Source organism: Salipaludibacillus sp. HK11 (genome assembly GCF_047795645.1).
GTDB lineage: Bacteria > Bacillota > Bacilli > Bacillales > Salisediminibacteriaceae > Salipaludibacillus.
In genome coordinates this window covers 1,614,804-1,672,474 of sequence record NZ_CP181045.1, presented here as the reverse complement: position 1 = coordinate 1,672,474, position 57,671 = coordinate 1,614,804, and the positions used below count along the sequence as shown (strand labels likewise).

The window sequence follows — 57,671 nt, the reverse complement described above, 5'->3', positions numbered from 1 at the left end:
ATCAAAAATATTGACTCAGTTGTTTCAACGAACGTTAGAGACATTTCGAGAGGCATGGTTATCTGTTGAAGAGCTAGACCCGGTCATGGATGATTTAGAAGTGAATCCTCAGTTTCTTCAACTTGTTTCTCCAAATGAAACGGTGGTTGTCATTTCTTTCTCTACAACAATCGGCGAATCATCGGGAATGATCAATATTTGTTTACCTCACGTGGTAATTGAATCGATTTTGCCGAAACTGTCTGTACATTTATGGATGCAAGCAAAAAAGAAGGAACGATTACCTGGAGAACTAGACTCATTGAAAGGTAATATTAAAAAGGCTCCGCTCGAATTGACAGTTGAGCTCGGAAAATCAGAGATAACAATAAAAGAATTTTTGCACTTAGGTAACGATGATATTATCGAATTAGATCAATTAATTGAAGATTCTTTAGTGTTCCGTATCGGAAATGAACCGAAATACAAAGTACAACCAGGAAAAATGAACAATCATGTTGCTGTTCAAATAACAGATATTATAGAAGAGGAGGGGAGATAGATGAACGACGATATGCTCTCACAAGATGAAATTAATGCTTTATTAAATGGAATGGATGAAGGTGATGATTCCAACCAAGAAGAAAAAGAAAATAGTGGAAGTGAATTGATAATCGAAAACTATCTTTCTGGTATTGAACAAGATGCATTGGGTGAAATAGGGAATATTTCATTTGGTAGTTCAGCTACAGCACTTTCTACACTGTTAAATCAAAAAGTCGAGATAACAACCCCTACAGTTTCTATCATTGGAAAAGATGAATTAGAACGAGAGTTTCCAAAACCTCACGTTGCTATTTCGGTTGAGTATACAACAGGTTTTGAAGGATTAAATTTATTAGTTATTAAAACATCCGACGCTGCTATAATTGCAGACTTGATGATGGGAAATGATGGTACAAGTGCTTCGGAAGAAATGGGAGACATGGAGATAAGTGCAGTCCAAGAAGCAATGAATCAAATGATGGGGTCTGCCTCCACTTCGATGTCGACTATTTTTAATAAAAAAGTGGATATTTCCCCACCAGAAATTGATTTACTCGATCTACCTGAAAATCCAAACAAAGTGATACTTCCAGGGGAAGATGTATTAGTGAAGATATCATTCAATTTAAAGATTGGTGATTTAATTGATTCAGATATTATGCAACTTGTAACGGTCTCATTTGCAAAGGAAATGGTTGAACAACTCATGAATCCGGAACCAGAGACAACAAGTCCGGAGACAACTTCTTCAAATGAACAACCGATAGAGCAACAAAAGCCAATGCCACCACCAAGTAATGAACCAAAACCAGTGCAAAACCAAGAGGCACCTGCTGCTCAGCAGCAACAACAAAGGCCAGGACCTCAACACTTATCGTCTGGATCGAGTCAACCGCAAAGAACAGCTAATGTACAACCAGCGGCCTTTTCCAACTTCGAAGCACCATCGCTAAGTGAAAACGAAGCAAAGAATTTGGACATGTTAATGGATATTCCATTGGAGGTAACCGTCGAATTAGGCCGAACAAAACGATCAATAAAAGAAATTTTAGAATTGGCACAAGGTTCCATTGTAGAGCTAGACAAGTTAGCGGGAGAACCTGTTGATATTTTAGTTAATCAGCGTCTCATTGCCAAGGGTGAAGTGGTAGTTATTGATGAAAACTTTGGAGTCCGAGTAACGGATATAGTTAGTCAAAAAGAACGACTCAACAATTTACGCTAGATAATCATAAATGAACATAAGGGGGATATATAATGGCGACTAAAGTACTTATAGTAGATGATGCAGCTTTTATGAGAATGATGATTAAGGATATTTTAACAAAGAACGATTTTGATGTGGTTGGTGAAGCTGGTGATGGTGCTCAAGCACTTGAACTCTACAAAGAACTATTACCAGATCTCGTAACAATGGATATTACGATGCCTGAAATGGATGGGATTACTTCTTTGAAAGAGATCAAAAAACACGATCCTAATGCAAAGGTAATTATGTGTTCAGCTATGGGACAACAAGCAATGGTTATCGATGCGATTCAAGCAGGAGCTAAGGACTTTATCGTAAAACCTTTTCAAGCAGATAGAGTGCTAGAAGCAATCAATAAGACATTAGGATAATCGCTCCAGAGGACGTGACGAGATTGAAGAAAATACAACGATTAGTCATGATTTTTATTTTATTGTCGTTTTTTACAATGAATAATGTTTATGCGGATGATTTTGGAGAAGGTGACCGCAATGTCAATCAAATTCTCGACTCATTCCAAGATGATTTAGATGATGAACGGCAAGATTTGAATTCTCCAGATGAAGATGAAGATGATCAACGAAGTGAAGAAGTGGAAGAAGATGAACTACAATTAGGAGCAGCAACAGATCAGAATCTCTTCTTTCTTATTCTGCAAATGTTTTTAGGTTTAGGTGCTGTTTTGTTTGTCATTTATTTTTTACTTAAATTTGTTAACAAAAGGGCGCAAAGTTTTAATAGTCACTCAACAGTACAAAATATAGGTGGTACAGGAGTAGGTTCAAAAAGTTCTGTTCAGATTGTCCGTGTCGGAAAGAGAGTTTTGGTTGTTGGTGTCGGTGAGACGGTTCAATTGTTGAAAGAAATTGATAACCCTCAAGAAATTGATGATTTGATGGAATCCTTCCAAGGTTCACAAGACTTTTTTGAACAGCCTATTTCTCGATTTACTAATTGGTTGCAAAAAAAGAAGACGAAGCAGCCAAATGAAAATGAAGATGCCTTTCGTCGTTTATTAAATGATGAGATGAAAGGTGTCAAGAGATCTCAATCGAAGGTCCATTCTGCAATAGAGGAGAAAGATTAATGATTGCAATGATTGAAATTCCATCATTAGATATCTTTAGTGAAGATCCTGAGAATTTAACAGCAACCATTCAATTACTAATCTTGTTGACGGTTCTTTCGCTAGCACCAGCTATTTTAATACTCATGACGAGTTTTACGAGAATTGTGATTGTCTTGTCATTTGTGAGATCTGGTTTGGCTACACAACAAATGCCACCAAATCAAGTTATTATTGGTTTAGCACTTTTCTTAACTTTTTTTATCATGGCACCAGTATTTTCAGAAGTAAACGAAAACGCCCTTCAACCACTATTTGAAGGTGAAATTACTCAAGAAGAAGCATTTGATTCTGCTGCATCGCCAATGAAAGAATTTATGGCACAGCACACAAGAGAGAAGGATTTAGCCCTTTTTATGGGATATGCAGGCCAAGAAAGACCTGAAACGTTAGATGACATTCCATTAACATCACTTGTTCCAGCATTTGCAATTAGTGAATTGAAAACCGCATTCCAAATTGGCTTTATGATTTTTGTACCATTTTTGGTAATTGATATGGTTGTAGCAAGTGTATTAATGTCAATGGGAATGATGATGTTACCTCCCGTGATGATTGCACTACCGTTTAAAGTATTACTATTTGTTATGGTAGATGGATGGCATTTAGTCGTTCGTTCATTATTATTTAGCTTTTAGAGGAGGATCATTATGAGTCCTGAAATGGTTATATCATGGGCAGAACAAGGGGTATTTACAGTGTTATTAGTTTCAGGCCCTTTACTGATCGTAGCTTTAGGTATTGGTCTAGCGGTTAGTATTTTTCAGGCAACGACGCAAATTCAGGAACAGACGTTAGCGTTCATACCAAAAATCGCAGGAGTGTTAATTGCTCTAGTCATTTTTGGTCCTTGGATGTTAGCGCAAGTGATGACGCTTGCTGAAGAAATATTTAGTAATTTACATCAATTTATAGGATGATACTATGTTAGAAATTTTTGAATGGTTCCCTGCATTTCTGCTCATTCTTGTTAGAATCTCGTCCTTCTTACTAACGCTACCTTTTTTTTCCTATCAAAATATTCCCGGTCAAATGAAAATTGGACTTGCTGTTTTTATGTCTTGGATTATTTTTTTTACAGAAGATTGGCCTGTTTTTGAAATTAACTATGAATTTTTCTTATTGATAATAAAAGAAGCACTTGTTGGATTAACTGTTGGCTTAATTGCTACAATTTTACTCTATGCAATTCAAGTTGCTGGAGGTCTTATTGACTTGAAGTTAGGATTTATGATTGCAAATGTGATAGATCCACAAACGGGAGCTCAATCACCATTGATCGGTAGTTACTTATATACGTTCTCATTATTATTTATTTTAGCAACAGATGCGCACCATTTACTGATTGATGGTATGTTTTACAGTTATCAGTTTGTGCCAATAGATCAGGTATTTCTTCCGTTTGGAAATATATTAGTCATCGAACATGTTATCACAGCATTTAATACGATGTTTATTATTGCTTTTCAAATGTCCATGCCCATTGTAGGATCTATTTTTTTAGTTGATGTTGCTTTAGGGATGGTAGCTAGGACAGTTCCCCAAGTTAATGTCTTTGTCGTTGGATTACCGCTTAAAATATTTTTGGGTTTTATCGTATTATTTCTTACAATGGCGCCATTTTTTCTTCTAGTTGATAATTTAGTGGAAACGATGACGTTAACGATGCGTAGATTGATGGAGTTATATGGAGGGGTGTAAAAATGTATTTATCCCTTGATTTACAATATTTTGCTCAAGAAAAGACAGAAAAAGCAACTCCGAAGAAAAAGAAAGAATCTAGGGACAAGGGGCAAGTTGCTAAGAGTAGTGATGTAAATACTGCGATTATCCTATTGTTTTCGTTTCTGTTTTTTATGTTTATTGGATCCTATATGGTTGAACAACTCTTCATCATGGCTCAATTTACGTTTACAGAGTATCTATTAACCGATTTATCTGAAGAAAATGTCGGAGCGATGTTAACAGAGTTTCTTGTACAAATGGCTATTACGATGGCACCTATCATGCTTGTCATTATTTTGGCAGCGATATTTAGTAACTATTTACAAGTGGGTTTTCTTTTTGCGCCTGAAGCGATAAAAATGAAATTGGAGAAAATTGATCCGATCAAAGGTTTTAAACGAATATTTTCAATCAGAGCACTCGTAGAATTTTTAAAATCGATGTTGAAAATAACACTTGTAGGGATAGTTACAGGTGGCGTGTTATGGTTCTTCTTGGAGGATTTGTTGCGGTTAGGCTTGTACTCAATTGAAGAGGGAATGAGTTTAATTGGAAACCTCATTGCTATTATGGGTTTAGGAGTAGCACTCTTGCTAATATTTTTATCGATTTTAGATTATATGTACCAAAAGTATGATCACGAAAAAAATATAAAAATGTCCAAACAAGATGTAAAAGATGAATACAAAAAATCAGAAGGTGACCCGCTTATAAAATCAAAAATCAAAGAAAAGCAAAGACAAATGGCGATGAGTAGGATGATGCAGGAAGTTCCGAAAGCGGATGTCGTGATCACGAACCCTACACACTACGCGATTGCATTGAAATATGATGACTCGAATATGGATGCTCCATTAATCGTCGCAAAAGGAGTAGACTTTATTGCACTGAAGGTCATTAATGTCGCAAAAAATAATGATATCATGACGGTAGAAAATCGTCCTTTGGCTAGAGCCTTATATGATCAAGCCGAAATAGGTGATCAAGTACCAGAAGATTTATTTAAGGCTGTAGCGGAAGTGTTAGCGTACGTATATCGGATTCAACGAAAAATTTAGACCTTAGTAAGTTTTAAAAGGAGAGAAGCGCAATGCCATTGAAGGATTTCAGCATATTATTAACAGTTATCTTAATCGTCATTATGTTGATAATTCCGTTACCGACAGGAATGATTGACTTTTTGATCATTATCAATATATCCATTGCGCTTTTAATCATTTTAGTCTCAATGAATACGAAGGAGCCTTTGCAATTCTCTATTTTTCCAACTTTGTTATTGCTAGTCACTCTGTTTCGTTTAGGATTAAACGTTTCTACTACTCGTGCGATCCTTGGTAATCAAGGTGATGCAGGTAATGTTATTGAGACGTTCGGTGAATTTGTTGTTGGCGGAAATGCCCTCGTAGGTTTTGTTGTGTTTATTATTCTAGTTGTCATTCAATTTGTTGTTATTACCAAAGGTGCTGAAAGAGTATCAGAGGTCGGTGCTCGTTTTACGTTAGATGCGATGCCAGGTAAACAAATGAGTATTGATGCTGATTTGAATGCAGGAATGATTTCTGATATTGAAGCGAGGGAGAGGCGTAAGAAAATCGAACAAGAAGCAGATTTTTATGGTGCGATGGATGGTGCCAGTAAATTTGTTAAAGGGGACGCAATTGCCGGGATTGTTATAGTAATTATTAATATTATTTTTGGACTAGTTATCGGTATGCTGCAAGAAGGACTCCCTTTAGCTGAAGCAGCTAGCAAGTATACCCTTTTAACCGTAGGGGATGGGCTTGTCAGTCAAATTCCAGCATTACTTATCGCTACTGCAACTGGTATCGTTGTTACCAGAGCTTCTTCAGATGGGAATTTAGGGCATGACATTACAAGTCAATTGCTTGCTTATCCTGCGATGCTATATGTTGCAGGGGCAACGATTTTAGCTTTAGGTATATTTACACCAATTAATCCCGTTGTAACATCGACCATTGCTGCGGTGTTTGCTTTAGGTGGTTTTATTATTGCAAGGGATCAAAAGAAATTAGTCGATTCAAGTGAGGAACATGAGGAACAAGCGGCGAGTGGCGAAGAAGAAGATATCAAGTCGCCTGAGAGTGTGATTAACCTTTTACAAGTTGATCCAATCGAATTTGAATTTGGTTACGGGTTAATCCCATTAGCTGATGCTAACCAAGGCGGAGATCTTCTTGATAGAGTCGTGATGATCCGACGTCAGCTAGCTATTGAGATGGGAATGATTGTTCCTGTCATTCGCATCCGTGACAATATTCAATTACAACCAAATGAGTATTCAATTAAAATTAAAGGGAACGAAGTGGCAAAAGGAGAGTTGTTACTCGATCACTTTATGGCTATGAGTCCAGGAGTTGAAGATGAAAGTATTACTGGAATCGAGACAGTAGAACCTGCATTTGGTTTACCGGCACTGTGGATATCTGAAGATTTAAAAGAACAAGCTGAACTATCTGGTTATACGGTTGTTGATCCACCATCTGTTGTGTCAACTCACTTAACTGAGGTAGTTAAAAAACATGCTCATGAACTAATTGGTCGACAAGAGACGAAGCAGTTGATTGATCACTTAAATGAAACGTACCCTACATTAGTCGAAGATGTTACACCAAATCCATTATCAACAGGGGATATTCAAAAAGTACTGAGCAATTTGTTGAATGAGAAAGTATCGATTCGGAATTTACCGGTTATTTTTGAAACTTTGGCTGATTATGGTCAGATGACAAAAGATACTGATCTGATTACAGAATATGTTCGTCAGTCACTTTCTAGACAAATATCAAAGCATTATGCTGTTGAAGGGGAGCCTCTCTTTGTTATCACTGTAAGTGGCTCTGTTGAGAAAATAGTTGCAGATGGAATACAACAAACAGATCATGGCGCGTTCTTAAATTTGGACCCTAATACAACACAAACGATTATTGAATCGATGATGGGAGAAGTAGAGAAAATGCAACAGACTGGACAAATGCCAATTTTTCTATGCTCACCAGCTGTAAGAATGTATATTCGACATCTTATTGCCAGGTATATTCCTCAAGTTCCAGTTTTATCTTATAACGAGCTAGAACCGCACATTGAAGTGCAAAGCGTTGGGGTGGTGAACAGTCAATGAAAGTGAAGAAATATTTAGCGAAAGACATGTCTGAAGCGATGACGAAGATTCGTACAGAGTTAGGTCAAGACGCGGTAATTTTAAATTCAAAACGTGTTGAAACAGGTGGTTTTCTAGGATTTTTCACGAAAAAAAATATTGAAGTGATCGCGGCAATTGACCCAGAGGTTAATGCGGTTCGTCCGGAAAAGAAACCTTTGCCTACTTCATCAAAAACAGGAAAGCGACAAGTAGTGAATCAAGATCGAGATACTTCTAAATTATCAAATGACATTAAAGAACTAAAATTATTAGTTAAAGGCATGCAACAGGCGACATCTTCAGGCGCGGCAGAAGATTACCCACAACTTTTAGAGGAGTACAATACTCTCTTGAAAGATCAAGAGCTAAGTAATTCATTTCGAATGGAAGTAATGAAAGGCTTATTGAAAAGATGGTACCGAGAAGAAGGTGAAAAACGATCTGTTGACGAAGTTGAACAGTGGGTAAATGACGAAATTCGTCAATTAATAGCAAACCATGACTTCGGCTGCTTTAATTACAGTAAAAAATATTTAAATGTCGTGGGACCAACTGGTGTCGGAAAAACGACAACAATTGCTAAAATTGCAGCAAAAGCTGTTTTACATGATGGTAAAAAAGTTGCTTTTATCACGACGGATACTTTTCGTATTGCAGCAATTGAGCAGTTGAAAACGTACGCTAAGATTCTTGATGTACCAGTGGAAGTTGCCTACTCCATGCAAGATTTCAAAGAAGCATTAGACCGTCTTGATGATTATGATTTTATTTTAGTCGATTCAGCAGGGAGGAACTTTCGCAACCCTCTTTATGTTGAGCAATTAAATGACATCATTGATTTTAATGAGCAAATGGAGACGCATTTAGTTTTAGCAATGACTTCGAAATATCGAGACATGAAAAAAATTATCGAACAATTTCAGTTAATAAAAATTAACAAGTTTATATTTACGAAATTAGACGAAACCGATTCAATTGGTGCGATGGTAAATGTCATGTTGGATTTCAATATTGGTGGAAGCTATTTAGCTACTGGTCAAAATGTACCTGATGACCTAGAAGAAGCATCCGCAGCAAAAGTAATTGAACGGTTATTAAGGAGGTGAGGGTCCTTTGAATGATCAAGCTGATGCTTTGCGAAACAAAATGACTCGAGCCAACACAACTTCTGAAAAAAATCGCGAAATTAATACAAAGGTCATTGCGGTTGTTAGTGGTAAAGGTGGCGTTGGAAAATCAAACTTTGTCGTTAACTTTTCATTAGGTTTACAAAATAGTAAAAAACGTGTACTTATCATAGATTTAGATATTGGTATGGCCAATATTGATATTTTATTAGGACAAACGTCAACGTATTCTATTGTAGATATGATTCAGAAGGAAATGTCGATCTGGTCAGTTATCGAGAATGGACCTTCAGGATTATCTTATATAGCTGGTGGAAGCGGGCTTGCGGATATATTTGAAATGGATAGCGGAAAGGCAGATTTTTTTTATCGGCAAATTGAATCATTAACAAAAGAATTCGATTATATTTTTTTCGATATGGGGGCAGGTGTAACGAGTAGTAGTTTTCATTTTTTATTATCTTCTCATGAAGTCATCCTTGTTACGACACCTGAACCGACTTCTATCACTGATGCATATGGCATGGTTAAATATATAAATTTAAAAGAGCCAGAGTTACCAATTTCGATGATCGTCAACCGTGCTCGTTCAACAAAGGATGGGAAACATACGTCTCAAAACGTATTGAATGTAACGAAAAGATTTCTAAACAAAGATATTCGCTTTTTAGCTACGTTGCCAGATGATGAAGTGGTTTGGAAAGCAGTTAGAGCACAACAACCTTTTTATCTGTATGCTCCAAGATCAAAAGCATCACAAGCTATTCAAAAAGCTGTAGATAGGTATCTTCTAGATGGGGTGAAAGGAAATGAATCAAAGTCGATTCAGTCTTTTTTAAGCAAATTAAAAGGATTCATTGTGCAGTAATTAGTGCTAAGACAGAAAAATTTTCCAGATGCTTTTAATTAATACTACTACATCTAGGATGTGAGGAAATGATTAATGTACTCGTAGTAGATGATTCTGCCTTTATGAGGAAAATGCTTTCGGACATGTTAACCAAGCATGAAGATATACATGTAATAGATAAAGCAAGGAACGGTAAAGACGCAATAGAGAAAGTGCTTAAATATGAGCCTGATGTGATTACAATGGATGTAGAAATGCCTGTTATGTCAGGAATTAATGCGTTAAAAGAAATTATGCTTAAACATCCGACACCTGTAATTATGGTATCAAGCACAACGAAAGCAGGCACGGATACGACGATAAAAGCAATGGAGTATGGAGCGTTTGATTTTATTTCGAAACCATCTGGTTCTATCTCTTTAGATATTCATAAAGTAGAAAGTGATTTAATTGGCAAAGTACTTCTCGCATCAAAGGTCTCCTTAAATACTTTGAACCTTAAACCTATCGTGCCAAAAAAAACGTTAAAGCTAAATGAGCAAGATAATCATTTTTCTAAGAAAGAAGCGGGAAATCAATCAGTGAAAGGTTTGACAAAAGTTGTTTTGATAGGAACGTCAACAGGTGGGCCAAAAGCCCTTCAAAATGTACTACCACACCTTCCTAAGGACTTCCCTCATCCTATATTGATTGTGCAACATATGCCGAAAGGATTCACTAAATCTTTGAGTGAAAGATTGAATACTTTATCAGAAATTACTGTCAAAGAAGCAGAAAATGGAGATATTTTAAAAAAAGGTGTTGCCTATATTGCTCCGGGAGGATACCATTTAAAAGTAAGGGGTGTCGGGACTTCAGTAGCGGTCAATTTAGATCAATCAGATCTAGTTAATGGTCATCGTCCATCCGTAGATGTGCTATTTTCTTGTTTTGATTCGATAGATATCACTGATTTCATAGCAGTTACCTTAACGGGAATGGGATCGGATGGTAAAAAAGGGCTGGTAAATTTGAAGGAGACTAAACGTGTGATTGCCATTGCGGAATCAGAAACTAGTTCAGTAGTATTCGGCATGCCTAAAGCAGCAATTGAAACAAATCTAGTAGATGAAGTCGTTACCTTGAATGACGTAGCATCAACAATTATTAAATATTGTTAAATTAGGAGGGATTGTATTGGAAAAAGATGAGTATTTAGAAATGTTTATTGATGAAAGCAACGAACACCTTCAGGCTTTGAACGATAATTTGCTTAAGTTGGAAGAAAAACCGGATGACTTACCTATTATTAATGAAATATTCCGATCTGCACACACATTAAAAGGAATGTCAGCAACGATGGGGTATGAAGACTTGGCAAGTCTTACACATCAAATGGAAAATGTCCTTGACGCAATAAAGACTAACAAGTTAGAAGCGACTAGTGTGTTACTAGACGTAGTTTTTGAAGCTGTTGATCACCTTGAAGCGATGGTTCAAGATATAGCTAATGGTGGTTCAGGTAAACGAGATGTAAAAGAAGTTGTCATAAAACTTGAAAAAATTGAAAAAGGTGAACTTGTAGATGAAGTCGCTGCTACGAAAATCCCAGAAAAAACAATTGGAAATGAGATTCATTCTTACGATGATTTTGAATTAACTGTTTTGAGTCAGTCAGCAGAACAGGGATTTAATGCTTATAGGCTAGAGGTCTCATTAAGAGAAGACGTGATCTTAAAAGCTGCACGAGTGTTCATGGTATTTGAAGTACTAGAACAAGTAGGCGAAGTCATAAAATCTACCCCTACTGTTGATCAATTAGAAGAAGAGAATTTTGATTTAAGTTTTTCTGTAACGATTGTTACAAAAGAAACGGAAACGGATGTCCGAGCTCGAGTGATGAAAGTCTCAGAAATCGAAGAAATCAAGGTGACAAAGATCGATACTGAAGAAATCGATCAAGCGCAGGGAAATTCATCTAATGTAGATGAAGAGAAAACAGACGAGTTAGTTGAGGGTAAAGTTCAGGGTGAAAGTGAAAACAAACCTGAAACGGAGCAAAAGACTGCTCAAGCAGCTAATAAGACGATCCGTGTCAATATTGAAAGGCTCGATAGCCTGATGAATTTATTTGAAGAATTAGTGATTGATCGTGGACGTTTAGAACAAATTTCAAGTGATTTAAAGAGTAATGAGCTTACTGAAACAGTAGAGCATATGTCACGAATATCAGGGGATCTGCAAAGTATCATCTTAAACATGAGAATGGTTCCAGTTGAGCAAGTATTTAATCGGTTTCCACGAATGGTTAGAGGTTTGGCGAAAGATTTGAACAAGAAGGTAAACCTTGAAATAATCGGAGCAGATACTGAATTAGATCGAACTGTTATTGATGAAATTGGTGATCCTCTAGTTCACTTGTTGAGAAATTCGATGGACCATGGCGTAGAGACTCCAGAAATTAGAAGAAATTCAGGTAAGCCTGAAGAAAGTAAGATCACGCTTAAGGCTTATCATAGTGGAAATCATGTCTTTATTGAAGTTATAGACGATGGGGCAGGAATAAATCGAGATAAAGTTTTAGCAAAAGCGATAAGTAGTGGGGTTGTGTCGGCAGAAAATGGACCAAACCTTTCTGATAAACAAGTATATGAGTTGTTATTTTCAAGTGGTTTAAGTACTGCTGACGTGATATCTGATGTTTCAGGTCGTGGCGTCGGACTCGATGTTGTAAAAAACAAAATAGAGTCTTTGGGAGGAAATGTTACGGTCAATTCTACTCCGGGTGAAGGGACGATGTTTTCGATCCAGTTACCTCTCACGTTATCAATTATTTCGGTTATGCTCGTTGAGGTTCAAGCTGAGATTTACGCAGTACCACTTTCTTCAATTATCGAGACAGCGATTATTAAAAAAGAAGATATTATGGCTGCACATAATCAAAAAGTGATTGATTTCAGAGGAAGTGTTGTTCCACTTATGAATTTAACTAATTTCTTTGAAGTTCCGGTAACAAAAGAGGAAGACGAATATTATTCCATCGTTATTGTCCGAAAAGGGGAAAAAATGGCGGCTTTAGTCGTTAATTCGTTTATAGGACAAAAAGAAATTGTACTAAAATCACTAGGAGATTATTTAACTAGCGTATTTGCGATTTCTGGTGCAACGATTCTTGGTAATGGACAAGTTGCTTTAATTATTGATTGCAATGCTTTAATAAAGTAGGATTGACGATTTTAGTCAAAATAAGAATCATACAATTTAAAGGAGGGCTTTAAATGAACGAAGCGGTCATGGCTGATATTAAAGTAATTGTATTTCAATTAAAAGATGAAGAGTACGGGGTAGAAGTTGAGCAAGTTCGATCTATTGAAAGAGTGGAGCACATTACTCGTGTTCCAAGTACACCTGATTTTGTTGAAGGAGTCATTAATCTTCGCGGAGTTGTCACACCAATAATTGACCTCCGTAAACGTTTTGGAATTGACGGCATTGATCATTCAGAAACAACGAGAGTGATCATTGTAACTGTAGGAGCTATGGATGTTGGATTGGTGGTTGATGCCGCTAACGACGTCATAGACATTCAAAGGGAAGCCATTGAGCCCCCGCCTGTTGTTGTTGGTGGATTAGAAGCTGAGTATATTCGCGGAGTCGCAAAACTAGAAAAACGATTATTAATTTTATTGAACTTGGATAAAGTATTAAATCCGAATGAAATCGAAGAAATGCAAGAGATAGAAGGAAAAATTTAATGCAAGATTTAAGTGAGATCCAATCACAACATTTAGATATTCTAAAAGAAGTCGGCAATATAGGAGCTGGGAACGCCGCTACGGCTTTGTCTCAAATGCTTAACAAAACGATTGATATGAAAGTTCCGGCAGTAAAGGTCGTGCCTTTCAATGAAATAAGTGATTCAGTTGGTGGAGAAGAGGCTGTCGTAGCGGCAGTTTTCCTTCGGATAGAGGGAGATGCTCCGGGAAACATGTTTTTTATGTTGCCAGTAGATGAAGCAAACGAATTAATTAGTCAACTGATTGGTAACCCCTCTCTTAATTTGAAAGATGATCCAATCGACGAGATGGGTGCATCGGCATTAAGTGAAGTAGGGAATATTTTGGCAGGGTCGTATTTATCTGCGTTGTCAGATTTCACTAAAATGAACTTACAACCGACACCGCCTGCCATAGCGGTTGATATGACAATGGCATTACTATCTGTTGGACTAGTGGAACTCTCAGAAGCCGGTGACTATGCTATTGTTATTGATACAGAAATTAATGAAAAGGACAAGGATAATTCGATCCAATCGAAAGGTCATTTCTTCCTTCTTCCAGATCCTGATTCATTAGACAAAATCTTTCTATCATTAGGAGTTCATTTGGATGAATAATTTAGTCAAAGTAGGAATGGCCGACCTAAACATGGCAACGCCACCGCAGACAATTCGAACATCAGGTCTTGGTTCTTGTGTAGGTGTAATTATCTATGATGAAACTACTAAAATTTGTGGGATGGCACATGTCATGTTACCAGATTCCTCTTTTGCTCGAACTGGTGTACTAAACCGAGCAAAGTATGCTGACACTGCTATTAGCGACCTGGTTGATCTAATTTCTGATGCTGGGGTATCTAAATTCCGCCTGCGAGCTAAAATAGCAGGAGGTGCTCAAATGTTTAAATTTACTTCCAATTCTCAGGCAATGAGAATTGGTCCTCGAAACGTTGAGGCTGTTAAACAAATTTTAATTGACTTAAAAATTCCAATTATATATGAGGATGTTGGTGGAAGTAGTGGTAGGACAATTGAATTTGACCCTTCGACAGCGGTTTTGGAGATTCGAACTGTAAATAAAGGTGTAGTTCAAGTGTAATGACACATAGGGAAAGGAGTGAAGGCAAGTTTGTTGCCATTTAACGGCAACTGTCACTCCGTAAGTTTAAAAGTGTACTTGCCTGTATTGCGATGAATAATAGCAGACAGACGTTTATGGTGACTTTTCCACTTGTGGGTTTTGCGATTGTGTTTATTGCTTCCATGTCAAATAATGAATGGGAAACATCATTATTTCGGGCGATTATCGCATTGCCACTTGGTTTGTTTTTTGGATTTTTGTTTAGTCAAGTGTGGAATTGGATTAGATTGGATTTAAAGAAAGTCAATTTATCTCCTGAACATCAGCATGATGAACAAACAACAGTTGTGGAAGAAGAGGAAACGAATGATTAAGTGAAAAAGAAATTTAAAAGGCAATTAACTGAGACTTAAGAACGAATAGGAGGATTCCTATGCCGAGAATGGACGAAACAAAATCACTCCAAGAAGATTGGGAAAGATGGTTAACGAAAAGAGATCCATCTTCTGGGGACCGATTAGTAGAGGCATATATACCATTGGTAGATTATCATGTTCAGCGAGTTAGTGTGAATTTACCACGGAGTGTCCAAAAAGATGATTTAAGAAGTCATGGAATGGTAGGGCTCTATGATGCCCTTGAAAAATTTGATCACTCAAGAGATTTGAAGTTTGATACATATGCATCTTTTCGAATTCGAGGAGCGATTATTGACGGATTAAGGCAAGAGGATTGGCTTCCTAGATCTATTCGTGATAAGTCAAAGAAAATTGAACGAATGATTGAATCAATGGAACAAAAACTCGGACGATTTGTAACCTCTAGTGAAATCGCTAATGAGTTAGGTTTAAAAGAGGAAGATGTTATTTATACAATGAATGAAAGTTTCTTGTCTAACCTGTTATCTATTGATGAACCAACCAAAGATTCGCAGAAAAATGACACTTACTCGTCATCGATTGTTGACCACCATACATTAACACCTGATCAAAGTATTGATAAAAAGTCTCAATACGAAGAATTAGCAGAAGTAATAAAAACGTTGAATGAAAATGAACAGTTAGTCATAACCCTATTTTATTTTGAAGAATTCACGTTGACCGAAATTGGTGAAGCATTGAATTTATCAACTTCTAGAATTTCTCAGATCCATTCGAAAACCTTATATAAACTTCAGCAGAAGTTAAAGAATGTTGATAGTGAGTTCTTTCATGGTTAAAAGTGATGTTTTCTATAAGAATAAGATGTTATCAACAAGTTAATTGAAGAGCGTTCTTTCTCCAATAGGAAGCCAACCATTTTAATTTGTCCGTATATTTTATATTGTCATGATTTTCGAAATGTTTCAGCTAAGAAAGGGGGAGCATGCCAATGGAAGATTTACATGATATTTTTGACCTGAGTGTTTCAAGTGATCATTTGCAAGTAACTTTAATGCAGCACCGACCATTGCCTGATGATCTAACAGTTGAGGACTTAACTAACTTTATCAAGGAATGCGGAATTACATATGGAGTCAATGAGAGTGCCTTAGCAGAAATAGTTTCTAAAGAGAGAGAATTACCAGCTATAATTGCGAAGGGACAATCACCAGTCAATGGAAAAGATGCGTATATTTTGTCTATTTTGGATCGAATAACGAAAGAATCAGAATCTGATTCTGATAAGTTGGATATCGATGATGTTGCCGAAATTAATTTAAGGAAAGTTATTGAGATTCCATCTGTAGCAACGGGCACTGTTGTTGGTGAAAAAATAAGTCTAGTTGAGGGGGAACCTGGAACGTCGGTCTATAGTGAAGCGATTCCTGCAAAACCGGGAAGAGACGTCAAATTAAGACCTGGAAAAAATACCCGAATTAGTAGTGATGGTTTAGAAGTTATTGCAACTGTTGATGGACAAGTCTCTGTTGAACCGAAAGTGATTCATGTTTTTCCAGTATTTGAAGTAAATGGAGACTTAGATTTAAAAGTAGGTAATATAGACTTTATTGGAAACGTAAACATTCGTGGAAACGTTCCATCAGGTTTCGAAATTAAAGCTAAGGGAGATATCCGTGTCCATGGTTCAGTAGAATCTGCAAACCTATATTCAGAAGGTTCTATTTTTATTCAACAAGGGGTAGTTGCACAAAATAGCGGCTTAATACACGCTGAGGAAGAAGTGAAAGTGGCTTTTCTGAACCAAGCTAACGTTGTTGCAGGAGCAGATGTTAATGTTTCAAAATCTATTCTTCAGAGTAACGTTGAAGCAAAAGGGTACGTATTCTGTAAACAAGGGAGAGGAAATATCGTTGGTGGCATGGTCTCCTCTGGTAAAGGGATTGAAGTAAATGAAGTAGGAAACCATATGAGCACACCAACTACTCTTTTTTTAGGAATAAGTCAACAAGTAGTTAATACTGAAAAAAAATACAAACAAGAGTTGAATGAAGCAGAAGTCGAAGTAAAGAAGTTGTTTGTCTTATTAAAGAGTTTAAGTGAAAAAGAAGCGAATCAGTCTTTAACACCAAAAGAAAAAGTCATGAAGTTGAGAGTACGTCAATCTTTATTGGAAACGAATGAAAAATTAAACAAAGCGAAAGACCAGTTAACCGACCTTCAAGAAATTTTTGAGAATCAAAAAGAGTCGCAAATCCGAATTTATAATACGGTTTATCCTAATGTAACTTTAAACTTCGGAAAGTATAAACGAAAAATCGTCACGAAACATGAGCGAGTTCTTTTTCGAGTTGAACGAAGTGAAATTAAATTTGAACCGTTATAAAGGTTGGAGAATCATGTTATGATAAGGTTATAGTTTAACGTATTTTACAATTCGAAATTGATAAAATTAAAACGGCAAAATAGTAAAACTTCGTTTAAAAGGAGAAATTTTACGTCTCATGATAAAAGGGGTCTCTCATGGTATATTTAGTCATAATTAGCTTGACATTACATTTAGTTAGCTTTTTTGTGATGGTTATTCTTTATCAGAAAATTGAACAGCAGAAACCAGTTGACCAAGGGAAAACGATGAGAGAAATGGAAGATCTCCTCATATCTTACACATCAGAAATGAAGGAAAACAATGAACGGTTAGTTCGTCGGATGACAAAGTTGTCGCCTTCAAGCATTCCTGATACTCAAAGCGACGAAAAAAATCACGATTCTGGTGAACTTGATCAGAAAAACAATACACCTTCATCACTAGAGTCAATAGATGGTAAAGGAATGGACGATGAGGGACTAGTTTATCCGCACTATTCTCCCCCAATTTCATCCGGTGATAAGGATGAAGTTTCTTTGAATTCTTCTAGTACGGCTAACGTGCTCTCATTGAGTAAACAAGGGTACTCAGTAAGTGAGATAGCAAAAAGGTTACAAATGGGGGCTGGCGAAGTTGAGCTTCTTTTGAAGTTTTACAAGTAAATTTCGCTAGAATGCTTGTTATCAACGACATATTATGATATATTATTTCTCGGTGTTACTACACACGCTAATGGATTTTAATAAGGGTGCTTAATCATTTATAAGTCTTATTAGAAGTTGATATTGGCGGAGGAACAAAAAACCAGAGGAGGTGAGTGAAATGGCAGTGATTTCCATGAAACAACTATTAGAAGCAGGGGTACACTTCGGACATCAAACACGTCGTTGGAACCCTAAAATGGATCGCTACATTTTCACAGAAAGAAACGGTATTTACATCATTGACCTACAGAAGACGGTCAAGAAGGTTGACGAGGCATTTAATTTTGTTCGAGATTTAGCAGGACAAGGTGGGACAATGTTATTTGTCGGTACGAAAAAGCAAGCTCAAGATTCTGTTAAAGAAGAGGCTGAGCGCTGCGGAATGTACTTCATTAACCAACGTTGGTTAGGTGGAACTTTAACGAATTTTGATACGATTCGTAAGCGTATTGCTCGTTTAGTTCAACTTGAAACGATGGAAGAGGATGGGACATTTGATGTTCTTCCTAAAAAAGAAGTAGGTATTCTTAACAAAGAAAAGGACCGTCTTGAAAAATTCCTAGGCGGAATTAAAGAAATGAAACGATTACCAGATGCTTTGTTTATCATAGATCCTCGTAAAGAGCGTATCGCTGTAGCAGAAGCACATAAATTAAATATCCCAATCGTAGGGATTGTGGACACGAACTGTGATCCTGATGAGATTGACTATGTCATCCCAGGTAACGATGACGCAATTCGTGCGGTTCGTTTATTAACAGCAAAAATGGCAGATGCCATCATTGAAGCTAATCAGGGTGAAGAAGAAACAGCTTAATTTCTTCGTCCAAAAGGGTGATAGAGGGTTTGACCCTTTATCACCTTTTTTCACAAAAGAAAGAATAGGTTTTATTGAAATCGATCTTTTGATTGATAAGTAGCTTTGCGCTTTTTGATAAAATCAAGAATGATAAATTGATTACAATTAAGGAGGATTTTTAATGGCAATTTCAGCTAAAATGGTTAAAGAATTACGTGAGAAAACTGGCGCAGGTATGATGGACTGCAAAAAAGCACTAACGGCAACAGATGGTGATATGGATAAAGCAGTTGATTTTCTTCGTGAAAATGGTATTGCTAAAGCAGCTAAGAAAGCAGATCGTGTAGCAGCAGAAGGCTTGGCTCATATTGTGACAGAGGGAAATCAAGCTGTCATCGTTGAAATCAACTCAGAAACTGACTTTGTTTCTAAAAATGAAAATTTCATCAACATGGTTGATCAAATTGCACGTCATATTTTGAAGACAAATCCTTCTTCAGTCGAAGAGGCGCTTACTCAACAAGTTGAAGGTACTGACGGTTCACTGCAAGACTTTATTACAAATCAAGTTGCGAAAATTGGTGAGAAAATTTCACTACGTCGATTTGCTATTGTGACAAGTGGAGAAAATGAAACTTTTGGTGCTTACATTCATATGGGTGGACGTATTGGTGTTCTATCTCTTCTTTCAGGAACGGAAGATTCACAAGTTGCGAAAGATGTAGCAATGCACGCAGCAGCGCTTAATCCTAAATACGTTCGTCGTGAAGAAGTAGCAGAAGACGAAGTAAGTCGCGAGCGTGAAGTTCTTAAGCAACAAGCAATGAATGAAGGAAAACCAGAAAAAATTGTTGATAAAATGGTTGAAGGTCGTCTTGGTAAATTCTTTGAAGAAGTTTGTCTAAATGAACAATCTTTCGTTAAGGATAGTGACCAAAAAGTAGGCAAGTATGTTGCTTCTAAGGGTGCTGAAATCAAAACTTTCTATCGTTATGAAGTTGGAGAAGGCATGGAAAAGAGAGAAGACAACTTTGCAGAAGAAGTTATGTCTCAAGTAAATAAATAAGAATTAGTTTTTGGGAGGGGCACTTAGTGTCCCTTTTTCCGAAAAAAATAGTTTATTTGTAAGGTGCCTGCTTAAATACATTCATCTTGAAAAACGCTATGAAAATGGAGGGTATTATGGAGGAGACGAAATACAACCGTATTGTACTGAAATTAAGTGGAGAAGCGCTAGCTGGAGATCAAGGATTTGGTATTGATTCAGCGATGCTTCAGACGATTGCCGATCAAATCAAAGACATCATTGCACTTGATGTGGAAGTTGCTATTATTGTAGGTGGCGGAAATATTTGGCGAGGAATTGCTGGAAGTGCTAAAGGGATGGATCGTGCAACAGCAGATTATATGGGAATGCTCGCGACCGTGATGAATTCACTCGCCCTTCAAGATAGCCTTGAGAACACTGGTGTACAAACAAGGGTTCAAACTTCTATTGAAATGAGACAAGTTGCAGAACCATACATACGAAGAAGAGCGATTCGCCATTTAGAAAAGAAACGTGTAGTTATTTTTGCAGCAGGTACGGGAAACCCATATTTCTCTACAGATACAACAGCAGCCCTTAGAGCGGCAGAAATTGAAGCTGATGTAATTTTAATGGCTAAAAATAAAGTCGACGGTGTGTATAATGCGGACCCATCTGTTGATAAAGATGCGAAGAAATATGATCGTTTAACTTATTTGGATTTACTAAAAGATGGCTTACAAGTCATGGACTCCACTGCTTCGTCTCTCTGTATGGATAATGATATTCCGCTCATCGTATTCTCGATTTCTGAAAAAGGTAATATTAAAAAAGCAGTTATTGGTGAGGATATTGGAACAATTATAAGGGGGAAATAATAATGTCTAGTGACGTTTTAAAACAGGCAAAAGAAAAAATGGAGAAATCAATTGAAGCTTATAGAAGAGAGCTTGGTACGTTAAGAGCAGGTCGCGCAAACCCGTCGATCTTAGATAAAGTTCAAGTAGAGTATTATGGAATGATGACACCATTGAACCAGCTATCCTCCATAACTGTACCTGAAGGAAGAATGCTCCTTATTCAGCCATTTGACAAATCTTCTATTTCTGATATTGAAAAAGCTATTCAAAAAGCTGACCTTGGGCTTACCCCAACTAGCGATGGAAATATTATTCGAATTTCGATCCCGGCTTTGACTGAAGAGCGAAGAAATGATTTAGCTAAGTTGGTAGGGCGTTACACGGAAGAAGGCAAAGTAGCTGTTAGAAATGTACGTCGTGATGCAAATGATGAGTTAAAGAAAATGCAAAAGGATGCAGACATTACAGAAGACGAACAGCGTCGTGCACAAGACGATGTTCAAAAACTGACGGATACGATGATTAAATCAATTGAAGATATTGCCAAAAAGAAAGAAGATGAAATTCGCGAAGTGTAATTTAATTGCGACATGTTGGTTAAAAAGTAACACATAAAAGGCCTTCTCAACATGGGGGGCCTTTTATACTTTATTATTCGAAAAACCTAACGGGCTTGCTCAATCTATAGTTAAAAGAACTCGATGGATCGAGGTGAGCATTTACCAATGATTTAGTTGAGGAAGATAATGGGAACTAGGCGAAGAAGGATAGTTAATCATTAGATAGATGGAGCTATATTGTGGGAAAAATTAATTTCAAAGATTTCTTTCTTATATCAAGGTTTCGTTCGTGATAGAATAAGGAGTAAACCTTCAAGTTTTATGAAGAATACATAGTATATCTTTAATTTCAAATAGCAATATGACTAAGTAATCATTCATTAGAATCATGCTGGGGGAAAAATCATGCTCAACAAACTAATAGGAAGAAAAAAAAGTGAACAGATTAAAGTGGATCCTGTTCTTCAAGAGTTTTCAAAAGAAAATATCCCAGAGCACATTGCGATAATTATGGATGGAAATGGTCGATGGGCTAAAAAAAGAGGATTACCAAGAGTCGCAGGGCACCGAGAAGGAATGAATGTGATTCGAGAAATCGTTCGTTCATCAAATGAATTAGGTGTAAAGGTCTTAACACTTTATGCATTCTCAACGGAAAACTGGAAAAGACCTAAAACGGAAGTTGACTTTTTAATGCGGCTACCAGAGCGATTTTTAGGTGCGGAGTTACCTAGCCTGATTGAAGAGAATGTTGTTGTTCGAATGACTGGAGAAAGAGAAAAACTTCCTGAATATACAAAAAGAGCTGTCGATAAAGCTGTAGATGGAACAAAACAAAATAATGGTCTGATATTGAATTTTGCACTGAACTATGGAAGTCGATCAGAAATAATAGATGGGATTAAATCTATCTACCATGAGATTGATAAAGGGAAAATAAATATTAAAGATGTATCGGAAGCGATTTTGTCTGAACATTTAATGACATCTGATCTGGATGACCCTGATTTATTGATTCGAACGAGTGGAGAAATACGATTAAGTAATTTTATGCTTTGGCAACTTGCTTATTCTGAGTTTTGGTTTACAGATGTGTTATGGCCTGATTTTTCTGAAGAGCACCTTAAAGAAGCGATTTCTGCTTATCAGAATAGACAAAGAAGGTATGGCGGTGTTTAGAGAGGGGGAGGAACTGTGAAGCAAAGAATAATCACTGGCGTCATTGGAGGAGCTGCTTTTCTAACACTTATTGTAGTAGGTGATTTTCCATTTACTCTCCTGATGATCGTTTTGGCAACAATAGCTATGTGGGAATTATTAAGAATGAAACAAATTCGATCTCTTTCCTTTGGTGGCATAGTTGGCATGATTTTCATGTGGATTCTTTTGATCCCAGAATTTATTGTCAGTTTAGATTGGATTCATTTACAACGTTTAGAACTATTTCTGCTATTAATTGTTGTCCTTTTAGCCTTAACAGTCATAACAAAAAATGCGTTCACTTTTGATGAAGCGGGGTTTGTTATATTAGCTTCTGTATATGTTGGTTTAGGTTTTCATTATTTTATGTATGCTCGTTTTTTAGACAATGGTTTAGCAATGATTTTCTTTATTATCGTTTTAGTTTGGTCGACAGACTCCGGTGCATATTTTGCAGGGAGAGCCTTTGGGAAACGGAAACTTTGGCCTGAAATTAGTCCTAAAAAGACGATTGAAGGATCTATTGGTGGGACAGGCTTAGCAATTCTTATAGGCTCTGTTTATGTGATGTTTATACCAATTTTTACTTCTTGGCTAACTACAGCATTGTTTATGGTCGTCGTTTCGTTAACAGGACAACTAGGTGACTTAGTCGAGTCTGCATTAAAACGTCATTATGCTGTGAAAGATTCAGGGCACGTATTACCTGGGCACGGTGGGATTTTGGATCGGTTTGATAGTCTTATATTTGTGATGCCAATTATTTATTTATTAGGTTTCTTTTAGAAGTAGTACTTGGGGTACAGCTTGAAAACTTAACTTTGTGAGTGAGATAACGATTTAGTTTAATAAGATAATTTGGGAGTTACGTGAGGGGTTATTTTTATGAAATATATTAATCTTATTGGTTCGACAGGGTCGATCGGTGTACAAACATTAGATGTTATCCGCTCTCATCCTGATCAATTTCAGATAGAAGCATTAAGTTTTGGTCATAATGTTGAAGTAGGAATGAAACAAGTAGAAGAATTCCGACCGACAATAATTAGCTGCTCGACAAAAGAAGCAGCGGAGAAGATCACTCAACAACTTACATATCCAGCTGTTGTATTAGACGGACAGCAAGGGTTAATTGAGGTTGCTACATATGGAGATTCTGATCTATTAGTTAACGCAGTAATGGGCCGCATTGGACTTGAGCCGACCTTAAAGGCAATTGAAGCTGGGAAAGATATCGCTATTGCGAACAAAGAAACACTCGTTACCGCAGGTCATATTGTTACGGAAGTGAGCAGAAAAAAAGGGACAAAAATCATTCCGGTTGATAGTGAGCACTCTGCAATTTATCAATGTTTGCATGGAAATAGTGAAAAAGAAGTTTCAAAGCTAATTCTTACTGCATCTGGAGGAAGTTTTCGTGACTTAACGAGAGAAGAATTAAAAAGTGTGACAGTTAATGATGCATTGAAACATCCTAACTGGCAAATGGGAGCTAAAATCACGATTGATTCGGCGACGATGATGAATAAAGGTCTCGAAGTCATTGAAGCTAAATGGTTATTTAACATGCCGTATGAAAAAATTGACGTTCTTCTTCATAAAGAAAGTATGATTCACTCGATGGTCGAATACATTGACGGTAGTATACTTGCTCATTTGGGTACCCCTGATATGAGAGTTCCAATTCAGTATGCTCTTTCTCAACCAGACAGGCTTGATTTAAAGGGTGGAGACAGGTTAAAATTATGGGAAGTAGGTTCTCTTCACTTTGAGAAGATGGACTATAAACGATTCAAATGTCTTGAAATGGCCTTTCAAGCTGGAATACAGGGAGGAATAACTCCAACGGTATTAAATGCAGCAAATGAAGTTGCCGTTTCGCTTTTCTTAGCAGGGAAAATATCATTTTTGGGGATTGAAGATATCGTTGATAGGGCTCTACAAACACACACTCCTATGAAAAATCCGTCTTTAGAAGACATCGTCTTTATCGATGAAGAGACACGACAAGCAGTGTTATCTAATATAAATTAGGCGTTTAATTGTAGGGTAGACATTTTGAGTTATTTCAAGTGATTTGCTTGAAAAGATTAACACTATCTTTCATTAAAAGCCATTAATTAAAGGGTGTGGGAAAAGAATGAATACACTAATAGCAGTTGTCGTTATTTTTGGTTTACTTGTTTTTATTCATGAGTGGGGTCATTTAGTATTTGCCAAGCGCGCAGGCATTCTATGCCGCGAATTTGCTATTGGATTTGGTCCTAAAATATTCTCATTCAAAAGAAATGAGACGTTGTATACGATTCGTTTACTTCCGTTAGGTGGGTTTGTTCGAATGGCTGGAGAAGACCCTGAAATGGTGCAAATCAAACCAGGGTATGAAATTGGTCTGCTCTTCAATGAGGCTGGGAAAGTCAATCGAATGATTATCAATAATAAATCGAAGCACTCTAATATTAAAATTATTCAAGTTGAAAAAATTGATCTTGAACATGATTTATTTGTTAAGGGATATATTGATGATGGTGAGGAGCTCGTTCAGTACGAAATCGATGAGAAAGCTGAATATGTATACGACGAACTTGCGACACAAATTGCTCCATATGACCGACAATTTGCATCTAAAACAGTTGGACAAAGAGCACTAGCAATAGTTGCAGGTCCTTTTATGAACTTTGTTTTAGCAGTGGTTGTATTGATGACCTACGCGATGATTGCTGGAATGCCATTAGATGAGGCGGTTGTTGGTGATGTGACTGATGATGGTGTAGCGATTGAAGCTGGACTTGAAAGCGGAGATAGAGTAGTCGCTATTGATGGTGAACAAGTAGATACGTGGGGCGAAATGACCACGATCATTCAGGATCATCCTAGTGAACCGCTTGAATTTGAAATAGATCGCGACGGAGAACGATTTGCCGTTACTATGACAACTCAAGAAAGATTAGGTCCAGAAGAAGAACAGCAAGGTGTTATTGGTGTGATGGCACCAATGGAGAAAGACTTTGCTGGAGCAGTTGCGTTTGGTTTTACGCAAACCTACGAATACACCAAACTTATTTTTGAAGCACTTGGAATGTTGATTACTGGTGAATTTAGTTTGGATCACCTTGCTGGACCGGTTGGGATTTACAACTATACAGGAGAAGTTGCTGCGATGGGAATTCTACTTCTTTTACAATGGGCAGCAATTTTAAGTGTCAACTTAGGGATTATTAATTTGCTTCCACTGCCAGCATTGGATGGAGGCCGACTAGTATTCATTATACTAGAAGGAATCCGCGGCAAACCTATCGATCCACAAAAAGAAGGAATTGTCCATTTTATTGGTTTTGCTTTACTGATGTTGTTAATGTTAGCTGTTACATGGAATGATATTAATCAATTTTTCCTATAAACGATGCTAATAACGCTTAACATCGCCCGATTAAACAGGGTTTGGTTTTGATAATAAATGAAGGCAGAGGTGGCTTTAGATTGAGACAAAATACGTATTTAGCACCAACCTTACGAGATGTTCCAAATGATGCAGAAGTAATAAGTCATCAATTAATGTTAAGGGCAGGACTGATTCGACAAAGTGCTTCAGGGGTGTATTCTTTTCTACCACTTGGGTTAAAAGTATTACAAAAAGTAGAAAATATCGTTCGCGATGAGATGAATCGAGCAGGAGCGCAAGAAATGTTTATGCCTTCTATTCAGCCGGCAGAATTGTGGCAGGAATCTGGAAGATGGGATGCCTATGGACCTGAGTTAATGAGGTTTAAAGATCGTCATGATCGTGAATTCGCTCTTGGTCCAACTCATGAAGAAGTGATCACGACAATTGTTAGAGATGACGTCAGTTCGTATAAAAAGCTACCAATGACGCTTTACCAAATCCAAACGAAATTTCGAGATGAACGTAGACCTAGATTTGGGATTTTACGTGGAAGAGAATTCTTGATGAAAGACGCATATTCGTTCGATCGCGATTTCGAAGGTCTTGATGAGAGCTATCAGAAGATGTACGATGCGTATACGAAAATTTTTACCCGCTTTGACCTCAACTTTAGAGCTGTCGTAGCAGATTCTGGAGCAATGGGTGGAAAAGATACTCATGAATTTATGGTCCTTTCTAATATTGGGGAAGATACAATTGCTTATTCGGACTCATCTGATTTTGCAGCAAACATTGAAATTGCTCCTGTTAATGTTACATATGAGCAGTCTAATGAACCGAAATTAGAACGTGAAACTGTTGAAACTCCTGGGAAGAAGTCCATCGAAGACGTTAGTAAATTCTTAAATGTCAATCATAAAACGTGTATTAAATCAATGTTATTTATTGTTGATGAAAAGCCTGTTCTTGTATTAGTTCGTGGTGATCATGAAGTAAATGATATAAAAATTAAGCATTATTTTGAGGCGGAAATGGTTGAGTTAGCGACAGAAGATGAAACGACAAAATGGCTAAATAGTGAAACAGGATTTTTAGGGCCGGTTGGATTAGATCAACAAGTCACTTTAATTGCAGATTATGCAGTGGAAATGATCGTAAATGGTGTTTGTGGCGCAAACGAAATAGATAAGCACCTAAAGAATGTGAATCCAGGACGTGACTTTGACGTTTCTGCGTATACAGATTTGAGAAATATTCAAGAAGGTGATCCTTCACCAGATGGAAAAGGAATAATCAAATTTAAAGAAGGCATTGAAGTGGGACACGTGTTCAAATTAGGGACAAAGTATAGTGAAGCACTTGGTGCTACGTTTTTAAATGACCAAGGGAAGGCTAAACCAATGGTGATGGGTTCTTATGGTATTGGTGTGTCGAGAACTGTGGCTGCAATTATTGAAGAGCATCATGATGAAAATGGGATTGTTTGGCCATTAAGCGTTGCCCCTTTTCAATTGCACCTCATTCCTGTCAACATTAAACAAGATGATCAACGAGAGTTAGCTGAGAAATTGTATAAGCAATTAACGGACAAGCGATATGATGTTTTGCTCGATGATCGCGCCGAAAGACCAGGTGTTAAATTTAAGGATGCCGATCTCTTTGGTATACCATTGCGAATTACAATTGGTAAAAAAGCAAATGAAGGAATTGTGGAAGTGAAAGTGAGAAAAACAGGCGAAATGATTGAAGTCAAGATAGATGAACTTCAACATATCATTGAGAACTATGTAGGTTAATTTAGGTGGAATCCCTTGTCGGTACATGCGGCGATTAAGGGGTTCCATCTCCTGTTTTTTTTACTCCTAAGATGACTCTGAGGAGGGAAGTTATGAGTGAGGACAAGCAAATCAGGCAGGAACGTTTTCAATTATTAATGGAACAGGTGGTGATGCCTGGTGATTTAATATCGAATCATTTGCAAGGGTCATACATAGAAAAGCTAGAGGTTTATACGAAACAAAAGAAGTGGCACTTTCAATTTGTTATACCAGCAGTTCTTTCTTTCCAAGCATATGAATTATTTCATAGTCGTATTGTTGGTGGCTTAAAGCATATTGCTGATGTAGATATTACGATTCGATATGAAGAAAGTGTGCAATTGGATCAACACATACAAGCGTATTGGCCATACTTTGTTGAAAAGTTGAGAAGTGCAACGAATGGACTAATCCATCGTTTGCAGGAGCAAATTCCAGCTGTGACCGGAAACAAAATGATTATTGCTGTTTTGAATGATACAGAAGCTGAAATGATTCAACGAAGAGTATATGAACCTCTGCAAAAGATTTTTTCAGAAGTTGGTTTTGGTAAATTACAACTTGAAACGACGGTCAAAGAATCGAAAGAGGCAATGGAAAAATTTACTGAACAGAAAAAAGAAGAGGATCAAAATATCATTGTCGAAGCGATGATCGAAAAACAAAAACAGCAGGAGCAAGCGAAGGATATGTATCAAGGTCGCCCAGTGGCTATAGGTGGAGCGATAAAAGATAAAGTTCAGCCGATTGACGCGATTATTGAAGAGGAACGAAGTATCACGATACAAGGGTATGTTTTCCACTCAGAAATAAGAGAACTTAAAAGTGGAAGATCACTACTTATCTTTAAAATCACCGATTATACCGATTCCATTTTGATTAAGAAATTCTCTAGCGATAATAAAGAAGACGCTGCGATGTTAGAAGCTGTCAAAGAAGGCATGTGGCTAAAAGTTCGTGGAAGTGTCCAACACGATACGTTTATTCGCGACCTCACTATGATGGCGAAGGATATCCAACAAATCACGCCTTACGAGAAGCAAGATCAAGCACCAGATGATGAAAAACGTGTAGAACTTCACCTTCATTCACCGATGAGTCAAATGGATGCTGTATCATCAATGAGCTCATACGTGGAGCAGGCAAAAAAGTGGGGCCATAAAGCAATAGGGATTACTGACCACGCAGTTTTACAATCTTTTCCCGAAGCATATAGTGCTGGCGCAAAACACGATGTGAAAATTCTGTATGGCGTTGAAGCGAACCTCGTCGATGATGGCGTGCCGATTGCTTACAATGCTGCAGATCGAGAATTGAAGGATGAAACATATGTTGTTTTTGACGTTGAGACAACGGGACTTTCCGCTGTTTATAATACAATTATCGAACTAGCGGCTGTGAAAATTAAAGATGGCGAAGTGATCGATAGGTTTGAAGATTTTGCCAATCCGCACGAGAAATTGAGTCCATTGATTATTGAATTAACAGGTATTACTGATGATATGGTGGAAACAGCCCCTGAAATAGAAGACGTGTTGCGAAGGTTTCACGAATGGATCGCTGATGATATCTTAGTTGCCCATAATGCTAGTTTCGATATGGCCTTTTTAAATGCCGGGTATCAGCGAATTGGTTATGACAAGGTGTCAAATCCTGTTATAGATACGTTGGAGTTAGCTCGATTACTTTATCCGATTTTCAAAAATCACCGCTTAAATACGTTATGTAAAAAGTTTAATATTGAGTTAGTTGCCCATCATAGGGCGATTTATGATGCTGAAGCGACAGCTCATCTTCTTTGGAAATTAGTGAAAGATGCGATTGGAAAAGAAATACACACTCATAAAGCATTAAACGAGCAAACGACGTCAGATGATTATAAAAAGCAACGACCGAATCATTGCATTATCTATGCGAAAACAAAAGTTGGACTGAGAAACTTGTACAAACTTGTTTCCGTGTCTCATATTAATTACTTTTATAGAGTACCAAGAATTCCTCGCTCAGTGTTAGTGAAAAATAGAGAAGGTCTTCTCATCGGTTCAGCATGTGACAAAGGGGAAGTATTCGATGCCTTAATGCAGAAAACCCCTGAAGAAGTCGAAGAAATTGCATCATTTTATGACTATTTAGAAGTTCAACCTCCATCTAACTATCATCATTTAATTGAAAAAGAGATTGTGAGAGATGAATTAGCTATAAAAGATATGCTTAAAAACATTATTCAAATTGGCGACAACCTCGGGAAAAAAGTCGTTGCAACAGGCAATGTTCATTACTTAAATAAAGATGACCATATATACCGAAAGATTCTCATCGCATCTCAAGGAGGAGCGAATCCACTCAATAGACAAACGCTCCCGCAAGTTCATTTCAGAACGACAGACGAGATGCTTGATTGTTTTAAGTTTCTTCCAAAGGACAAAGCAAAAGAAATTGTCGTAACAAATTCTCAAGCGATTTCAGAGGATATCGATGAAATTAAACCGATTCCTGATGAATTGTTCACTCCACACATTGAAGGTGCAGATGAGGAAATGCGGGAGATGTGTTACAAGAGAGCAAAAAGTATTTATGGAGACGACTTACCTAAGTTAGTTGTTGATCGATTGGAAAAAGAACTAAGTAGTATCATTAGTAATGGTTTCTCGGTAATATATTTAATTTCGCAAAAACTTGTGAAAAAGTCGTTGGAAGATGGCTATTTAGTTGGTTCACGAGGATCTGTTGGTTCGAGTTTTGTTGCGACGATGACAGAAATAACCGAAGTAAATCCATTGCCGCCGCATTACGTCTGTCCATCTTGCCATTATTCTTATTTCTTTAACGATGGATCGGTAGGGTCAGGATTTGATTTGCCAGATAAGAAATGTGAGAAATGTGGCACAGATTATGCGAAAGATGGTCATGATATTCCCTTTGAAACATTTCTTGGCTTTAAGGGCGACAAGGTACCTGATATTGATTTGAACTTTTCTGGAGACTATCAATCGATCGCCCATAACTATACAAAGGAACTGTTCGGTGAAGATTATGTATATAAAGCTGGAACGATTGGAACCGTTGCTGAAAAAACGGCATATGGATTTGTGAAGGGCCATGAAGGAGACGAAGAACTCCAATTAAGAGGAGTTGAAATAGATAGACTTGTTTCTGGATGCACAGGAGTTAAAAGGACTACTGGACAGCATCCTGGTGGAATTATCGTCGTTCCGGACCATTTAGATATTTATGATTTTACCCCTATTCAGTTTCCAGCTGACGATCGGGAATCACAATGGAAAACAACGCACTTTGATTTCCATTCGATTCACGATAATTTGTTAAAACTAGATATTCTTGGGCATGATGATCCAACCGTGATTCGTATGTTACAAGATTTGAGCGGGATGGACCCGAAAGACATCCCAGTTGATGATCCAGATGTATTTAAAATTTTTGGTGGAACAGAAGTATTAGGTGTAACTGAAGATCAAATCATGTGTAAGACAGGAACGTATGGCATTCCTGAATTTGGGACACGATTTGTTCGGCAAATGCTCGAAGAAACGAAACCGAACACATTCAGTGAACTTGTTCAAATCTCTGGTCTTTCTCATGGATCGGATGTTTGGCTAAATAATGCAGCAGACCTAATTGCAAATGGAACTTGTGTCTTAAAAGATGTTATTGGTTGTCGTGATGATATCATGGTCTATCTTATCTACAAAGGCCTTGAGCATTCGTTAGCCTTTAAAATCATGGAGTTCGTTCGTAAAGGGAAAGGTCTTCAGGATGAATGGGTAGAAGAAATGAAGAAACATGGCGTTCCCGATTGGTATATTGGGTCATGTTTAAAAATCAAATATATGTTCCCAAAAGCTCACGCAGCTGCCTATGTACTTATGGCAATTCGGATTGCATATTTCAAGGTTCACCACCCAATTATGTTCTATGCTGCTTATTTTACAGTCCGAGCGGATGATTTCGAATTAGAAACGATGACTAGAGGTTCCGCTTCGATTCGCAAACGTGTTGAAGAAATCTATAGTAAAGGTCTTGATGCTACACCGAAAGAAAAAAGTTTAGTTACTGTTCTTGAATTGGCTCTTGAAATGAGTGAGAGGGGATTCTCTATTCAGAAAGTTGACTTATACCGTTCAAAGGCTAAGGAATTTCAAGTTGATGGCGATTCGTTGATTCCACCATTTAATGCTTTAACAGGCGTAGGGACAAACGCAGCTATCAACATTGAAAACGCACAAGCAGCTGGTGAATTCCTTTCTAAACAAGACCTGAGGGAACGGAGTAAAATTTCTAAAACGGTACTTGAGACTTTAGATGATCATGGTTGTCTTGATGGAATGTCTGATTCTAACCAAATGTCTTTGTTCTAATAAGGCGTTGAACAATCAAAAGCCAAGGCGTTGAACATTCAAAGCTGTTTGCATGGGACCTATGAATGTGGTATATTAATGAAGGACACAGATTATATTGACAGGAAAAAGAGTGGGGAAACCCACTCTTTTCTTTGCACTTAATGATTTTCCAATACTAGGAAATGTGATAATGAGGCTAAAATAAGTGAATGATATTTCTTAATGAAAAGGAGGTTCAGATATGTCTGACAATGTTCAAGCAAAAATAGAACGCCTTGCGATTCCGATAGTTGAAGATTTATCGATGGAATTAGTGGATGTTGAGTTTCAAAAAGAAGGAAAGAATTGGTTTTTACGAGTGTACATAGATCGCGATCAAGGGGTCGATCTTGATGATTGTTCAAAGGTAAGTGAAAAATTAAGTGAAGCGCTCGATAACAATGATCCGATTGAACAGGCATATTATTTGGAAGTATCTTCACCTGGTGCGGAACGGCCGTTAAAAAAAGGAAAAGATTTAGAAGCTGCGGTCGGAAAACACGTCCATGTGACAACATATGCCCCAATTGATGGTGAGAAAACCTTTGAAGGGAAACTTACCAACTTTGATGGTACGACATTGACGATTGAAATCAAGGTGAAGACAAGAACTGTCACAATGTCGATTCCTTATGACAAAGTGGCAAAAGCAAGGTTAGCGATTGTTTTTTAAATACGAGAGGGGGAACTGAACTCCATGAATAATGAATTTATGGATGCATTAGCAACCATTGAGAAAGATAAAGGAATTGATAAAGAAATTATCTTGGAAGCGATTGAGCAAGCATTAATTACAGGCTATAAGCGGAATTTTAATTCTGCTCAGAATGTCCGAGTTGACGTAGATCGTAAATCAGGAATGATTCGGGTATTTGCTCAGAAAGAAGTCGTTGAAGAGGTGTTTGATACACGTCTAGAAATTTCTTTAGAGGAAGCAAAATCGATAAATCCTCTGTATGAGGTAGATGATATTGTCGAAATCGAAGTAACGCCAAGAGACTTTGGACGAATCGCTGCACAGACTGCCAAACAGGTTGTCACACAGAGAGTAAGAGAAGCCGAACGAGGAATCATTTATTCAGATTTTATCGATCGTGAAGAAGATATTATGACAGGGATTGTTCAGCGTCAAGATCACCGCTTTATTTATGTTGATCTTGGAAGAGTAGAAGCTCTTATGCCTATTGGGGAACAAATGCCCAATGAAAGTTATAAACATAATGACCGTATAAAAGCGTTTATAACAAAAGTTGAAAAAACAACAAAAGGTCCACAAATTATGATTTCACGTTCTCATCCAGGCTTGCTAAAAAGACTATTTGAACTTGAAGTACCTGAAATTTACGACGGTACAGTGGAAGTGAAATCTGTATCACGTGAAGCGGGAGAACGATCTAAGATTTCCGTTCATGCTGAAGATTCGGAAGTAGACCCAGTTGGATCATGTGTTGGTCAAAGAGGGCAACGTGTTCAGACGATTGTAAATGAATTAAAAGGTGAAAAAATCGATATTGTTCGATGGTCAGAAGATCCTAAAGTTTATGTTGCAAATGCACTCAGCCCTTCGAAGGTTTTGCAAGTGAAGGTCAATGAAGAAGATAAGATGACACAAGTAGTTGTTCCCGATTATCAACTTTCCTTGGCTATTGGAAAACGTGGCCAAAATGCCCGATTAGCTGCTAAATTAACTGGATGGAAAATTGATATTAAAAGCCAAACAGATGCTGAAGAGCTCGGAATTTATCCTGATGAAGATGCGGAAATCGAAGAAGATGAAAATATTGACCTTAATTTAACAGCAGATGATGGAACAGAGGATGCAGAAGAATACGATGAGAAATAAGGAGGGGGATGATGGCTGTGAAAAAGAAAATACCCCTACGAAAATGTGTAATCACTCAAGAGATGAGACCGAAAAAAGAGATGATTCGAATCGTACGTTCGCCTGAAGGAGAAGTATTTATTGATCCCACTTCTAAAAAATCAGGTAGAGGCGCCTATATTTCAAACGATGCATCTGTCATTTCTGATGCCCAAAAAAAGGACAGTTTATCTAGGCATTTGAAAACAAAAGTGCCAGATACAATATACGAAGAACTACTTCATTTAAATAGTAAAGGGACTTTGTTATGATGAAACAGGGATGTAGTTCTCTTCTAGGTCTCATGCAACGAGCGAGACAGCTGATAACCGGGGAAGAACTGGTTGTAAAAGCGATACAAAGTAAAAAAGCTCATTTAGTTATTATTGCTTCAGATGCTTCAGAAAATACAATGAAAAAGATGACAGATAAATGTTCGTATTACAACATTCCTTATGTTGTTTTAGAAGATCGGTTTGTGATCGGCCAGGCGATTGGAAAAGCTGAAAGAGTAACTGTTGCAATTCTAGATAAAGGCTTTGCAAATAAATTCAACTCACTTATTGAGTAGAATTCAAACAAATAAATTATGGAAATGCAGATGTTCATTGGATGAATATAGGAGGTATGAATATGAGTAAAATGCGTATTTATGAATATGCCAAAGAAAATAATACAACTAGTAAAGAAGTGATTAGTCAATTGAAAAAGCTGGGAATAGAAGTAACAAACCACATGAGTGTGATTACAAACGATACAGTACAAAAACTAGAAAAAGAAAATGGGGGAAAAACCCAAACTGAACAAAGCGGAGGAAAATCATTGGTAAAATCTGATTCAAAAACACCTACTGCATCGAAGACTAAGACACAGAACAAACCGGTGAAAGAGGATGCATCAAAAAAACGGGCAAATGATGATAAGAACAAAGTCAAAAACAAAAATAAAGATCAGCAAAAAAACAAAAAACAAAACAATACTAGTAGTAAAAAAGCAGAAGTGAAAAAAGAAGTTTCTTCTAAACGCACATATACATTGCCGATTACTGTTGGAGAATTTGCAGAAACACTTAACAAAGAGCCATCTGAATTAATTAAAAAATTAATATCTCTTGGTGTTATGGCTACAATTAACCAAGAAATCGATAAAGATACGATTGCAATTCTTGCTGAAGAGTTTGACGTGGAAGTGGAAGAAGAGGTTATTGTAGATGAGACAGAATTTGAATCGATTATCGAAGATGATGATCCGGACCTTCTAGTAGAGCGGTCTCCAGTTGTTACGATCATGGGTCACGTTGACCACGGAAAAACAACTTTGTTAGATGGAATTCGTCATACAAAAGTTACTGCTGGTGAAGCAGGTGGAATTACGCAACATATTGGAGCTTACCAAGTAGAGGAAAATGGGAAGAAAATCACATTTCTAGATACTCCTGGTCACGCCGCGTTTACAACAATGCGAGCACGTGGAGCGCAAGTGACAGACATTACGATCCTTGTTGTTGCTGCGGACGATGGAGTTATGCCGCAAACGGTTGAAGCGATCAATCACGCGAAGGCAGCTGGCGTTCCAATTATTGTCGCCGTGAATAAAATAGATAAAGAAGGCGCTAATCCCGATCGTGTTATGCAAGAACTAACGGAACATGAATTAGTCGCAGAAGCATGGGGTGGAGAAACGATTTTTGTTAATGTATCTGCACTTAATGGTACTGGAATTGATGAACTACTTGAAATGATCTTACTTGTTTCAGAAGTAGGCGAATTAAAAGCTAATCCTGATAAAACAGCGATGGGAACAGTTGTGGAAGCCGAATTGAACCGAGGTAAAGGACCTGTAGCTACGTTGTTAGTGCAAGCAGGTACTCTCCATGTAGGAGATCCAATTGTTGTAGGGAATACCTTTGGTAAAGTTAGAGCGATGGTGAATGACCTAGGTCGTAAAGTCAAGACTGCTGAGCCATCTATGCCTGTAGAGATTACTGGATTGAATGCCGTTCCACAAGCAGGAGACCAATTTCGAGTTTTTAAAGATGAGAAGAAAGCTCGACAAATGGGTGAGGCGCGTGCAAGTAAACAACGTGTAGCAGATCGAAAAGAGACGTCTAGAGTTAGTCTTGACGATTTATTTGATCAAATTCAACAAGGTGAAATAAAAGAAATTAATGTCATTGTTAAAGCCGATGTTCAAGGTTCAGCGGAAGCAATGAAAGGTTCGCTTGAGAAAATTGAAGTGGAAGGTGTGAAAGTTAACATTTTACACACAGGTGTCGGTGCGATTGCAGAATCCGATGTCATTCTTGCTTCTGCCTCAAACGCAATTATCATTGGTTTCAATGTACGACCTGATGTTAACGCAAAACGAACAGCAGATGCTGAGAAAGTAGAAATTCGATTGCACCGAGTAATTTATGATGCGATCGAAGAGGTAGAAGCTGCAATGACGGGTATGCTGGATCCTATTTATGAGGAGAAAGTTATTGGTCAGGCGGAAGTTCGTCAAGTCTTTAAAGTATCTAAAATCGGTGCAATTGCAGGTTCATATGTAACAGATGGGAAAATCACTCGTGGTTCGTCTGTTCGTTTGATTCGTGATAGTGTTGTTGTTTTCGAAGGCGCCGTCCGTGATTTGAAGAGATTTAAAGACGATGTGAAAGAAGTAGCTAAGAACTATGAATGCGGAATTACCCTTGAAAATTACAACGATGTAAAAGTAGGGGATGTTATAGAAGCGTATATCATGGAAGAAATCAAGCGTTGATTTTAGCTTCCATCAGTGTTGAGGCACTTATTTACAATTCTCAATCTTTAAAAGACAAGCGGTCAATTACGAAAAGTGCCTCAACGAGAATAAAACAACGGTTGAATGTCTCTATAGCGGAAATAAATCACCAAGATGTTTGGCAACGTGTAGAGTGGGCTATCGTAACTGTAGGTACAGAAACAAAACAAGTAGAAAAAGAATTACACCGAGCGATTTCAATTCTTGAAACATACCAAGACCTTGAAATCACAAGGATTACTTGGGAGTGATCCTTTTAGTTAAAAGCAGAAGTTCCTTGGTGTAAATAGGAAGTAGTAGTTCCTGTTAATATTTATATTATCGATGGAGATATTATAAAAAAGGAGCTACGGTTTTTCCGGGATTATCAAATCATATGGTTTGTATTCACGTAAGAGAGTGAAAGCTTTTTCCGGCACTCCTGGAAAATGGAATTGGGCTAGGTTTATCGGCTGATTCCTCCGCGGATAGGCAAAGGAGCTCTCTTCACTGCTTTAAAGATAGGCTTTTTATTAGAAGTCTCGGCGTATAACGAGTACATTGCGCTTTATGATAGGAGTGACATGAAATGAGTAAAGTTCGTGCGAATCGTGTGGGAGAACAAATTAAGAAAGAATTAACAGACATCATCCAACGTGATTTAAAAGATCCTCGTATCGGGTTTGTTACCGTAACAGCAGTCGATGTAACGGGGGATTTACAACAAGCGACAGCATTTATCACCGTATATGGTGATGATGAGGAACGAAAGAAAACACTACAAGCATTAGAAACAGCGAATGGATTTATTCGTTCAGAAATTGGCAAAAGAATTCATCTGCGGAAAACTCCTGAAATGTCCTTTACTTTCGATGAAAGTTTTGAACATGGTAGTCGAATTGATGAATTGCTCCGAAAACTTAATCAAGAAGATAAATAGTTGACAAGGGGATAGAGGGATATCTATCTCCTTTTCTCTATTTTTTAATGGAGGGGTACATAATAATGAAGCAGGATTTAATGGGAGTTTTCCCATTGTGGAAACCAAAGGGAATGACATCATTTTCAGCTGTCAGAGAAGTAGGAAAACGGTTCGGAACGAAGAAAGCTGGCCATACAGGAACACTTGATCCTGATGTTGAAGGGGTGTTACCCATTTGCTTAGGTAGAGCAACAAAGATCGTCGAATACTTAACAGCAGATAACAAAACTTATGTTGGAGAAGTAACTCTCGGATTTACTACGACAACAGAAGACGCCTCTGGAGAAAAAGTGAATGAGACCATCGTCGACCGCTCAATTTCAGAAGAGGATGCGAAGCATGTCTTATCAAATCTCGTTGGACCATTGGAACAAACGCCACCAATGTACTCAGCTGTAAAAGTAAAGGGTAAGAAATTATATGAATATGCTAGAGAAGGTATTGAAGTTGAACGACCAAGTCGAATGATTACAATTTATCAACTAGAACTTCTAACTGCTCCTAACATAAATGCGGATGGAACAGTTAGCTTCTACTTTCGGGCCGTTTGTAGCAAAGGAACGTACATTCGAACACTTTCTGTTACGATTGGTGAAAAGCTAGGATTTCCAGCTCATATGTCTCACTTAGTCAGAGAATCTTCAGGTTCTTTTCATAGAAAAGATTGTATAACCTTAGATCAATTGGATAAAGCCGTCGAAAATGAGAGTGCCACTGAACTACTTATCCCAGTGGAAACCGCATTATCGATGTTTCCGATTATCAAAGTAGATGAAGTTATCGAAGGAAAAGTTTTGCAAGGTGGAATTATTTCGATACCAGAAGAAGTTGTAAATCTAGACGAATCGGTTTGGGCTTTGTATAATCAATATGGGGATTGCCTTGCTTTATATAAAAGAGATGTAAAAAGAGCAGGGAAAATGAAACCCGAAAAAATGATAAGAACATTAGATCAAATGTAAAAGATATCAGCAATGAAATTAATGAGGTGGCACCTTTGGAAATTATACGTTTAAAACATCCTCATCCTCCGTTAAAACTGCCTTCTACAGCAGTAGCTTTAGGTTTTTTTGATGGTGTTCATCGAGGACATCAAAAAGTAATTGAAGTGGCAAAGGAAGAAGCAATGAAAAGAAATCATCAATCTGCTGTGATGACTTTTTTTCCGCACCCGAAAGAGGTGTTAAGAAAAGAAGAAGCGAATAACATTGAATACTTATCTCCCCTCCCCGAAAAAATACAACTTATTGAAAGTTTAGGTGTAGACTATTTATTTATTGTTTCTTTCGACCGACATTTTGCTGACCTTTCACCGCAACAATTTGTAGATCAATATTTGATTGATCTAAATGTGAAACATGTAGTTGCTGGGTTCGACTATTCTTATGGCCGGTTAGGCAAAGGAACAATGGAGACATTGCCTTTTCATTCAAGAGATGAGATTATGCAGACGACAGTAGGGAAAGTTTCTCAGGATAATGAAAAGATAAGTTCAACTGAGATTCGAAGCGCGCTAGCTTTAGGAAATATGGACAAGGTGAATCAATTTTTAGGTAGAAACTTTATCGTTGAAGGCCAGGTAGAGCACGGGGAAAAGCGAGGACGAACGATTGGATTCCCAACAGCGAATATAAAGCCTGTTGAACGAACCGTTGTTCCAGCAGTAGGAGTTTATTTCGTTTATTTAAATGTTAATGGTAAAAAGCTTCCTGGCGTCTGTAATGTTGGTTATAAACCAACATTTCATGATGATGTCCCGGACAGACCAACAATTGAAGTTCATGTACTTGATTTTCACGGCGATCTTTATGATGAAAATGTGTTTGTTTCCTTTGTCAGTAGAATACGAGGAGAAAGAAAGTTCGATTCTATTGAGGCATTGAAACAGCAGATAAACGAAGATATTAAAAGAGCCTGTGAATTTTTAGAAAAGAAGTGCTAAATAGAGGATGTAATTAATGCATTTATTCTGCGTATGAAGCTGAAAATAAAAAAACTTGAACTTTGCTAATAAACCTAGTATGATAAGAACTGTTAAGAACCAATGCTTGGCATCACGATTCACCAACGTTTGCTCAGCAATTGGGGATAAAGAAGAAGGAGGTGGAACAGGATGGCATTAACTCAAGAAAGAAAGAATGAAATTATTGCACAGTATAGAACTCATGAGAATGATACTGGTTCTCCTGAAGTTCAAGTAGCTGTCCTTACAGAGCAAATCACTACGTTAAATGAACATTTGCGTACACACAAAAAGGATCACCATTCACGTCGTGGCCTTTTAAAAATGGTCGGTCAACGCCGTAACTTGCTTACGTATTTACGTAATAAAGATGTTACTCGTTACCGTCAAGTTGTCGATAAGCTTGGTCTTCGTCGATAAATACGAAAGCGGGAGTTTCTCCCGCTTTTTTCTTATGTTTAATTTTATCACTTTTTAATTAGATGAATGAAGTGAAACGTGACGAAAGGAAGCATAACTATATATCTGACTATTTCGTTTCCTGTTTTTTTCTGATATGATATAAAAGTCGAGGTTTTGGTTATGATTACCATTGATTAAATAAGGTTATAATTGAGAATGCTAGAAAAAAACGATTTATTTATACGTTTTCCTGAAGTTGTCGTATTACATAAAATAAGCTATCAATAATCATTATAATGATGAATTATTTATATATTGAGAGGAGTATTTAAAATTATGAACGAAGAAAAACAAATTTTTTCCATGGAATGGGCTGGACGTACGCTATCAGTCGAGATCGGTAAGTATGCGAAACAAGCAAATGGCGCTGCAATGATACGTTATGGTGATACGTCAGTATTATCAACAGCAACTGGTTCTAAGGAACCGAAGGATTTACCTTTCTTCCCACTTACTGTGAATTACGAGGAGCGAAAGTATGCAGCAGGCAAAATCCCTGGTGGCTTTATTAAACGCGAGGGTCGTCCTAGTGACCATGCTGTTCTTACGAGTAGACTAATTGATCGACCGGTTCGTCCGCTTTTCCCAGACGGATTTCGTAATGATGTACAAGCGATAAGTATGGTTATGAGTAATGATCAAAATTGTTCTCCAGAAATGACTGCGATGCTTGGAACATCAATGGCTTTGTCTATTTCGGATATACCATTTGATGGCCCGATTGCAGGTGTAACTGTTGGTAGAATCGATGGCGAATTCATTATTAACCCAAGTACAGATCAAATGGAAAAAAGTGAGCTTGATCTGATTGTAGCGGGTACAAAAGATGCAATCAATATGGTTGAAGCTGGAGCAGATGAGATTTCTGAGGGAATCATTCTTGACGCAATCATGTTTGGTCACGAAGAGATAAAAAAATTAGTTGCCTTCCAGGAAGATATTATTGAAAAAGTCGGTAAACCTAAAATGGAAGTAAAACTTCTTTCAATTGATGCTGAGCTCGAAGCTGAAATCCGTGGGCTAGCTGAAGCTGACATCGTTAAAGCTGCAACAGTTGTTGAGAAAAGTGCTCGTGATGTAGCGATTAAAGAAGTTTTTGATCGTGTGTTAGAGAAGTACGAAGACGAAGAAAACGACCGCACAAAAGATGCAAAAGAAGTTTTAAATAAGTTGCTTAAAGAGAGTGTTCGTAAGCTAATCACTCAAGAGAATATTCGTCCAGATGGTCGTAAAAAGGATGAAATTCGTCCTCTAGCATCTGAAATTGATCTTTTGCAACGGACACATGGATCGGGTATGTTTACTCGTGGACAAACGCAGGCTTTAAGTATTTGTACATTAGGAGCGTTAGGTGATGTTCAAATATTAGATGGTCTAGGCATTGAAGAATCAAAACGCTTCATGCATCATTATAATTTCCCTTTATTCAGTGTTGGTGAAACAGGTCCTATTCGTGGACCAGGACGCCGAGAAATTGGACACGGCGCATTAGGAGAAAGAGCTCTTGAAAAAGTATTACCAGCTGAAAAGGATTTTCCATATACGATTCGTCTTGTATCTGAAGTTCTCGAATCAAACGGATCTACCTCACAGGCAAGCATCTGTGCTAGTACGCTAGCGATGATGGCTGCAGGGGTTCCATTGACTGCTCCAGTAGCAGGAATTGCAATGGGATTAGTAAAATTCGAAGATAATTTAACTGTTCTTACTGATATCCAAGGAATGGAAGATGCACTTGGAGACATGGATTTTAAAGTAGCGGGTACTTCCAAAGGTGTTACGGCAATACAAATGGATATCAAAATTGATGGTATCAATAAAGAGGTTTTGGTAGAAGCACTTGAGCAAGCAAAACAAGGGCGATTGGCTATTTTAGAAAATATGCTTTCATGTATTCCAGAACCACGTAAAGAACTTAATGCATATGCACCAAAAATCTTGACACTGAATATTCATCCAGACAAGATTCGTGGAGTTATTGGGCCAAGTGGGAAAGTAATTAATCAAATCATTGAAGATACAGGTGTGAAGATTGATATCGAGCAAGACGGTACGGTATATATATCGTCGCTAGATCAAGAGATGAATAACTTGGCTAAAAAGACTATTGAAGATATCGTACGAGAAGTAGAAGTAGGCGCAACTTACTTAGGTAAAGTGAAACGAATTGAAAAATTCGGAGCCTTTGTTGAAATCTTCAAAGGGAAAGATGGTCTCGTTCACATTTCTCAACTTGCCAAAGAACGTGTGGCAAAAGTAGAAGATGTTGTATCTATCGGTGACGAGTTACTTGTTAAAGTAACAGAAGTCGATAACCAAGGACGAGTAAATTTATCTCGTAAAGTTCTTCTCGAAGATGAAAAAAAATAAACGATTCATGTAAAAGGGACGTATGAGTATTCATATGGCTCTTTTTTTTGTATTTTTGAGGAGATTATGTAACCTTAATTATTTACACAAGTACTATATCCAATGAATCAGATACTCTTTTTATTAACGACAGTCCGTTTTTAAATGTACGTGACTTTATAAATGGAATAAAATAACATTCCTCTTTCTCGAAAAAGACACACATCTTCCTAGGAACCCTCTAGCATTTTTTACAGAGTGGCACTCGATTGACTATAGGCGGACGATTTCCGCGGGCATTGATTCAGCTAATTGGGATGATGGATCTTCAGGTGTTGCTTTTCTCGATGGAGTCGCAGGTTTACCGGTCTGAAAAAGAGAGTGATTCGGAACGTTAGACGAATGAAAACGGGGAAACGGTCTGAAAAAGAGAGTGATTCGGAACGTTAGAAGATTAGAATTGTGAAAACGTTCCGAATAAGCGTCGGATTCGGAGCGTTAGACGAATGAAAACGGGGAAACGTTCTGAAAGAGAGCGTAATTCGGAGCGTTAGACGAATGAAAACGGGGAAACGTTCTGAAAGAGAGCGTAATTCGGAGCGTTAGACGAATGAAAACGGGAGAACGGTCAGAAAAAGAGAGTGATTCGGAGCGTTAGACGAATAGAATTGCGAAAACGTTCTGAAAGAGAGAGTGATTCGGAGCGTTAGACGAATAGAATTGCGAAAACGCTCTGAAAGAGAGAGTGATTCGGAGCGTTAGACGAATGAAAACGGGGAAACGGTCTGAAAAAGAGAGTGATTCGGAACGTTAGACGATTGTAAACGGGGAAACGGTCTGAAAAAGAGAGTGATTCGGAGCGTTAGACGATTGTAAACGGAAAAACGTTCTGAAAAAGCGAGGAATTCGGAACGTTAGACGATTGTAAACGGAGAAACGGTCCGAAAGAGAAAGGGATTCATAATTTTTCCGTTAATTATTGGTAGTTAAGAGCATGTTTTACCGACTTTGCAATGATATGAGTTATTCAGTAGTCCTTACTCTACTTTTATAAACCATTACGGCCATCGATCGCTAATCGATGTTCTACCTTGTCCTTTATCAGCATATTTCTTGTACTGAGGAGGTATGAAACATGTTGAAAAAAGCCATAGTGCAAATAGGCACTCTCTTTATCATGTTATTGATGACATTATCGATTGGATTGAATCCGATAACAAACAGTTTTATGGTTGAATTTAGAGGACAGGCAGAACAAGTAATGAAAGAAGAGAGCCCTTTATATATGGAAATCCTTCGTCAAAAGCAAAAATTCGATGAAGATCCGATAGACGCAAAGATAGACCCTGTTTGGAAGGCAATTCCTGGTTATAATGGGGTTCAGGTCGATGTACAGAAATCTTACGAAAAAATGAAAGAGGATGGGGAATATCAAGAACGGAAATTGATACTCGGGGAAGTTCCTCCTGAAGTAACATTAGATCACTTACCACCTAATCCAATATACAAAGGTAACGCTAATAAGCCGATGGCTGGATTTATGGTTAATGTTGCTTGGGGAAATGACTACTTACCTAAGATTTTGAAAATTTTTGATAAGCACCAAATTAAAGCAACTTTTTTTCTCGATGGCTCTTGGGTGAAAAATAACGGAAATCTTGCTAAGATGATAGAAGATGAAGGACATGAAATAGGAAATCATGCTTATTCTCATCCTGATATGCAAACTTTATCGAGAGAACGAATTCGTGATGAAATAGTGCGAACAAATCAAGTCATTGATGTTACGCTTAATACGACTCCGGAATTGTTTGCGCCTCCAAGTGGAAGTTATCATAATGAAGTAGTGAAGATTGCTAGGGAATTTGATATGTATACTGTATTATGGACGGTAGATACATTAGATTGGAAAAAACCTGATCCCTCGCAAATGGCTGATCGAGTTGTATCGAAAGTCGAGCCAGGATCTTTGATTCTAATGCACCCTACTGCTTCTTCTGCAGACGGATTGGAGCAAATGATAAACGGGATAAAGCAAAAAGATCTACAAATTGGGAAAGTTTCTGATGTGTTGAGTGAACGAAGAAAAACAAAATAATAACGCAATATTGTAGGAGGATTATAGTGGTCAAACGTTTTGTTAGTAACAATGGATTACGTGTCGTGTTTGAACCAAACAATACAGTGAGATCGGTATCTGTAGGAATTTGGATAGGAACAGGGTCACGTTTCGAGAAAAAGAAAGAGAATGGATTGTCTCATTTTATTGAACATATGTTTTTCAAAGGGACAAAAGACCGAACAGCTCAAGAAATTGCTGAATCATTTGATTCGATCGGTGGTCATGTAAATGCATTAACATCGAAAGAGTACACATGCTATTATGCAAAAGTACTTGACACGCACGCTAAATATGCAGCGGATGTTTTAGCAGACATGTATTTTAATTCAACATTTGAGAAAAAAGAGCTCGAAAAAGAAAAGGGAGTTGTCCTTGAGGAAATTAAAATGTACGAGGATACGCCAGATGATTTAGTTCATGATTTGTTAAGCAAAGCAAGTTATGGAGAACATCCGCTTGCTTACCCTATTTTAGGTACGGAACAAACATTGTCAACCTTCTCACCGGAAGACTTGTTTTCATTTATGGAAGAATACTATCACGCAGAAAATGTCGTCATTTCAATTTGCGGAAACGTTGATGAAACGTATGTAGAATATGTACAAGATTTGTTTTCTTCACTTGAGAGAAGTAAATCCGTAAGTGATAAGTTGGAAAAACCAGTTTTTATACCAGAAAAAATGGTGCGTAAAAAAGACGTAGAACAAGCCCATTTGTGTTTAGGTTATGATGGTTTTTCCGTAGATGATGACCGGATATACTCGTTAATTCTATTAAATAATGCTTTAGGAGGATCAATGAGTAGTCGATTATTTCAAGAGATAAGAGAAAACCGTGGATTAGCTTACTCCGTTTTTTCTTATCATTCTTCATTCAAAGACTCGGGAATGGTCACCATTTACTCAGGATCTGCCGAGGAGCAACTCGATGAAGTTTACAATGTCATTTCTAATACGATTTCTGAAGTTCGTGACAACGGTTTAACAGACAAAGAACTTAGAAATGGCAAAGAACAATTGAAAGGTGGACTCATGCTAGCGCTTGAGAGCACGAATAGCCGTATGAGTCGTAATGGCAAAAATGAACTTCTACTTGGGGAACATCGTACTCTCGATGAAATAACCAAATCGATTGATGCGGTATCGATGGAGGAGATAAAACAGACTAGTAAAGTTATTTTCGATAAAGATTTTTCTCTAACGTTAATTAGTTCGGATGGTCAATTGCCTAAATCTTTACAATAAATAGTGAATATCACAGAACCACTCAAGCATAGTCTTGTAATAAAGTGGAGGGTGATGTAAACGATGAGATTAAGCGATATCAGTCAAAAAGAAATTATTGATTATCAAAAAGGTGAGCGACTTGGTGTTCTGGGGCAGACAGATTTGTTAATTGATGAAAAAAGTGGACAAATTGAAGCGTTTGTTATTCCGACATTGAAGTGGTTTGGTTTAGGAAAAAGAGAAAAAGAAGTGACTGTCTATTGGACTCAAATTAAAAAAATCGGAGCGGATATGATTATTATTGACGTATCATAGCTCTAACGGTTACTAAACCTTGAACTTTTTTGTTCAAGGTTTCTTCTTCGTGAATGCCACTCTCTTAGGAAATCAAAGCACACTCAAAACAGATGAGGTTACCATTAGTTAATTCACCAATTAGCCTTCCTTACATAAGATATGATGAGTGCAGCGCAGGACTCTAGAATTCCCTTTCAAACGATTATGGAGAGGGGAGTAATACATTGTTAACTGGAATGGAAATTGCCGTTATTGGTGGAGATTTACGCCATATTGAAGTTATTCGCCAACTTGCTAAGATGGATGCAACCATTTACCTACTTGGATATAACCAATTAGATGATGGGTTTTTAGGAGTGGAGAAGACTACGTTTGAAGCTATTCAAGCGGAAAAGTTAGACGCAATTATTTTACCTATCAATGGGATGAAAACTAACTATGAAATCGACAGTGTTTTCTCAGATTCTAAGCTTTATTTAACGGAGCAATGGCTATCTAGAACACAAAAAGCAACAAAAATTTATACGGGAATATCAAATGACGCATTAAACAAAATCGTTTTAAACACAAATAAAGAATTAATTGAACTGATGGACCGAGATGATTTAGCTATCTACAATTCGGTTCCCACTGCTGAAGGAGCTGTTCTGCTAACGATTCAACATACGAATGTAACGATTCACCGCTCAAACGTAGTAGTTGTTGGTTTCGGAAGAGTTGGCAAAACGATAGCAAGAACCTTCCATGTTTTGGGTGCAAACGTGAAAGTTGTAGCAAATGAAGAAGAGTTGAGAGCAAGAGCATTTGAATTGAATTTGGAACCTTATGAATTGTTGGATTTAAAAAAAGTTGTAGAAGATGCAGATACGATCATTAATACGATTCCTGCACAAGTGCTGACTGCTGACATTATTTCTAAAATGCCTAGTCATGTATTAATTATTGATATCGCTTCGAATCCAGGCGGAACAAACTTTGAGTTTGCAGAAAAGCGGGCAATTCAAGCTATTTTAGCCCCAGGCCTACCTGGATTAGTCGCCCCAAAAACAGCTGGAATTCAGCTTGGAAACGTCTTATCAACTTTATTGCAAAAGCAATTGGAAGAAAGAGAAGGAGGCAACGTGTAAATGTCATTAATGGGAAAACATATAGGATTTGGAATGACCGGCTCACATTGTACGTATGATGAAGTGTTGCCTGAAATGGAAAAACTAGTATCTTTAGGGGCGAAAGTTACCCCTTTTGTCTCGTATACTCTGCAGACAACGGACTCAAAGTTTGGTGAAGCTGCTTATTGGTTAAAGAAAATTAAGGAAGTGACGGATGAGCCGATTGTTGATACGATCGTTAAAGCAGAACCATTTGGACCGAAAACGCCTTTAGATTGCATGCTAATTGCTCCTATGACAGGGAATTCAACGAGTAAATTCGCTAATGCATTAACGGATTCACCTGTGTTAATGGGTGCTAAAGCTACGATGAGAACTGGTAAACCTGTAGTTGTTGCCATCTCAACTAATGATGCACTTGGACTAAATGGTGTAAATATCATGAAGTTGATGACGGCAAAAAATATTTATTTTGTTCCATTAGGGCAAGATCATCCATTCAAAAAACCTAACTCCCTAGTAGCTGATATGACAAGGATTCCGGCAACTATAGAACATGCTTTAAAGGGGCAACAATTGCAACCTGTTTTAATAGAAAGATACAAAGAATAATGCAATTATCATTAATAATTGCTAAAATGAAGATAGGAAGATTAATATCGTCGTTAAGGTGCCCCTTAACGACGACGACTATGTTGTATATAATGAAATTATGATGATTGAAAACAATCCACTTAAAATTTGAAAGGAGTTCTAAATAATGACACAACAACGTTTTAACGTAGCAATTCTAGGAGCAACTGGCGCAGTAGGGGAACAGATGTTAGCCACATTAGAAAAGTACGATTTTCCAATAGCATCACTAACTTTGTTATCTTCAAAAAGATCAGCAGGTAAAAAAATTACGTTTAAAGGTGAAGAACTAACAGTACAGGAAGCAACTCCTGAATCTTTTGAAGGTATTCAATTGGCTTTATTCAGTGCAGGAGGTTCTGTATCGAAAGCATTGGCACCTGAAGCAGTTAAACGAGGTGCGATTGTAGTCGATAATACAAGTGCATTCCGTATGGACGAAGATGTACCATTGATCGTTCCTGAGGTGAATGAAGAAGATTTGAAAAAGCACCAAGGAATTATCGCTAATCCGAATTGTTCAACGATTCAAATGGTTGCAGCACTTGAGCCTATTCGGGAATCACATGGTCTAAAACGAGTCGTTGTATCTACATATCAAGCTGTTTCCGGAGCAGGTGTCAAAGCGATTGATGAAATGTATCAACAATCTCGTCAAATTTTGGATGGAGAAGAGATAAATCCTCAAGTTTTACCCGTTTCGGGCGAGAAAAATCATTATCAAATTGCCTTTAATGCAGTCCCTCAAATTGATGTATTCCAAGAAAATGGGTATACATTTGAGGAAATGAAAATGATTAATGAAACGAAAAAGATTTTTAATAATGATTCAATGCAAGTAGCTGCAACGTGCGTCAGACTTCCAGTGGAAACAGGACACTCTGAGTCAGTTTATATTGAAGTAGAAAAAGACGGATTAGATGTATCTCAGGTCCATCAGTTACTAAAAGATGCACCAGGAATTACATTGCAAGACGATCCAGCTAACCAAGTATATCCTTTGGCTTCTAAATCGAAAGGCAAAGACGATGTTTTTGTAGGAAGAGTTCGTCGAGATCTTGATAATTCTAAAGGATTTCATATGTGGATAGTTGCTGATAACTTACTAAAAGGAGCGGCACTTAACTCTGTGCAAATTGCCTTTTCATTAGTGAAATTAGGTTTGTTGAAATAATACAAGCTGAAGCGAAAGTAGATGGTTAAAACCATGAAAATTGTTATTCAAAAATTTGGTGGAACCTCATTAAAAACAGAAGCAGTTCGTCTCGAGTCATCACAGCACGTTGTGAAAGCAGTGAAAGACGGTTACAAAGTCGTCGTCGTTGTTTCAGCCATGGGTAGGAGAGGAGATGCGTATGCTACTGACACATTATTAGACTTGGTCGGTGGTATTTCCTCCTCTCTATCAAAACGTGAGCAAGATTTGCTCGCAGCATGCGGAGAGACGATATCATCTGTCGTTTTCTCCTCCCTTTTACAAACAAAAGGATTGAATGCTCTTGCGATGACAGGAGCGCAAGCAGGCTTTCGAACGACAGAAGAGTATACGAATGCTAAGATCACTGATATGAGAGTGGAAGGAATCCTTTCCGCTCTCAATGATTACGATGTCATCGTCGTAACAGGATTTCAAGGTGAAACGCCAAGAAGAACTACGGCAACACTCGGTCGTGGCGGATCGGATACTTCTGCTACTGCATTAGGTGCTGCCTTACATGCGGAAGTAGTCGATATTTTTACAGACGTAGCAGGTGTGATGACGGCTGACCCACGAGTTGTGAAAGAAGCGAAACCATTGAAGGTCGTCACATACAATGAAATTTGTAATATGGCTTATCAAGGTGCGAAAGTCATTCATCCTCGTGCGGTTGAAGTAGCCATGCAGGCAAAAATACCGATAAGAATTCGTTCCATTTCGGAGAATAGTACTGGCACACTAATCACGACGAGTACATCTTCAATCGTAGGTAGAGATATTGAAGAACGGCCAATTACAGGAATTGCTCACTTGCAAAATGTGTCTCAGATTAAAGTAACGGCTAAAAAGGGAGAATATGATCTTCAATCCAGAGTGTTTAAAGCAATGGCAAATGCAAGTATTTCAGTAGACTTCATAAATATTCATCCATTTGGAGTAGCTTACACGGTTCCTGATCATTTGACGGATAAGGCGATTCAAGTGTTGGGTGAGATGAAATTGAAACCTGAAGTATTACGAAGCTGTGCGAAAGTTTCAGCTGTGGGTGCCGGAATGACTGGTGTTCCTGGGATTACATCAAAAATAGTCGAAGCATTAACTGATCGCAACATCCAAATATTACAATCGGCTGATTCACATACGACAATTTGGGTATTAGTTAAAGAGAAAGATATGATCGAAGCAGTCAATGCTCTCCATGAGATGTTTTTAATAGAATCGTGACATTTAAGATTGAATTAGCGAGGGTAGCTCTACTAGAAACGTAGAAAAGTAAGGAGTGGAATATGATGGCATTAGGAAATGTCTTAACAGCGATGGTCACCCCATTTGATTCAAAGGGGAATATTGATTTTCAAAGAATCCCGAAATTAATAAATTATTTAATCAATAATGGAACAGATGGTATCATTGTTGGTGGAACGACTGGCGAATCAGCTACATTGAGTATTGAAGAGAAAGCTACGTTATATGAGCAATCTGCAAAAGCTTCAGCAGGAAGGATTCCCGTATATGCTGGAACTGGTATGAACGATACGTATGCAACTGCAGAACTAACGGTAAGAGCAGAAAAACTAGGGGTAGACGGAATCATGCTCGTTGCTCCGTATTATAATAAACCATCTCAAAGAGGGATGTATGAACATTTTAAAACCATTGCTGAGAAGACAACTCTTCCTGTTATGTTGTACAATGTTCCAGGACGGACAGTCGTTAACCTTTTACCTGAAACCGTTATTGCTCTTTCAAAAATTCCTAACATTACTTCTGTTAAAGAGGCAAGTGGCAACTTAGATCAAGTGACAACAATTATTGCTAATACGCCTGATGACTTTGCCGTATATAGTGGAGATGATAGCTTAACACTACCAGCGCTAGCTGTAGGAGCTGATGGAGTTGTGTCTGTCTCCAGTCATATTATTGGAAACGAGATGCAAGAAATGGTCAAATCGTTTAAAGAGGGTGACATCAATAAAGCGGCGATGATTCATCAACGGTTGTTACCGACGATGAGAACGATGTTTATCGCACCAAGTCCTGCACCTGTAAAAACTGCCTTGCAATTAAAAGGGATGGACGTAGGTGGTGTTCGATTACCGCTTATCCCGCTGACGTCAGAAGAGCGCCAAATGATCTCAGACATATTGTAAGTAATGAGGTTTCGGGCTGTATGCAGCGGGCATACAGCCTTTTAATTTTGCCTTTTACATTAGAGTTTTTTTATAAACCGTCTTAGTAAACTCCGAAATGGTTGGAGGACTTTATGACGATATCCTACTTCTGACTTGTAGAGTAAAACATGAATAGGTTATACTTACTCTCAGAGGGTGAACAGAACGTGAAAGATTATAAAATAGGAGGATTACCATTGTCGAACCAACAAACTGAAAAAATACGCATATTTTCCCTAGGAGGACTAGGTGAAGTAGGAAAAAATATGTATGTGATGGAATTAGATGAAGAAATGATTATCGTCGATGCCGGCTGTATGCATCCCGCCGATGACATGCTAGGTGTTGATATTGTTATACCAGATATTACTTATCTATTAGAGAATAAAGACAAAGTTAAAGGAATCATTCTTAGTCACGGACACGAAGATCATATTGCTGCCGTGCCTTATATACTGAGAGATTTAAATGTTCCTGTATATGGAGCGAAATTCACTCTTGCACTTGTAAAAGATCAATGTAATGAAGTGAAAGTAGGTAGGAAACCAGAATTTGTAGAAATTACTTCAGATTCGAAAATAAGAGTTGGTAAAACACCAGTAAGCTTTTTTGGGACAAACCATAGTATTCCGGACTCTTTAGGTATCGTTATTCATACATCACAGGGACCTATCGTCTATACAGGTGATTTCAAATTTGATCAAAATCCTGTTGGCGGGCTTAAAACGGAAATGGGGAAACTGACTGAAATTGGTGATAAAGGTGTACTCTGCCTTTTGTCTGACAGCCATAACGCGGAGGTTCCTGGTAGTACACAGTCAGAATCATTTGTAGCTGAAGGATTGAAAGATGCTTTTCATGAAGCACCTGGATGCATTATCGTGGCAATTTATAGTTCAAACATCCACCGAATTCAGCAAGTAATACATGCAGCTGAGAAAAAAGGTAGGAAAGTTGCCATCGTAGGTAAGGTGATCGAACGGACTACTTCTATCGCAAAAGATTTAGGATACTTATTAGACGAAAAAAATACGATTATTCCGAAAAAAGACATGAAAAACTATAACCGGGATCAGTATGTTGTGTTAACTACAGGAAGTCAAGGTGAGCCAATGAGTTCACTTGCCAAAATGGCGCAAGGTTCTCATCCTCAAGTGAAAATTGAGAAACTCGATCGTATTGTCATTTCGTCGATGCCAGATCCAGGAAATGAAAAACTTGTTTCCCAAATGGTCGATCTTCTTTCTAGAACAGGTGCAGATGTGATATATGGAAGAGATAAAAAGGTTCATGTTTCAGGTCATGCAGGTCAAGAAGAACTGAAGTTAATGCTCAATTTAATTAAGCCACAATACTTCATTCCTATTAGTGGCGAGTACCGCATGCAATATGCGCATCGTCAGGTAGCGAAATCAGTTGGTACAGAGGAGAACCAAATCTTTTTACTAGAAAAAGGCGATGTTGTTGAATTTACAAAACGAAAAGCAAATCGTGTGAATAAAGTCCATTCTGGGCATGTTTTAATTGATGGTTTAGGTGTTGGTGACGTAGGTAATATTGTATTAAGAGATCGACGCCTGTTATCAAAAGACGGTATTCTTGTTGTCGTAGTTACCTTAAATAAATCACATAGCAAGATAATCTCAGGTCCTGACATCATTTCAAGAGGTTTTGTCTACGTTAGAGAGTCAGAAGAACTCATTAAACATGCGGAAAAATTAGTGACAGAAACATTGCAACAATCGATTGAACAGAATCAAACAGAATGGGCACAAATGAAAGGTCAAATACGTGATCATTTAAGTCGATTCTTGTATGAGAAAACAAAGCGTCGTCCAATGATTATGCCGATTATTATGGAAACATGAAAGAGTAGCAACTCTAAATTTTAAGTTTATAAATGAAGCATTCTTACAATAGCCAGATTAGACAGTGGTGACGCTGATCTTTTCTGGCTATTGTTATTTTCTCTACCTCATTAATTCTACTAGTATGAAAAAGCTATTCTCTTTCCATACTAACGGAAAAGAAAGGGGTTCTTTTATGAGACATAACGATTCGTATTATCAACAAAATTCAGAAAAACCACAAACAGATAAGCAAGAAAAAGGTGATGGGATAGTAGATAAAATTCAACAATTGGGACAGACAAATATTCCACAAATGGAAGCGAGCAATATCCATGTTTTAACGATAATTGGACAAATTGAAGGTCATATGCAGTTACCACCACAAAATAAAACAACGAAATATGAGCACGTCATCCCTCAATTAGTAGCAGCAGAACAAAACCCTAAAATTGAAGGGTTGCTGTTAATTTTAAATACGGTAGGAGGCGATGTAGAAGCAGGGTTAGCTTTAGCAGAAATGGTTGCTTCTATGTCAAAACCTACTGTAACCCTCGTTTTAGGAGGCGGGCATTCTATTGGCGTACCCATAGCTGTTGCTGGGACATACTCGTATATTGCTGAGAGTGCAACGATGACGATTCATCCAGTCCGTTTAACAGGGCTTGTGATTGGTGTTCCGCAAAGTTTTGAGTATTTAGATAAAATGCAAGACCGAGTGATTAACTTTGTGACGCAGCATTCTAACATTTCTGAAGAAGGTTTCAAAGAGCTAATGCTTTCAAAAGGTAATTTAACGCGTGATATTGGAACAAATGTGATTGGTATCGATGCTGTTCATGAAGGGATTATTAACGAAGTAGGCGGATTGGGACAGGCGATCAAGAAGCTAAATGACCTAATTGAAGAAGGAAAGAGTCATCAAAAGGATGTGATCCAATGATTTTGTATACGTATCAAAATCTTCACACAGTTTTTCCGACAGCGGAGTCTGAGTATGATGCACAACAAGTCGTTGACGTCCCTGGAGGACAACTAATGATAGAACCCGAAGGAAAAGAATTTCGGATTGTTCGGCTATTGTCGACAGACCCAAATTTATTTTTAGACCCTAAATACACTCCTGGTCAACCCTACCCCCCTGAAAAATAAGCTGAATTAATTTTTTCCATCTAGTCATATATCAGTTCTCTATGCTATAATTAATGAAACAAGCGTTCGTGAATCATGGAAATAGCAGCCGTTAGATCGGCTGCTTCTTCCATTTGTATAGAGAAATTTTTCTTGAGGTGATTTAGATGGCAAAGAAAAGAAGAAAAACACAAAAATGGAGAACGCAGTTAACATTTGAGTTAACCGGTTTATTTTTATTTATTATATCAATTGTTACCTTCGCTTCTTTAGGAATTATTGGTGAAGGATTGGTTCAACTATTTCGTTTCGTTCTCGGTAGCTGGCATATTTTATTAACAATATCACTTTTTATATTCTCCTTGTACTTAATGTTTAAACAGAAAGTCCCTAGTCTTTGGAATAGAAGGTTTATAGGTATTTATTTATTTGTTTTTTCATTGGCATTGGTAAGTCATGTACAACTTTTCGCGGAGATGTCTACTCGTGGTGAGTTTATCGATCGTTCTGTGATTAGAAATACGTGGGATCTATATTGGCAACAACTGCAAGGGACAGCGGTCATCGATCTAGGTGGCGGTGGTATGATTGGTGCTCTTGGTTATTCCGTTAGTCACGTATTATTTTCATCAGGTGGAACGCTTTTCTTTGCTTTTGGTTTAATGATTGCTTCTATCGTCCTCATCACTGGCAAATCATTTATTGATCTTATTAAGAAAAGTAGTGGCGGTCCTCTGCATGTTGTGGGGGCAATCAATGATAAAGTAAGCCAAAGCGCTAAGGAACTTGTTCATAAAGCTAAGGAACGCTTCCAAACAAAGAAACAGACGAGAAAAGAGAAAAAAGTCGCACCTGAAATGATAGATGATGGTGATCCGGACGAGGAACCAATTATTTATGATTTCACAAAAACAGCATATGAAGAAGAATCAAAATCCTCGCAGGAGGATTCTATTCCTGAGATGATTGATGTCATACCCGTAAAACAAGATACTGTCCAAATGGACACTCAGGAAACGGAAAACACACAAAATACGCAGAACGCTGATCCAAACGAATCTGTTTCTAGTAATGAACCGAAAACAACATCTCTTGTTGTCAGAGAAGCGGAAAATCGAGAGTATATCTTACCGAAGATAGATTTACTTGAAAACCCAGCAAAATCAAGTCAAGCCAAGGAGCATTCGATGTTATCAAAGAATGCTAGAAAGTTAGAAAGAACTCTTGAAAGCTTTGGTGTCAGTGCAAAAGTAACAAAAGTGCATTTAGGCCCAACAGTTACAAAATATGAAGTTTACCCAAGCACAGGAGTGAAGGTCAGTAAAATTGTTAACCTAACAGATGACTTAGCACTTGCTTTAGCGGCGAAAGATATTCGAATGGAAGCTCCGATACCAGGTAAATCTGCGATTGGGATAGAAGTTCCTAATCAAGAAGTATCACTGGTAACCCTACGTGAAGTGCTTGAATCAACTGCGATGAAAGAAAAAAAGACTCCGCTAGCTATTTCACTTGGAAGAGATATTTCGGGTGAGGCGGTGATTGCTGAATTAAATAAAATGCCCCATTTACTCGTCGCAGGGGCTACAGGAAGCGGGAAAAGTGTGTGTATAAACGGTATTATCATTAGCATTCTCATGAGATGTAAACCGCATGAGGTGAAGCTGATAATGATTGACCCTAAAATGGTCGAACTCAATGTTTATAATGGAATACCGCATCTGTTATCCCCAGTTGTGACAGAGCCGAAGAAAGCGGCCCAAGCGTTGAAAAAGGTTGTAAACGAAATGGAACGTCGCTATGAACTTTTTGCAGCTTCAGGGACCCGAAATATTGAGGGATATAATGCGCATTTAAAAAAAGAAAGTAAAAAGCACTATGATCAAGAATCATACTCCCCATTACCTTTTATTGTCGTAATTGTTGATGAGTTAGCTGATTTAATGATGATTGCTTCATCAGATGTGGAAGATGCGATTACGAGAATTGCACAAATGGCACGGGCAGCAGGGATTCATCTTATTATTGCTACTCAACGACCATCGGTTGATGTAATAACAGGAGTCATTAAAGCCAATATTCCTTCACGAATCGCTTTTGGCGTTTCAAGTTCTACGGACTCGAGAACGATATTAGATGGCAACGGTGCTGAAAAGCTTTTAGGCAAAGGGGACATGCTGTTTTTACCTGTAGGTGCCTCGAAAGCTACTAGAATTCAAGGAGCATTCTTATCTGATGAAGAAGTAGAGCGAATTGTCGATCACTGCATCGAACAACAAAAAGCTCAATATGCAGAAGAAATGATGCCAAAAGATAGTGATCAACAATTGGGTAAAGAAAAAGCGGAAGATGAGCTTTATTATGATGCGGTAAAATTAATTACCGACATGCAAACGGCTTCTGTATCGATGTTGCAACGACGGTTCAGAGTTGGCTATGCTCGTGCTGCAAGATTAATTGATGAAATGGAAGTAAGAGGTGTGGTGGGACCTTATGAAGGAAGTAAACCTAGAGAAGTGTTGGTTGAAAAAAAACAAGAAAAAATGTCTAATGAATCTTCCTAAATAAATTGGCATAAGATTCAATTAATTGATAGGTTTTGTTAATAAAGATAGTCCAAATTTGAATTTTATGTTACATTTATAATTATGAGTGTTGAGTAACTTGTTTTGCAGGAGGAGTTTAGATGATTAAATCCGACCAACGACCACTTTATTTGCAAGTGATCGATAAAATCAAGCAGGATATTGATAAAGGTATTTATGAAACAGGAGAAAGATTACCTTCAGAATTTCAACTGTCAAAACAGTTGGGTGTGAGTAGGGCCACTTTAAGAGAAGCTTTGCGGATGCTTGAAGATGAAAGTGTTATTGTCCGTAGACATGGGGTTGGAACATTTATAAATACGAAGCCACTTTTCTCGTCAGGCATAGAAGAGTTATTCAGTGTAACTGACATGATTAAGCGTGGTAAAAAAATTCCCGGGGCAAACTTTCTTTCCTCTACTATTGAGCAACCTTCAGAAGATGATTGTAGAAGGTTTCAAGATGAAGATCTAACTGAAATGATTGTCATCGAGAGAGTGAGGACAGCAGATGATGAACCGGTAGTTTACTGTTTAGATAAAATTCCAAAGAAACATTTACCTGATTACGTATCACATCAGCAACAATCTATTTTCGAGCAGCTTGAAAAATCGGGTACATCGATTTCTTATGCGATGACACAAATTGAGCCAATTGGTTATCATGAACGAGTGTCGGAAATTTTAGAATGTGAACCAGAGACGGCCCTCTTAGTTCTTAAGCAAATGCACTATGATGATAAAGAACGGCCAGTCCTATACTCAATAAACTATTTTAGAGCAGATAAATTTAAATTTCACGTCTTGCGAAAACGAGTATATTAATATAAAGCAGTCTAACCCCTTTTACATCAGGGTGTGGGGCTGTTTTTTGTT

General features: G+C 37.8%; 55 protein-coding genes (1 of these 55 only partly in view). All 55 read left to right on the top strand.

Going from position 1 to position 57,671, the window contains the following annotated elements; all coding sequences use genetic code 11:
- Positions 1-541, top strand: the 3' portion of a protein-coding gene (gene fliM / locus ACM26V_RS08245; protein WP_416150942.1) for a flagellar motor switch protein FliM. It extends 446 nt beyond the left edge of the window; 541 of the gene's 987 nt are visible here — the last part of the coding sequence; its start codon lies off the left edge, out of view; the stop codon is at positions 539-541.
- Entirely contained in the window at positions 542-1,750 is a 1,209-nt protein-coding gene (gene fliY / locus ACM26V_RS08240) for a flagellar motor switch phosphatase FliY (protein WP_416150941.1), read from the top strand.
- A 32-nt stretch (positions 1,751-1,782) separates the two neighbouring features.
- Positions 1,783-2,145, top strand: a complete 363-nt coding sequence (locus tag ACM26V_RS08235) for a response regulator (RefSeq protein WP_416150940.1) — start codon at positions 1,783-1,785, stop codon at positions 2,143-2,145.
- Between the two features lie 23 nt (positions 2,146-2,168).
- Positions 2,169-2,861, top strand: a complete 693-nt coding sequence (locus ACM26V_RS08230; protein ID WP_416150939.1) for a flagellar biosynthetic protein FliO — start codon at positions 2,169-2,171, stop codon at positions 2,859-2,861.
- Positions 2,861-3,538, top strand: a complete 678-nt coding sequence (gene fliP / locus ACM26V_RS08225; RefSeq protein ID WP_416150938.1) for a flagellar type III secretion system pore protein FliP — start codon at positions 2,861-2,863, stop codon at positions 3,536-3,538. Before ACM26V_RS08230 ends, fliP begins: the two co-directional genes overlap by 1 nt.
- A 12-nt stretch (positions 3,539-3,550) precedes the next feature.
- Positions 3,551-3,820 carry a flagellar biosynthesis protein FliQ gene (gene fliQ / locus ACM26V_RS08220; RefSeq protein WP_416150937.1) on the top strand — a complete coding sequence of 90 codons (270 nt, stop codon included), beginning with the start codon at positions 3,551-3,553 and terminating at the stop codon, positions 3,818-3,820.
- Positions 3,821-3,824: 4 nt separating this feature from the next.
- Positions 3,825-4,601 (top strand): flagellar biosynthetic protein FliR, encoded by a 777-nt coding sequence (gene fliR, locus ACM26V_RS08215; RefSeq protein ID WP_416150936.1) that lies wholly within the window; start codon positions 3,825-3,827, stop codon positions 4,599-4,601.
- Positions 4,602-4,603: 2 nt separating this feature from the next.
- Positions 4,604-5,683, top strand: coding sequence for a flagellar biosynthesis protein FlhB (flhB, locus tag ACM26V_RS08210; RefSeq protein ID WP_416150935.1), 1,080 nt, complete (start codon positions 4,604-4,606; stop codon positions 5,681-5,683).
- A gap of 32 nt (positions 5,684-5,715) precedes the next feature.
- Positions 5,716-7,764 (top strand): flagellar biosynthesis protein FlhA, encoded by a 2,049-nt coding sequence (gene flhA / locus ACM26V_RS08205; protein ID WP_416150934.1) that lies wholly within the window; start codon positions 5,716-5,718, stop codon positions 7,762-7,764.
- A complete protein-coding gene (gene flhF / locus ACM26V_RS08200; protein ID WP_416150933.1) occupies positions 7,761-8,891 on the top strand; it encodes a flagellar biosynthesis protein FlhF in 1,131 nt (376 codons plus the stop codon). Before flhA ends, flhF begins: the two co-directional genes overlap by 4 nt.
- A 7-nt stretch (positions 8,892-8,898) precedes the next feature.
- On the top strand, positions 8,899-9,780 hold the full coding sequence (locus ACM26V_RS08195; protein WP_416150932.1) for a MinD/ParA family protein: 882 nt from the start codon (positions 8,899-8,901) through the stop codon (positions 9,778-9,780).
- Positions 9,781-9,848: 68 nt separating this feature from the next.
- A complete protein-coding gene (locus ACM26V_RS08190) occupies positions 9,849-10,922 on the top strand; it encodes a protein-glutamate methylesterase/protein-glutamine glutaminase (protein WP_416150931.1) in 1,074 nt (357 codons plus the stop codon).
- Positions 10,923-10,938: 16 nt separating this feature from the next.
- Positions 10,939-12,966, top strand: a complete 2,028-nt coding sequence (locus ACM26V_RS08185; RefSeq protein WP_416150930.1) for a chemotaxis protein CheW — start codon at positions 10,939-10,941, stop codon at positions 12,964-12,966.
- A gap of 53 nt (positions 12,967-13,019) precedes the next feature.
- On the top strand, positions 13,020-13,496 hold the full coding sequence (locus ACM26V_RS08180) for a chemotaxis protein CheW (protein ID WP_416150929.1): 477 nt from the start codon (positions 13,020-13,022) through the stop codon (positions 13,494-13,496).
- On the top strand, positions 13,496-14,137 hold the full coding sequence (locus ACM26V_RS08175; RefSeq protein WP_416150928.1) for a chemotaxis protein CheC: 642 nt from the start codon (positions 13,496-13,498) through the stop codon (positions 14,135-14,137). Before ACM26V_RS08180 ends, ACM26V_RS08175 begins: the two co-directional genes overlap by 1 nt.
- A complete protein-coding gene (locus tag ACM26V_RS08170; RefSeq protein WP_416150927.1) occupies positions 14,130-14,618 on the top strand; it encodes a chemotaxis protein CheD in 489 nt (162 codons plus the stop codon). Before ACM26V_RS08175 ends, ACM26V_RS08170 begins: the two co-directional genes overlap by 8 nt.
- Before the next feature lie 92 nt (positions 14,619-14,710).
- On the top strand, positions 14,711-14,974 hold the full coding sequence (locus ACM26V_RS08165) for a hypothetical protein (RefSeq protein WP_416150926.1): 264 nt from the start codon (positions 14,711-14,713) through the stop codon (positions 14,972-14,974).
- Between the two features lie 59 nt (positions 14,975-15,033).
- On the top strand, positions 15,034-15,819 hold the full coding sequence (locus ACM26V_RS08160) for a FliA/WhiG family RNA polymerase sigma factor (RefSeq protein ID WP_416150925.1): 786 nt from the start codon (positions 15,034-15,036) through the stop codon (positions 15,817-15,819).
- Positions 15,820-15,971: 152 nt separating this feature from the next.
- On the top strand, positions 15,972-17,366 hold the full coding sequence (locus ACM26V_RS08155) for a DUF342 domain-containing protein (protein ID WP_416150924.1): 1,395 nt from the start codon (positions 15,972-15,974) through the stop codon (positions 17,364-17,366).
- Positions 17,367-17,503: 137 nt separating this feature from the next.
- Entirely contained in the window at positions 17,504-18,010 is a 507-nt protein-coding gene (locus tag ACM26V_RS08150) for a DUF6115 domain-containing protein (RefSeq protein WP_416150923.1), read from the top strand.
- 160 nt (positions 18,011-18,170) lie between these two features.
- Complete coding sequence (gene rpsB / locus ACM26V_RS08145; protein ID WP_416150922.1) at positions 18,171-18,869, top strand: 30S ribosomal protein S2; 699 nt, start codon at positions 18,171-18,173, stop codon at positions 18,867-18,869.
- A 163-nt stretch (positions 18,870-19,032) separates the two neighbouring features.
- Positions 19,033-19,917, top strand: a complete 885-nt coding sequence (gene tsf / locus ACM26V_RS08140; protein ID WP_416150921.1) for a translation elongation factor Ts — start codon at positions 19,033-19,035, stop codon at positions 19,915-19,917.
- A gap of 116 nt (positions 19,918-20,033) precedes the next feature.
- The gene (gene pyrH / locus ACM26V_RS08135) at positions 20,034-20,756 is read left to right on the top strand and encodes a UMP kinase (RefSeq protein WP_416150920.1); all 723 of its coding nucleotides are present in this window, start codon (positions 20,034-20,036) and stop codon (positions 20,754-20,756) included.
- A gap of 2 nt (positions 20,757-20,758) precedes the next feature.
- Positions 20,759-21,316 carry a ribosome recycling factor gene (frr, locus tag ACM26V_RS08130; protein ID WP_416150919.1) on the top strand — a complete coding sequence of 186 codons (558 nt, stop codon included), beginning with the start codon at positions 20,759-20,761 and terminating at the stop codon, positions 21,314-21,316.
- A gap of 387 nt (positions 21,317-21,703) precedes the next feature.
- Complete coding sequence (locus tag ACM26V_RS08125) at positions 21,704-22,477, top strand: isoprenyl transferase (protein WP_416150918.1); 774 nt, start codon at positions 21,704-21,706, stop codon at positions 22,475-22,477.
- Between the two features lie 15 nt (positions 22,478-22,492).
- A complete protein-coding gene (locus tag ACM26V_RS08120; protein ID WP_416150917.1) occupies positions 22,493-23,284 on the top strand; it encodes a phosphatidate cytidylyltransferase in 792 nt (263 codons plus the stop codon).
- 99 nt (positions 23,285-23,383) lie between these two features.
- Positions 23,384-24,532, top strand: a complete 1,149-nt coding sequence (locus ACM26V_RS08115) for a 1-deoxy-D-xylulose-5-phosphate reductoisomerase (RefSeq protein WP_416150916.1) — start codon at positions 23,384-23,386, stop codon at positions 24,530-24,532.
- A gap of 106 nt (positions 24,533-24,638) precedes the next feature.
- The gene (gene rseP, locus ACM26V_RS08110; protein ID WP_416150915.1) at positions 24,639-25,898 is read left to right on the top strand and encodes an RIP metalloprotease RseP; all 1,260 of its coding nucleotides are present in this window, start codon (positions 24,639-24,641) and stop codon (positions 25,896-25,898) included.
- An 80-nt stretch (positions 25,899-25,978) separates the two neighbouring features.
- Positions 25,979-27,679 carry a proline--tRNA ligase gene (locus tag ACM26V_RS08105; RefSeq protein ID WP_416150914.1) on the top strand — a complete coding sequence of 567 codons (1,701 nt, stop codon included), beginning with the start codon at positions 25,979-25,981 and terminating at the stop codon, positions 27,677-27,679.
- Positions 27,680-27,771: 92 nt separating this feature from the next.
- The gene (locus tag ACM26V_RS08100) at positions 27,772-32,076 is read left to right on the top strand and encodes a PolC-type DNA polymerase III (RefSeq protein WP_416150913.1); all 4,305 of its coding nucleotides are present in this window, start codon (positions 27,772-27,774) and stop codon (positions 32,074-32,076) included.
- 223 nt (positions 32,077-32,299) lie between these two features.
- Complete coding sequence (gene rimP, locus ACM26V_RS08095) at positions 32,300-32,770, top strand: ribosome maturation factor RimP (RefSeq protein ID WP_416150912.1); 471 nt, start codon at positions 32,300-32,302, stop codon at positions 32,768-32,770.
- Between the two features lie 24 nt (positions 32,771-32,794).
- A complete protein-coding gene (gene nusA, locus ACM26V_RS08090; protein ID WP_416150911.1) occupies positions 32,795-33,940 on the top strand; it encodes a transcription termination factor NusA in 1,146 nt (381 codons plus the stop codon).
- Between the two features lie 11 nt (positions 33,941-33,951).
- Positions 33,952-34,230: an RNase P modulator RnpM gene (gene rnpM, locus ACM26V_RS08085; protein ID WP_416151824.1), complete on the top strand. Its 279-nt coding sequence runs from the start codon at positions 33,952-33,954 to the stop codon at positions 34,228-34,230.
- Positions 34,230-34,529: a YlxQ family RNA-binding protein gene (locus ACM26V_RS08080; RefSeq protein WP_416151823.1), complete on the top strand. Its 300-nt coding sequence runs from the start codon at positions 34,230-34,232 to the stop codon at positions 34,527-34,529. The genes rnpM and ACM26V_RS08080 overlap by 1 nt, the downstream gene beginning before the upstream one ends.
- A gap of 62 nt (positions 34,530-34,591) precedes the next feature.
- A complete protein-coding gene (infB, locus tag ACM26V_RS08075) occupies positions 34,592-36,721 on the top strand; it encodes a translation initiation factor IF-2 (protein ID WP_416150910.1) in 2,130 nt (709 codons plus the stop codon).
- A complete protein-coding gene (locus ACM26V_RS08070; RefSeq protein WP_416150909.1) occupies positions 36,718-36,993 on the top strand; it encodes a DUF503 domain-containing protein in 276 nt (91 codons plus the stop codon). The genes infB and ACM26V_RS08070 overlap by 4 nt, the downstream gene beginning before the upstream one ends.
- A gap of 317 nt (positions 36,994-37,310) precedes the next feature.
- Entirely contained in the window at positions 37,311-37,661 is a 351-nt protein-coding gene (gene rbfA / locus ACM26V_RS08065; protein WP_416150908.1) for a 30S ribosome-binding factor RbfA, read from the top strand.
- Between the two features lie 65 nt (positions 37,662-37,726).
- Positions 37,727-38,665: a tRNA pseudouridine(55) synthase TruB gene (truB, locus tag ACM26V_RS08060; protein WP_416150907.1), complete on the top strand. Its 939-nt coding sequence runs from the start codon at positions 37,727-37,729 to the stop codon at positions 38,663-38,665.
- A 35-nt stretch (positions 38,666-38,700) separates the two neighbouring features.
- Entirely contained in the window at positions 38,701-39,645 is a 945-nt protein-coding gene (locus tag ACM26V_RS08055; RefSeq protein WP_416150906.1) for a bifunctional riboflavin kinase/FAD synthetase, read from the top strand.
- Between the two features lie 171 nt (positions 39,646-39,816).
- On the top strand, positions 39,817-40,086 hold the full coding sequence (rpsO, locus tag ACM26V_RS08050; protein ID WP_280768933.1) for a 30S ribosomal protein S15: 270 nt from the start codon (positions 39,817-39,819) through the stop codon (positions 40,084-40,086).
- A gap of 318 nt (positions 40,087-40,404) precedes the next feature.
- Positions 40,405-42,498, top strand: coding sequence for a polyribonucleotide nucleotidyltransferase (gene pnp, locus ACM26V_RS08045; RefSeq protein WP_416150905.1), 2,094 nt, complete (start codon positions 40,405-40,407; stop codon positions 42,496-42,498).
- A 248-nt stretch (positions 42,499-42,746) separates the two neighbouring features.
- Positions 42,747-42,875, top strand: coding sequence for a hypothetical protein (locus tag ACM26V_RS08040; RefSeq protein ID WP_416150903.1), 129 nt, complete (start codon positions 42,747-42,749; stop codon positions 42,873-42,875).
- Positions 42,876-43,612: 737 nt separating this feature from the next.
- Complete coding sequence (locus tag ACM26V_RS08035; RefSeq protein WP_416150902.1) at positions 43,613-44,575, top strand: polysaccharide deacetylase family protein; 963 nt, start codon at positions 43,613-43,615, stop codon at positions 44,573-44,575.
- A 26-nt stretch (positions 44,576-44,601) separates the two neighbouring features.
- On the top strand, positions 44,602-45,843 hold the full coding sequence (locus ACM26V_RS08030; RefSeq protein WP_416150901.1) for a M16 family metallopeptidase: 1,242 nt from the start codon (positions 44,602-44,604) through the stop codon (positions 45,841-45,843).
- Between the two features lie 63 nt (positions 45,844-45,906).
- Positions 45,907-46,140, top strand: a complete 234-nt coding sequence (locus ACM26V_RS08025; RefSeq protein ID WP_416150900.1) for a YlmC/YmxH family sporulation protein — start codon at positions 45,907-45,909, stop codon at positions 46,138-46,140.
- 206 nt (positions 46,141-46,346) lie between these two features.
- Positions 46,347-47,249 carry a dipicolinic acid synthetase subunit A gene (gene dpaA, locus ACM26V_RS08020; protein WP_416150899.1) on the top strand — a complete coding sequence of 301 codons (903 nt, stop codon included), beginning with the start codon at positions 46,347-46,349 and terminating at the stop codon, positions 47,247-47,249.
- Positions 47,250-47,843, top strand: a complete 594-nt coding sequence (locus tag ACM26V_RS08015) for a dipicolinate synthase subunit B (protein ID WP_416150898.1) — start codon at positions 47,250-47,252, stop codon at positions 47,841-47,843.
- A 148-nt stretch (positions 47,844-47,991) separates the two neighbouring features.
- On the top strand, positions 47,992-49,038 hold the full coding sequence (gene asd / locus ACM26V_RS08010; RefSeq protein WP_416150897.1) for an aspartate-semialdehyde dehydrogenase: 1,047 nt from the start codon (positions 47,992-47,994) through the stop codon (positions 49,036-49,038).
- Between the two features lie 33 nt (positions 49,039-49,071).
- Positions 49,072-50,286: an aspartate kinase gene (dapG, locus tag ACM26V_RS08005; RefSeq protein WP_416150896.1), complete on the top strand. Its 1,215-nt coding sequence runs from the start codon at positions 49,072-49,074 to the stop codon at positions 50,284-50,286.
- Positions 50,287-50,348: 62 nt separating this feature from the next.
- Positions 50,349-51,212, top strand: coding sequence for a 4-hydroxy-tetrahydrodipicolinate synthase (gene dapA, locus ACM26V_RS08000; RefSeq protein WP_416150895.1), 864 nt, complete (start codon positions 50,349-50,351; stop codon positions 51,210-51,212).
- 218 nt (positions 51,213-51,430) lie between these two features.
- Entirely contained in the window at positions 51,431-53,101 is a 1,671-nt protein-coding gene (locus ACM26V_RS07995; RefSeq protein ID WP_416150894.1) for a ribonuclease J, read from the top strand.
- A gap of 175 nt (positions 53,102-53,276) precedes the next feature.
- Entirely contained in the window at positions 53,277-54,023 is a 747-nt protein-coding gene (locus tag ACM26V_RS07990) for a ClpP family protease (protein WP_416150893.1), read from the top strand.
- Entirely contained in the window at positions 54,020-54,232 is a 213-nt protein-coding gene (locus ACM26V_RS07985) for a YlzJ-like family protein (RefSeq protein WP_416150892.1), read from the top strand. Before ACM26V_RS07990 ends, ACM26V_RS07985 begins: the two co-directional genes overlap by 4 nt.
- 146 nt (positions 54,233-54,378) lie before the next feature.
- Complete coding sequence (locus tag ACM26V_RS07980) at positions 54,379-56,775, top strand: DNA translocase FtsK (protein WP_416150891.1); 2,397 nt, start codon at positions 54,379-54,381, stop codon at positions 56,773-56,775.
- 122 nt (positions 56,776-56,897) lie between these two features.
- Positions 56,898-57,620 carry a GntR family transcriptional regulator gene (locus ACM26V_RS07975; protein ID WP_416150890.1) on the top strand — a complete coding sequence of 241 codons (723 nt, stop codon included), beginning with the start codon at positions 56,898-56,900 and terminating at the stop codon, positions 57,618-57,620.
- Positions 57,621-57,671: the final 51 nt, after the last annotated feature.

Coding starts and splice junctions, on each gene's coding strand:
- ACM26V_RS08175 (WP_416150928.1), top strand. CDS start 13,496: ATGCAAGATTTAAGTGAGATCCAATCACAACATTTAGATATTCTAAAA.
- ACM26V_RS08235 (WP_416150940.1), top strand. CDS start 1,783: ATGGCGACTAAAGTACTTATAGTAGATGATGCAGCTTTTATGAGAATG.
- ACM26V_RS07980 (WP_416150891.1), top strand. CDS start 54,379: ATGGCAAAGAAAAGAAGAAAAACACAAAAATGGAGAACGCAGTTAACA.
- infB (WP_416150910.1), top strand. CDS start 34,592: ATGAGTAAAATGCGTATTTATGAATATGCCAAAGAAAATAATACAACT.
- ACM26V_RS08025 (WP_416150900.1), top strand. CDS start 45,907: ATGAGATTAAGCGATATCAGTCAAAAAGAAATTATTGATTATCAAAAA.
- ACM26V_RS08080 (WP_416151823.1), top strand. CDS start 34,230: ATGAAACAGGGATGTAGTTCTCTTCTAGGTCTCATGCAACGAGCGAGA.
- ACM26V_RS08125 (WP_416150918.1), top strand. CDS start 21,704: ATGCTCAACAAACTAATAGGAAGAAAAAAAAGTGAACAGATTAAAGTG.
- fliP (WP_416150938.1), top strand. CDS start 2,861: ATGATTGCAATGATTGAAATTCCATCATTAGATATCTTTAGTGAAGAT.
- ACM26V_RS08180 (WP_416150929.1), top strand. CDS start 13,020: ATGAACGAAGCGGTCATGGCTGATATTAAAGTAATTGTATTTCAATTA.
- ACM26V_RS08115 (WP_416150916.1), top strand. CDS start 23,384: ATGAAATATATTAATCTTATTGGTTCGACAGGGTCGATCGGTGTACAA.
- ACM26V_RS08155 (WP_416150924.1), top strand. CDS start 15,972: ATGGAAGATTTACATGATATTTTTGACCTGAGTGTTTCAAGTGATCAT.
- dapA (WP_416150895.1), top strand. CDS start 50,349: ATGATGGCATTAGGAAATGTCTTAACAGCGATGGTCACCCCATTTGAT.
- ACM26V_RS08150 (WP_416150923.1), top strand. CDS start 17,504: ATGGTATATTTAGTCATAATTAGCTTGACATTACATTTAGTTAGCTTT.
- ACM26V_RS08190 (WP_416150931.1), top strand. CDS start 9,849: ATGATTAATGTACTCGTAGTAGATGATTCTGCCTTTATGAGGAAAATG.
- flhA (WP_416150934.1), top strand. CDS start 5,716: ATGCCATTGAAGGATTTCAGCATATTATTAACAGTTATCTTAATCGTC.
- ACM26V_RS08035 (WP_416150902.1), top strand. CDS start 43,613: ATGTTGAAAAAAGCCATAGTGCAAATAGGCACTCTCTTTATCATGTTA.
- ACM26V_RS08165 (WP_416150926.1), top strand. CDS start 14,711: ATGAATAATAGCAGACAGACGTTTATGGTGACTTTTCCACTTGTGGGT.
- truB (WP_416150907.1), top strand. CDS start 37,727: ATGAAGCAGGATTTAATGGGAGTTTTCCCATTGTGGAAACCAAAGGGA.
- rseP (WP_416150915.1), top strand. CDS start 24,639: ATGAATACACTAATAGCAGTTGTCGTTATTTTTGGTTTACTTGTTTTT.
- ACM26V_RS07990 (WP_416150893.1), top strand. CDS start 53,277: ATGAGACATAACGATTCGTATTATCAACAAAATTCAGAAAAACCACAA.
- asd (WP_416150897.1), top strand. CDS start 47,992: ATGACACAACAACGTTTTAACGTAGCAATTCTAGGAGCAACTGGCGCA.
- rimP (WP_416150912.1), top strand. CDS start 32,300: ATGTCTGACAATGTTCAAGCAAAAATAGAACGCCTTGCGATTCCGATA.
- fliQ (WP_416150937.1), top strand. CDS start 3,551: ATGAGTCCTGAAATGGTTATATCATGGGCAGAACAAGGGGTATTTACA.
- ACM26V_RS08015 (WP_416150898.1), top strand. CDS start 47,250: ATGTCATTAATGGGAAAACATATAGGATTTGGAATGACCGGCTCACAT.
- pnp (WP_416150905.1), top strand. CDS start 40,405: ATGAACGAAGAAAAACAAATTTTTTCCATGGAATGGGCTGGACGTACG.
- ACM26V_RS08160 (WP_416150925.1), top strand. CDS start 15,034: ATGCCGAGAATGGACGAAACAAAATCACTCCAAGAAGATTGGGAAAGA.
- flhF (WP_416150933.1), top strand. CDS start 7,761: ATGAAAGTGAAGAAATATTTAGCGAAAGACATGTCTGAAGCGATGACG.
- fliR (WP_416150936.1), top strand. CDS start 3,825: ATGTTAGAAATTTTTGAATGGTTCCCTGCATTTCTGCTCATTCTTGTT.
- ACM26V_RS07975 (WP_416150890.1), top strand. CDS start 56,898: ATGATTAAATCCGACCAACGACCACTTTATTTGCAAGTGATCGATAAA.
- flhB (WP_416150935.1), top strand. CDS start 4,604: ATGTATTTATCCCTTGATTTACAATATTTTGCTCAAGAAAAGACAGAA.
- tsf (WP_416150921.1), top strand. CDS start 19,033: ATGGCAATTTCAGCTAAAATGGTTAAAGAATTACGTGAGAAAACTGGC.
- rbfA (WP_416150908.1), top strand. CDS start 37,311: ATGAGTAAAGTTCGTGCGAATCGTGTGGGAGAACAAATTAAGAAAGAA.
- frr (WP_416150919.1), top strand. CDS start 20,759: ATGTCTAGTGACGTTTTAAAACAGGCAAAAGAAAAAATGGAGAAATCA.
- nusA (WP_416150911.1), top strand. CDS start 32,795: ATGAATAATGAATTTATGGATGCATTAGCAACCATTGAGAAAGATAAA.
- dapG (WP_416150896.1), top strand. CDS start 49,072: ATGAAAATTGTTATTCAAAAATTTGGTGGAACCTCATTAAAAACAGAA.
- rpsB (WP_416150922.1), top strand. CDS start 18,171: ATGGCAGTGATTTCCATGAAACAACTATTAGAAGCAGGGGTACACTTC.
- ACM26V_RS07985 (WP_416150892.1), top strand. CDS start 54,020: ATGATTTTGTATACGTATCAAAATCTTCACACAGTTTTTCCGACAGCG.
- ACM26V_RS08100 (WP_416150913.1), top strand. CDS start 27,772: ATGAGTGAGGACAAGCAAATCAGGCAGGAACGTTTTCAATTATTAATG.
- rpsO (WP_280768933.1), top strand. CDS start 39,817: ATGGCATTAACTCAAGAAAGAAAGAATGAAATTATTGCACAGTATAGA.
- rnpM (WP_416151824.1), top strand. CDS start 33,952: ATGGCTGTGAAAAAGAAAATACCCCTACGAAAATGTGTAATCACTCAA.
- fliY (WP_416150941.1), top strand. CDS start 542: ATGAACGACGATATGCTCTCACAAGATGAAATTAATGCTTTATTAAAT.
- pyrH (WP_416150920.1), top strand. CDS start 20,034: ATGGAGGAGACGAAATACAACCGTATTGTACTGAAATTAAGTGGAGAA.
- ACM26V_RS08170 (WP_416150927.1), top strand. CDS start 14,130: ATGAATAATTTAGTCAAAGTAGGAATGGCCGACCTAAACATGGCAACG.